The sequence below is a fragment of the Streptomyces sp. M-16 genome (assembly GCF_052114405.1).
GTDB lineage: Bacteria > Actinomycetota > Actinomycetes > Streptomycetales > Streptomycetaceae > Streptomyces.
This window is the reverse complement of sequence record NZ_JBFRER010000060.1, coordinates 1-41,566: the sequence shown is the minus strand read 5'-3', so window position 1 is coordinate 41,566 and position 41,566 is coordinate 1. Positions and strand designations below refer to the sequence as shown.

General features: G+C 68.7%; 36 protein-coding genes, 7 pseudogenes and 2 CRISPR repeat arrays. Of the genes and pseudogenes, 24 read left to right on the top strand and 19 right to left on the bottom strand.

Features of this window, described 5'->3' with window-relative positions:
• Positions 1 to 372: 372 nt before the first annotated feature.
• Together AB4039_RS25315 and AB4039_RS25310 are read left to right on the top strand one after the other, a co-directional pair.
• Positions 373 to 648: pseudogene (locus tag AB4039_RS25315) on the top strand (transposase); the annotation flags it as partial.
• Positions 649 to 1,085: 437 nt separating this feature from the next.
• Entirely contained in the window at positions 1,086 to 1,448 is a 363-nt protein-coding gene (locus AB4039_RS25310) for a transposase (RefSeq protein WP_442271896.1), read from the top strand.
• A 175-nt stretch (positions 1,449 to 1,623) separates the two neighbouring features.
• Here the strand turns inward: AB4039_RS25310 and AB4039_RS25305 are convergent, their stop codons facing one another.
• Positions 1,624 to 2,202 (bottom strand): lytic polysaccharide monooxygenase, encoded by a 579-nt coding sequence (locus AB4039_RS25305; RefSeq protein ID WP_442271895.1) that lies wholly within the window; start codon positions 2,200 to 2,202, stop codon positions 1,624 to 1,626.
• 390 nt (positions 2,203 to 2,592) lie between these two features.
• Here AB4039_RS25305 and AB4039_RS25300 point away from each other — a divergent pair, with 390 nt between their 5' ends.
• Positions 2,593 to 3,018: a hypothetical protein gene (locus AB4039_RS25300; protein WP_442271894.1), complete on the top strand. Its 426-nt coding sequence runs from the start codon at positions 2,593 to 2,595 to the stop codon at positions 3,016 to 3,018.
• Positions 3,019 to 3,201: 183 nt separating this feature from the next.
• Here AB4039_RS25300 and AB4039_RS25295 read toward each other — a convergent pair whose 3' ends face one another.
• Positions 3,202 to 3,735 (bottom strand): SMI1/KNR4 family protein, encoded by a 534-nt coding sequence (locus AB4039_RS25295; RefSeq protein WP_442271893.1) that lies wholly within the window; start codon positions 3,733 to 3,735, stop codon positions 3,202 to 3,204.
• Between the two features lie 199 nt (positions 3,736 to 3,934).
• Here AB4039_RS25295 and AB4039_RS25290 point away from each other — a divergent pair, with 199 nt between their 5' ends.
• Entirely contained in the window at positions 3,935 to 4,093 is a 159-nt protein-coding gene (locus AB4039_RS25290) for a hypothetical protein (protein WP_442271892.1), read from the top strand.
• Between the two features lie 403 nt (positions 4,094 to 4,496).
• Here AB4039_RS25290 and AB4039_RS25285 read toward each other — a convergent pair whose 3' ends face one another.
• Both AB4039_RS25285 and AB4039_RS25280 read right to left on the bottom strand, forming a co-directional pair.
• On the bottom strand, positions 4,497 to 4,976 hold the full coding sequence (locus tag AB4039_RS25285) for a peptidylprolyl isomerase (RefSeq protein ID WP_266846267.1): 480 nt from the start codon (positions 4,974 to 4,976) through the stop codon (positions 4,497 to 4,499).
• Positions 4,977 to 5,447: 471 nt separating this feature from the next.
• Positions 5,448 to 5,717, bottom strand: coding sequence for a hypothetical protein (locus tag AB4039_RS25280; RefSeq protein ID WP_266846266.1), 270 nt, complete (start codon positions 5,715 to 5,717; stop codon positions 5,448 to 5,450).
• 150 nt (positions 5,718 to 5,867) lie between these two features.
• On the opposite strand from AB4039_RS25280, the gene AB4039_RS25275 reads away from it, so the two are divergent.
• The 5 genes from AB4039_RS25275 to AB4039_RS25255 all read left to right on the top strand — a co-directional run bounded on the left by AB4039_RS25275 (position 5,868) and on the right by AB4039_RS25255 (position 12,073).
• Positions 5,868 to 6,602, top strand: a complete 735-nt coding sequence (locus AB4039_RS25275; RefSeq protein WP_442271891.1) for an ATP-dependent DNA ligase — start codon at positions 5,868 to 5,870, stop codon at positions 6,600 to 6,602.
• 52 nt (positions 6,603 to 6,654) lie between these two features.
• Positions 6,655 to 7,770, top strand: a complete 1,116-nt coding sequence (locus AB4039_RS25270; RefSeq protein WP_442271890.1) for a tyrosine-type recombinase/integrase — start codon at positions 6,655 to 6,657, stop codon at positions 7,768 to 7,770.
• Positions 7,767 to 8,093, top strand: a complete 327-nt coding sequence (locus AB4039_RS25265; protein ID WP_442271889.1) for a helix-turn-helix domain-containing protein — start codon at positions 7,767 to 7,769, stop codon at positions 8,091 to 8,093. Before AB4039_RS25270 ends, AB4039_RS25265 begins: the two co-directional genes overlap by 4 nt.
• Before the next feature lie 896 nt (positions 8,094 to 8,989).
• Positions 8,990 to 10,384 (top strand): hypothetical protein, encoded by a 1,395-nt coding sequence (locus AB4039_RS25260; RefSeq protein ID WP_442271888.1) that lies wholly within the window; start codon positions 8,990 to 8,992, stop codon positions 10,382 to 10,384.
• Between the two features lie 216 nt (positions 10,385 to 10,600).
• Complete coding sequence (locus tag AB4039_RS25255; protein ID WP_442271887.1) at positions 10,601 to 12,073, top strand: hypothetical protein; 1,473 nt, start codon at positions 10,601 to 10,603, stop codon at positions 12,071 to 12,073.
• A gap of 232 nt (positions 12,074 to 12,305) precedes the next feature.
• On the opposite strand, the gene AB4039_RS25250 is transcribed toward AB4039_RS25255, so the two are convergent.
• Positions 12,306 to 12,503: a hypothetical protein gene (locus tag AB4039_RS25250; protein ID WP_442271886.1), complete on the bottom strand. Its 198-nt coding sequence runs from the start codon at positions 12,501 to 12,503 to the stop codon at positions 12,306 to 12,308.
• Positions 12,504 to 12,555: 52 nt separating this feature from the next.
• Between AB4039_RS25250 and AB4039_RS25245 the strand changes: the two genes are divergently transcribed.
• The gene (locus tag AB4039_RS25245; RefSeq protein ID WP_442271898.1) at positions 12,556 to 13,041 is read left to right on the top strand and encodes a YciI family protein; all 486 of its coding nucleotides are present in this window, start codon (positions 12,556 to 12,558) and stop codon (positions 13,039 to 13,041) included.
• Here the strand turns inward: AB4039_RS25245 and AB4039_RS25240 are convergent.
• Positions 13,036 to 14,331 carry an MFS transporter gene (locus tag AB4039_RS25240; protein ID WP_442271885.1) on the bottom strand — a complete coding sequence of 432 codons (1,296 nt, stop codon included), beginning with the start codon at positions 14,329 to 14,331 and terminating at the stop codon, positions 13,036 to 13,038. The two genes, AB4039_RS25245 and AB4039_RS25240, sit on opposite strands and share 6 nt — an antisense overlap.
• Before the next feature lie 617 nt (positions 14,332 to 14,948).
• Between AB4039_RS25240 and AB4039_RS25235 the strand changes: the two genes are divergently transcribed.
• The 7 genes from AB4039_RS25235 (at position 14,949) to AB4039_RS25205 (ending at position 21,658) form a co-directional block, all read left to right on the top strand.
• Positions 14,949 to 15,764 (top strand): aKG-HExxH-type peptide beta-hydroxylase, encoded by an 816-nt coding sequence (locus AB4039_RS25235; RefSeq protein WP_266846263.1) that lies wholly within the window; start codon positions 14,949 to 14,951, stop codon positions 15,762 to 15,764.
• A gap of 61 nt (positions 15,765 to 15,825) precedes the next feature.
• Entirely contained in the window at positions 15,826 to 16,866 is a 1,041-nt protein-coding gene (locus tag AB4039_RS25230; RefSeq protein WP_266846262.1) for a radical SAM protein, read from the top strand.
• A gap of 46 nt (positions 16,867 to 16,912) precedes the next feature.
• The gene (locus AB4039_RS25225) at positions 16,913 to 17,125 is read left to right on the top strand and encodes a hypothetical protein (protein WP_266846261.1); all 213 of its coding nucleotides are present in this window, start codon (positions 16,913 to 16,915) and stop codon (positions 17,123 to 17,125) included.
• Between the two features lie 35 nt (positions 17,126 to 17,160).
• A complete protein-coding gene (locus tag AB4039_RS25220; protein WP_266846260.1) occupies positions 17,161 to 17,352 on the top strand; it encodes a hypothetical protein in 192 nt (63 codons plus the stop codon).
• Between the two features lie 85 nt (positions 17,353 to 17,437).
• Positions 17,438 to 19,804, top strand: coding sequence for a radical SAM protein (locus AB4039_RS25215; protein ID WP_442271884.1), 2,367 nt, complete (start codon positions 17,438 to 17,440; stop codon positions 19,802 to 19,804).
• 76 nt (positions 19,805 to 19,880) lie between these two features.
• Complete coding sequence (locus AB4039_RS25210) at positions 19,881 to 20,411, top strand: GNAT family N-acetyltransferase (protein ID WP_266846258.1); 531 nt, start codon at positions 19,881 to 19,883, stop codon at positions 20,409 to 20,411.
• 5 nt (positions 20,412 to 20,416) lie between these two features.
• Positions 20,417 to 21,658 (top strand): cytochrome P450, encoded by a 1,242-nt coding sequence (locus AB4039_RS25205; protein ID WP_442271883.1) that lies wholly within the window; start codon positions 20,417 to 20,419, stop codon positions 21,656 to 21,658.
• 289 nt (positions 21,659 to 21,947) lie between these two features.
• On the opposite strand, the pseudogene AB4039_RS25200 reads toward AB4039_RS25205, so the two are convergent.
• Positions 21,948 to 22,082 (bottom strand): annotated as a pseudogene (locus AB4039_RS25200) (integrase core domain-containing protein); the annotation flags it as partial.
• Between AB4039_RS25200 and AB4039_RS25195 the strand changes: the two are divergent.
• Positions 22,019 to 22,795, top strand: a complete 777-nt coding sequence (locus AB4039_RS25195; RefSeq protein WP_442271882.1) for a transposase — start codon at positions 22,019 to 22,021, stop codon at positions 22,793 to 22,795. The pseudogene AB4039_RS25200 and the gene AB4039_RS25195 sit on opposite strands and share 64 nt — an antisense overlap.
• A gap of 8 nt (positions 22,796 to 22,803) precedes the next feature.
• Here the strand turns inward: AB4039_RS25195 and AB4039_RS25190 are convergent, their stop codons facing one another.
• From AB4039_RS25190 to AB4039_RS25170, 5 genes and pseudogenes are all read right to left on the bottom strand, one after another.
• Complete coding sequence (locus AB4039_RS25190) at positions 22,804 to 23,049, bottom strand: hypothetical protein (RefSeq protein WP_266846256.1); 246 nt, start codon at positions 23,047 to 23,049, stop codon at positions 22,804 to 22,806.
• Positions 23,050 to 23,587: 538 nt separating this feature from the next.
• Positions 23,588 to 24,043, bottom strand: coding sequence for a hypothetical protein (locus AB4039_RS25185; RefSeq protein ID WP_442271881.1), 456 nt, complete (start codon positions 24,041 to 24,043; stop codon positions 23,588 to 23,590).
• Positions 24,044 to 24,665: 622 nt separating this feature from the next.
• Positions 24,666 to 25,151 (bottom strand): annotated as a pseudogene (locus AB4039_RS25180) (helix-turn-helix domain-containing protein); the annotation flags it as partial.
• 49 nt (positions 25,152 to 25,200) lie between these two features.
• Positions 25,201 to 26,108 (bottom strand): annotated as a pseudogene (locus AB4039_RS25175) (IS3 family transposase); the annotation flags it as partial.
• Between the two features lie 297 nt (positions 26,109 to 26,405).
• Positions 26,406 to 27,143 (bottom strand): hypothetical protein, encoded by a 738-nt coding sequence (locus AB4039_RS25170; RefSeq protein ID WP_266845426.1) that lies wholly within the window; start codon positions 27,141 to 27,143, stop codon positions 26,406 to 26,408.
• Positions 27,144 to 27,860: 717 nt separating this feature from the next.
• On the opposite strand from AB4039_RS25170, the gene AB4039_RS25165 reads away from it, so the two are divergent.
• Together AB4039_RS25165 and AB4039_RS25160 are read left to right on the top strand one after the other, a co-directional pair.
• Entirely contained in the window at positions 27,861 to 28,001 is a 141-nt protein-coding gene (locus AB4039_RS25165; RefSeq protein ID WP_266845424.1) for a hypothetical protein, read from the top strand.
• Positions 28,002 to 28,381: 380 nt separating this feature from the next.
• On the top strand, positions 28,382 to 28,933 hold the full coding sequence (locus tag AB4039_RS25160) for a DUF4232 domain-containing protein (protein ID WP_266845423.1): 552 nt from the start codon (positions 28,382 to 28,384) through the stop codon (positions 28,931 to 28,933).
• Positions 28,934 to 29,181: 248 nt separating this feature from the next.
• Positions 29,182 to 29,637: direct repeats of the CRISPR family, unit length 29 nt; unit sequence GTCCTCTCCGCGCGAGCGGAGGTAAGCCG.
• Between the two features lie 571 nt (positions 29,638 to 30,208).
• Here the strand turns inward: AB4039_RS25160 and AB4039_RS25155 are convergent.
• Both AB4039_RS25155 and AB4039_RS25150 read right to left on the bottom strand, forming a co-directional pair.
• Positions 30,209 to 30,595 (bottom strand): VOC family protein, encoded by a 387-nt coding sequence (locus AB4039_RS25155; protein ID WP_266845421.1) that lies wholly within the window; start codon positions 30,593 to 30,595, stop codon positions 30,209 to 30,211.
• Positions 30,596 to 30,690: 95 nt separating this feature from the next.
• Positions 30,691 to 30,789, bottom strand: a pseudogene (locus AB4039_RS25150) (ATP-binding protein); the annotation flags it as partial.
• A 157-nt stretch (positions 30,790 to 30,946) separates the two neighbouring features.
• On the opposite strand from AB4039_RS25150, the gene AB4039_RS25145 reads away from it, so the two are divergent.
• A complete protein-coding gene (locus tag AB4039_RS25145) occupies positions 30,947 to 31,459 on the top strand; it encodes a hypothetical protein (RefSeq protein WP_266845678.1) in 513 nt (170 codons plus the stop codon).
• A gap of 3 nt (positions 31,460 to 31,462) precedes the next feature.
• Here the strand turns inward: AB4039_RS25145 and AB4039_RS25140 are convergent, their stop codons facing one another.
• The 5 genes from AB4039_RS25140 to AB4039_RS25120 all read right to left on the bottom strand — a co-directional run bounded on the left by AB4039_RS25140 (position 31,463) and on the right by AB4039_RS25120 (position 34,978).
• Positions 31,463 to 32,236: a hypothetical protein gene (locus AB4039_RS25140; protein ID WP_266845420.1), complete on the bottom strand. Its 774-nt coding sequence runs from the start codon at positions 32,234 to 32,236 to the stop codon at positions 31,463 to 31,465.
• A complete protein-coding gene (locus AB4039_RS25135; protein ID WP_442271880.1) occupies positions 32,233 to 32,568 on the bottom strand; it encodes a hypothetical protein in 336 nt (111 codons plus the stop codon). The genes AB4039_RS25140 and AB4039_RS25135 overlap by 4 nt, the downstream gene beginning before the upstream one ends.
• A gap of 386 nt (positions 32,569 to 32,954) precedes the next feature.
• Positions 32,955 to 33,692 (bottom strand): hypothetical protein, encoded by a 738-nt coding sequence (locus tag AB4039_RS25130; RefSeq protein ID WP_442271879.1) that lies wholly within the window; start codon positions 33,690 to 33,692, stop codon positions 32,955 to 32,957.
• Complete coding sequence (locus AB4039_RS25125; protein ID WP_442271897.1) at positions 33,682 to 34,152, bottom strand: DUF2199 domain-containing protein; 471 nt, start codon at positions 34,150 to 34,152, stop codon at positions 33,682 to 33,684. The genes AB4039_RS25130 and AB4039_RS25125 overlap by 11 nt, the downstream gene beginning before the upstream one ends.
• Positions 34,153 to 34,840: 688 nt before the next feature.
• Positions 34,841 to 34,978: a hypothetical protein gene (locus tag AB4039_RS25120; protein ID WP_332758719.1), complete on the bottom strand. Its 138-nt coding sequence runs from the start codon at positions 34,976 to 34,978 to the stop codon at positions 34,841 to 34,843.
• A 422-nt stretch (positions 34,979 to 35,400) separates the two neighbouring features.
• Positions 35,401 to 35,785: a CRISPR direct-repeat array (repeat unit 29 nt; unit sequence GTCCTCTCCGCGCGAGCGGAGGTGAGCCG).
• A gap of 14 nt (positions 35,786 to 35,799) precedes the next feature.
• Here AB4039_RS25120 and AB4039_RS25115 point away from each other — a divergent pair.
• The 3 genes and pseudogenes from AB4039_RS25115 to AB4039_RS25105 all read left to right on the top strand — a co-directional run.
• Positions 35,800 to 36,465, top strand: a pseudogene (locus AB4039_RS25115) (transposase family protein); the annotation flags it as partial.
• A 30-nt stretch (positions 36,466 to 36,495) separates the two neighbouring features.
• Positions 36,496 to 37,847 (top strand): annotated as a pseudogene (locus tag AB4039_RS25110) (IS1380 family transposase).
• Between the two features lie 258 nt (positions 37,848 to 38,105).
• The gene (locus AB4039_RS25105) at positions 38,106 to 41,357 is read left to right on the top strand and encodes an ATP-binding protein (RefSeq protein WP_442271878.1); all 3,252 of its coding nucleotides are present in this window, start codon (positions 38,106 to 38,108) and stop codon (positions 41,355 to 41,357) included.
• Positions 41,358 to 41,566: the final 209 nt, after the last annotated feature.

Here is a 41,566-nt window from a genome sequence, read left to right as displayed (position 1 = left end):
CCTCAAAGGCGACGGAGTGCACCAAGCCATGCTCGGCATCGCCCGCCTGCACAACCTCGCCCTCGCCGGATAAGCCAGCGGATCGCACCGCGACCGACCCTGCCCAGGGCGACTCAAAGATCATTTACGGGACAAGTCTTAGCCTCACGACGTAGCTGGCGGGTCAACATCCGGCGAGCCCTCCACGCCTGCCGGATCTGAGCGCTGTAGTTGGCCGGACGGGCCAACTACAGGGTTCTGACCGCGCTTCCGTGATGACTACGCCATCAGGACGGCCCGTGTCCAGGCCAGGCAGCCCTTCGTGCAACCGCCTGAGCAGTGCGGGGTTAAGCCGTCGGCAGGCTTGGCCCTCACGAAAGCGCGGTCAGCACCATGTACCGCGCTCAGAGCATGCGGAGGACCTACGGCACCGTCCTCGTTGACGTCGAGTCCTCCCGGCCGGTGGATGTGCTGCCGGATCGAGAGACCAGCACGGTCGCCACCTGGCTCCAGGAGCACCCCGGCGCCGAGATCATCTGCCGAGACCGCCTGATGGCATTTACCAAGGCCATCAGGCAGGCCGCCCCGAACGCGCTGGAGGTGGCAGATCGCTGGCACCTCCTCCAGAACCTCTCGACGGCCGTCGAGAAGACCTGCCGCCGGCACCGTGACTGCCTCCGACGGCCAGCTGGACCAGAGGTGATCCCATCGCTGGCCACACCGGAGACTCCGCTCCTGAACCGGATCCGACAGCGCCACGCGGAGGTCAACGAGCTCGCCGCCACCGGCCTGTCGCTCAATGCCATCGGCCGTCGTCTGCGGCTGGACCGCAAGACGGTCCGGCGCTACCGGAACAAGGACCTGGCAGGGCTTCTCGCCTCGGCGCAGGACCGCGGGCACGGTGTCCTCGACCCGTTCATGGAGTACGTGCAGCACCGCTTCCATACGGGCTGCACCAGCTCGATGCAGCTCTATCGCGAGGTGCTCGCCCTCGGCTACACCGGCGGGTACCACGTTGTGCACCGCTACGTGGTGACCATCCGGAAAGGCATCGCGGTCCCCGCCCGCTCGGTGACTCCCCGCCCTCGAACATCACCTCATGGATCATGCGCCCCCAGGAGTCACTCAGCACGTCCGACGCTGCCCAGCTCAACGCTGTGCGGAGTGCCTGCCCGGAGATCGCCCTGGCCTGTGACCTCGCGCGGGAGTTCACCGACATGCTCCGTCAGCGGCGAGGGCACCTGCTGCGGGACTGGATTCAGAAGGCCGAGCTGGGCGGCCCGGACGCTATCGGCATCTTCGCCGACTCCATCCGACAGGACCTCCACGCTGTCACCGCCGGCCTCACCCTGCCTTACAGCTCCGGCATCGTCGAAGGGCACGTCAACAGAATCAAAACGATCAAGCGGCAGATGCATGGTCGAGCCTCATTCGCCCTGCTCAGAGCGCGCATCCTCCTTCAACCGTAGCCGTCACGGAAGCGACGGGTGCCCGTACTTCATCGAGTGTGAGCACCATGCAGAAGGGAGGCGGAGTGAGGTGTGGGCGCCTGCTGAGGATGCCTGCAAAGGTTGTCGGAGCGCATCTCGCGCATCGAGCATCCGGTACCCCGCAGCCATCCTCAGGTTCGAGTCCTCGGGGACGTCAGCTCGTGTAGCGGAAGTCGATGACCTGGTAGAGGGCGTCCCCACTGCTGGGGTCGTCGAACTCCAGGAGGAGGACGTGGTGGCCGACGGATCGCTGGGGCATGGTGAAGGAGAATTCCAGCGGGTTGGTGGGAATGAGGCCGTGCGGGATCTCCTCGTTGGCGTCGAAGTGGGGCGCCGCCCTGTAGGTCTGGAGATAGACCGGGTTGTCCAGGTCGAACTGGGCCCGGGTCAGGACCTGGTGGTTGTCCCAGTCGGGCTTGGTGATGAAGGCGCTGATCCTGCGAACCTTGGCCAGCGGCAGACTGATCTTGACCGGGACCGCCTGGCCGTTGGCGACCGGGTTGGCGTTCCACTCGTTGCCGTACTCGTCCCGCAGCCCGTCGAGCTTGTAGGCGTAGGGGTTGTCCGCGCTGGCGATCTTCCCGTCCGGCGGAGGCGTGCGGTTCACGATGTCGCTCGGCACGTCGCGGTCCGAGACGTTCCCGGTCGTCGACGTGATGAACTTGCCGCCCCGGACGCCGGCCTGGTTCTGCATGAGGTACTTCGACTGCCGAGACTCCGGAGAGATGAACATCGCGGTGGTCCTACTTTCTTGAGGGCCGCCGAACGGGCGTTCGTGCAGCTCAGACCAGCAATCCACAGCGGACAGTAGCGATCAAGGCACCTTCAGCGATATACCGATCTCGGACAGACACACCCGCTCCGGGCTGAATTGGGATGCGCCGCGCGATCGATCCCACAGCTGTCGGGCCGCTGGCCAAAGGTCGAGCTCGTGGCCAACTGAAGATCAACGCGCTCCCACGGCCGGGCACGACCGCGCTTTCGCGCGGACTCGACCCCACGCCATACGGCCAGTCCCTGCATCAGTCGTAGTCATCACGGAAACGCGGCCAGAACCAACTACAGCGCTCAGTCACATGACTGATGTGTCGTCTCAGCGATGCTTGACCGATCTCATCGAAGCTTGACCACCGGACAGTTCGTCTCACCGAACCTTGATCTCCGTGAAACGCTGCAGGTCAGATACGGTGCAGACATGACGCTAGGGTTGCCCTCCGATGTTGCCGACGCGCTCGACATTCTTCTCGGCACCAAGGATGCGACTCATCGAGCCCTCCGCCGACAAGTGCCATACCTACGGGTATCTGGACGCTGCACATGCGGCTGCGGTACGACGTACTTCGACCTGGATACGGAGGCCGTGCTGGCGGCACCGTCTCCCGCCGGCACGGTCGTGGCGGCTGAGGCGCAGCTCTACGACGTGGAAGAGCACTGCATTGGTGAGGTCCTGGTGTTCGCTCGGAACGGGTACCTGTCTTGGCTGGAGGTCTGCTCTATGAGCGATAGCACCGTGACGTTGACTGACGCGCTACAGATGCTGCGCTCGTAGACGCTCGAACGCCCCCGGGTGAGCGGTCAAGCTTCGGTGAGATCGGTCAAGGATCGCTGAGACGGGACAACTGAGCGTCGCGTCCTGGACGTGCGCCTGGCCCGCCCCTGTCCCGTCTCTGCCGATGTGGCCCGAGTCTCAAGCGATCTGGTCCGATTCGCTTCTGGTCTCAGTCGATCGGGTTCAGCGACAGAGCGCCATCATGGAATCGTCGAAGTCGGGGAACTCCCGTGTGGCCTGCTCGATCACGGTGGCTGCCGGCGCCCGGTGATCCGGTGCGAATTGCTCGGCAATGTCAGCCAGCTCGCGTTTGGGGTGTGCGACCCAGTCAGGCTCGGGGTCGTACGACGTGGCTGCTTCCCATGGGCCGAAGCCGTCGGCCAGCAGCCAAAGGAAGGCGCCGAGGTTGCGGGCGACGACACCGGTCTCCCCTTCGGAGCCGAGGAAGATGACAGGCTGCTCGACCAGCGCCCGGTCTGGGCGGATCAGCCAGAATGCGGCGTATCCGCCGGTGCCGTCCTGGCCGAACACGCGGAAGTCATCGCCGTTCAGCTCGGGGTTGCCGGTCCACGCTCGGAACCAGTCGGTTGTCTCATCGGCGGTTCGGAAGGCCTCATAGGGCTCGAAGTCGACACCGTCCTCGCCGATGCAGTCGAGCCGGACCGCCATGGCGGCGGCAAGCGGGGCAGGGAACTGGCGGTCCTCGTTCGGCGTCACACGAACAGATTAGCGACTGATCAGGTTTGTAATGACGTGTCGCTGGATGGGGTGACGCCTTCCTCGTTCGGGCCATGGGGCCCCGCTGGGTGTTCCACCCTCGAAGTGCAGGACTGAGGGCGGCGGGGAGGTGCTGGTGGGCGAGCCTGCGGAGGCGGTACGCGGCTGGGAGTGCGCATCGGGCGTCGAGGTGGGGTTCGTGGGTGTCGATGGCGCCGGGCGGCTCGGTCCGCTGGCCCGCTACTGGGGCGAGCCCTTCGAGCTTGCCTCACCAGTCCGGAAGTTCACCGCGTTCAAGGGGCAGAAGAACTTCACGGGCGACTACTGGGCGGCGACCTCTCGATCCCTGGTGAGCTAATCCGGTCTGCGGGGCGCGGCGTCATCGGCGCGGCCCGGGGGCGGGGTGGCCCGGCACGGTGTGCCGCTGGGCGCACCGGGGGAGGGGTGTGGGTGTGAGCGGCCCGACTGCGGCGGTCTGGTCCCAGTCTCCGCCGAGGGGACCAGGCCCGAACCGGTAGCCCACCGCCAGGCCGCCACCGAGACCCCAGGGCGGCGGCCACGAGTAAGCTCGCCGGCCACACGGGCCGGCCCCGGCGTCAGGGTCGTACGGCGTCCGGTCGTTGTGTGCTCATCGGTCGGAGTGGGGCCGACCGATGAGCACAGTTCCATGCCGAGTGTGGAACCCGGGCACATGCACGTCGCCGGAAAGCGGCATCATCGACCGGCGCTGGCGGGCGTGGCCCGGGTGAAGCCGGGCGGGCTCAGCGCACCGTGGCTGACTGGATGACGACCGGCTCAAGCGGCACATCCTGGGCACCCGTCTGAACCTTCTTGATCTGGTCAACGACCTCCTTGCCTCGCACGACCTTGCCGAACACCGCGTAGCCCCAGCCATCGCTCCCGGGGTAGTCGAGGAACGCGTTGTTGTTGGTGTTGATGAAGAACTGCGCGGATGCCGACTGCGGGTCCGCCGTTCGGGCCATGGCCAGGCTGTACTCGACGTTCTTCAGGCCGTTCTTCGCCTCGTTCGTGACCTTGTTCGGAGCTGGCTTCTCCACCATGTTCTTGTCGAAGCCTCCGCCTTGGATCATGAATCCGTCAATCACCCGGTGGAAGACGGTGCCGCTGTAGTGACCCGCGTTGACGTAGTTCAGGAAGTTACGAACGGTCTTGGGCGCATTCGCCGGGTCGAGTTCGAGCTCGATGTCACCCATGCTGGTGCGGAGCAGGACGGTGGCCATGATTTCTCCTATTGGCGGCAGGCCCAGCCCCGCAGTCACCATTGCGGCTCGCGCTCCGGCTGGGCTGGACGCGGACAATGTGCAGCTTACCGACGCAGCGTCAGATCGGCCTTGATAAGCCGTGCCATGGACTTCAGCATGCCCCGTGTCCTTACTGCCTCCTTTCATCAACCTTCGGCGAGATCGCTCAACGTTGGGTGCGACAGGACAGCGGCACAGCGAGGCAATGGCAGGGCTGGTGATGCCGTGGGCTGCACGGCACAGCTCCCTCATGTCTCCGGCCCCCACCCCGGGCGCGGGCCGGGCTGGGCGGTGCGGCGTCGGGGCCTTCGGCCGTGCCTTCGCTTTGGGTTTTGCTGCGGGGTGCGTGGCCCGCTTCGGGGTGGCGGCCTGGCGGGGACGTTTCGTTCCTGTGGCCGTCCGGCGGGGGGGCGGGCACGGTGTGCCGGCCCCCCTCGAATGCCTCGCGGGTCACGGGGACGGGTTGGTCGGCGCCGGCTGCACGGTCTGCCTCGGGAGTGCTGTCGGCCGGGGCGGTGGGCGTGGGCTCGGGCAGGGGGAGAGAGGCAGTGCCGGCCCGGTGTCCGACCGTGCGGGGCGCAGTTCGGCGGGCTGCTTGGGGTCCGCCGGCACCTCGGCGGACCAGGCTCCGGCGGGCCGGGTGGGGGTGGGGTGGACAGTGACGCATCCCGAGGCCGCGAGCAGGGCGGCGAGGAGCAGGGGCAGGGACAAGCGGCGCATGCCGCCACCGTGCCGCACATGGGCCCCAGATCGGCCCGGACGGCCCCGCGACGCCCCTCGGGTGGATGACGCGGACGTCCGTCCCGCCGGACCGTTTCGCGCCGGACGGGCCGACTCTGGAAGGGGGCGACTGCGAGGGAGGCCCCAGGGATGGTGCTCAGACCGCCGGTCGAGCCGATGCTGGCGCAGGCTGCGGAGTCGCTGCCGGCCCCGGCTGCCCTGCGTGCGGGGGTGGCGTATGAGCAGAAGCTGGACGGGCACCGGGCGCTCGTCTTCACCGCGGGTGGCCCGGGTGGGCGGGTGCTGGTGCAGACCCGCCGCGGGTCGCTGGTCCAGGACCGTTGGCCGGACCTGGTGGCGGCCGCCGACCAGTTGCCGCACGGCCTGGTCCTCGATGGCGAACTGCTCGTATGGGACGCCGAAGCCGGCCGGCTCTCGTTCGAGGCGTTGCAGCGCCGGGCCGCCGCGCGCGCCCGCGGCGCCGCCGGCCTGACCGCACGGTGGCCGGCCTACTTCGTGGCGTTCGACGTCTTGCAGCAGGGCGGCCAGGAGCTGCTGCACCCGCCTTACAAGGAGCGGCGCACATTGTTGGAGGCGCTGTTCACCGACCATGCACTCCCGGCCCCTTGGACGCTCGTTCCGATGACGACGGACCTGGCCACAGCGCGGGAGTGGCTGGAGTCCTGGACAGACGTACCCGGTCTTGAGGGCCTGGTGGTCAAGCCCCTGACCAGCCGTTATCTCACCGGCTATCGCGGGTGGACCAAGATCAGAAATGGGATGAATTGCATTGACTGCAACAACTCGACGCAGTTGAGGCAGGCCGTTCGGGCTGGTCGACGCGGTGTACTGCATCAGGGGGAACCGGGTGGTTCAGGCCGGTGACCTGGGCGGCTGTTGGCGGGTGCATCATTGTTGCAGTTGATACAACACGAGCGTGGTCACTCAGGCACCTGGTTCGGCGCCCCTTGTGTTGGCGCGAAACATCGTCCATCTCGACCCGGCCCCGGCTGTCTACGCGGCGATACGCGAAGGCTGGGCCCGGCAGCAGCAGGCGCGCTTCCTGAAGCCCGACACGATTTCCTCGCGGCTGCGTCTGATTGACCGCCTGAGCGCGTTCACCGGGCAGTATCCGTGGCAGTGGACGCCCGCGGATGGGGAAGCGTTCATCGTCCACCTACGCAGCGGCTCCACTCCCATCCAGCTTTCGACGGCTCGGACGTACGAGGTGACGATCGCGCTGTTCGCCGAGTACCTGCTGGACGTGCGGTACGGGTGGGTGGACGTCTGCCTGGAGAGGTTCGGCGAGACGCCGGAGCCGATCTTTCACGAGGGCAACTCCGTGTTGCACACCGTGGAGTACGAGGGGGATCCGCGCCGGCGGCCGCTGGACTACGACGAGATTCAGGCACTCTTCGACGCGGCCGATGCCCGTCCCCGCAAGATCCTCGGGCAGGGGCGCAAGGGCACTCTGACGGCGCTGCGCGACGCCGCGGTAATCAAGACGATCTACGCGTACGGAACGCGCAGGACGGAGTCGTCGCGTGTGGACCTGGTGGACCTGCGGCGCAATCGGAAAGCCCCGCAGTTCGGGGCCTTCGGCACGATGGCGGTGAGGTTCGGGAAGTCGTCGAAGGGGGCGCCGCCCAAGCGGCGGACCGTGCTCACGGTCCCGGAGATGGACTGGGTCGTCGATGTGCTGGGCGAATGGGCCACCGAGATCCGGCCTCGCCTGGCGCCCGGCAAGCACCCTGCGCTGTGGGTGACCGAACGGGTCGGCCGGATGTCGCCTCGCTCGATCAACGAAGCGTTCGTCACAGCCCGACGAGACGCCGGCCTTGACGAGGATCTGGATCTGCACTGCCTGCGGCACAGCTACATCACGCATCTGACCGAGTTCGGCTATCCAGCCCGCTTCGTACAGGAGCAGGTGGGGCACTCCCATGCGGCCACCACCGCGATCTACATGGGGGTCTCGAACGAGTACCGCAACAAGCTGCTGGAGTCGTCGTTGAAGAGGCGGCTGGGCGAAGAGTGGGACGTGACGGCGTGATCAAGAAGATGGGCTATGAATGGCACCTGCGCCGACTGATGGCCGAGCGGGGAATGTTCCAGACCTCGGACCTGGTGCCGTTGCTCGCGGAGCGTGGCGTCACGCTTTCCCGCGAGCAAGTGTTCCGCTTGGTGACCCAGCCACCGCAGCGGATGAGCATGGACACTTTTGTGGCGCTGTGCGAGATCTTGCAGTGCACACCCAACGATCTGATCGAGCCGATCGTGGTCAACACGCAGGCGAAGAAGACCGCGGACGGTGACAGCGGGCCCATCCCGCTGAGTGCTCGCCGTACAGTCGTTCGCCGGCCCGGTCGGCCATGAGGCCGCTGACGCCGGACCAACTGCGGCTACGTGCCGAGTTGGAAAGGTCGCGTCTCGTGGTGATGACGTTCCTGCGGAACGCTGTCGGTCCTGGACTAAGTGATGCCGTCGGGCAGGCCGCACTGGAGGGTGCCAAAGCCTGGAAGGGAGCCAATGCCCACTGCCTGGCCAGGCTCGTCACTGAGCATCCGGACTGCCTTGTCTCAGCGACTGCCGATGTTCCAGCAGTGCTGGTGCGCCTGCGTCACCTGCTTGTCGAAGCCGGTCATACAGACCGAGTGACGAAAGTGGTGTGTGCGGACTGCAGCCGCACCGAGCCGCTACCCACCGTCGCCTCAGTCGCGGGCCGGATCTGTCGATCTTGCAGTGTGCGCGGGCGCCGACGGGCCTGTGCCCGGTGCGGCCAGGAACGACCGGTACGGGCACGGCGGCCGGAGGGCCCGATCTGCACGCCATGCCGCCTCCGGGAACCTGACGCACGCAAAGAATGCTCCGGTTGCCATCGCATGATGGTGCCCGTCCGCCGACTGCCGGACGGTGGACACCTGTGTCAGAACTGCGTGCCCAAAAATCTCCAGGAATGCTGCCGCTGCCACCGAACGAGGAGAGTCAACGCCCACACCCCCGAGGGGCCGGTGTGCGGCCGCTGCTACACCAGCCCTCCGCGGCAGTGCGGAGTCTGCGGGCTCGCCGCTCCCATCGTGGCTCGCGCCTCAGCGGCCCGCCCTGACACCTGCGCCCGGTGCTATCGCGAGCCCGCAGGGCAATGCGCCGTCTGTGGCCGGGTCCGCCCCGGCCACAGGACTGACCGGGGCCGGGGAGTATTCCACTGCCACACGTGCGCCCCTCGCCCGGTCCGTACTTGCGGGCTATGTGCTCGTACAGCCCCTACGAAAGTGACCTGGCCTCTGGGCCCGGTCTGTTCTCCCTGCTACTACAAGCACCGCAAGTCACCAGCACCCTGCGCCGAGTGCTGTGCGGTCCGCATTCTCGTCGGCCGCACCGCCGCGGGAAACGGTCTGTGCGCCACCTGTTGCGACCACGAGGATGCCGCAGCCCGCTGCAGACTCTGCACCGCCCCAGCCGATCTCCGTCCCGACGGGCTCTGTCCTCACTGCTCCCTCACCGACCAGCTCCGACATCTCCTGGCGGATGACGCCGGCACCGTTCCGGCCCACCTGCATCCGCTGGTCTCAATCCTGACCGACGCCGCCAACCCCTACCCGGTCCTCGACTGGGTCCGCCGCAGCCCGTCAGCGCACCTCCTGGCCCAGCTCGTCCGTCAACCGGGCAGCCTCACGCATGAAGCCCTCGATGCTCTCCCGCAGAACGCCCCCACGTCTTACATCCGCGGGCTACTGGTTACCGCAGGGATCCTCGTCAAGCGAGACGAGAACCTGGCCCGCCTCGAACGCTGGGTCAAGCACACCCTGGCCAATCTGCCCTCTCACCATGCGAACATCATCCGTCCCTTCGCACAGTGGCACACCGTCCGGGACGCGCGACGACGCTCAGCCCGCGGCCGCTACACCGTCAGCGCAGGCAAAGGCGACGCCAACAACATCCGCTGCGCGCAACAATTCCTGGCCTGGCTCGATACGCACGGGCTCCAGCTCAGCACCCTGAAGCAGCCAGACCTTGATCTGTGGACGGCCACTCACCCCAGCAAGGCGAGCACCATCGTCTCGTTCATCCGCTGGGCCCAAGCACGTCGCCTGGTCACCGGCCTCGACATCCACTACCCGCCCAGCCAGTACCCAGCCACCTTCCAGCCTGAGGACGCCCACCACGAACAGCTACGACGATGCCTGACCGACACCACCCTCCCGCTGGACGTCCGAATCACCGGTGCCCTGATCCGCCTCTACGCACTTCCTCTCTCACGCATCGTCGAACTGACTGCCGACCGCTACAGCCGCGACTCGGAGGCTACCTACCTCACCATCAACCGCCATCCAGTGATCCTTCCGCCCACCCTGGGTCGCCTCATCGAGGAACAGATCGACCACCTCAGCGGCACCTCGGCACACCGACGACAAATTGCAGACGAACTCTCCTATTTGCTTCCGGGACAGAGCCCCGGCTGTCCCCGTAACCCTCTGGGCCTTGCGGACACACTCCGGCGCCACGATCTACCGGCCCGAGCAGCCCGCAACACCGCCATGATCGAAGCCATCGCCGATATCCCCCCGATCGTGATGGCAGACCTGTTCGGCATCCAGCCCCACACCGCCAACCGCTGGGCACAGCTCGTCAGCGAAAGCTGGTCCCACTATCTGGCGGCCCCGTAGAACGCTGTTGGGCTGCGGTCTATTCACGGCTCGAGAGGCACCCCTGCTCCGGCTCGTTACGGCGAAGAGTTGAAGGCTCCTGCAGCTGGGCTGGGCTTGTCACGCGCCGCCTTGACAGCGGAACGAAGGAAGTGCCTGTGATGCTCGCCCGATTCCCCAACGAACGCGCGTGAGAAACTCGGTGGTCGGGTCACCGAGGCAGAAGGGACGCTTGCCATGTCGGACGCCATACCGCCGCCGGTGCATCTCGACAAGGTGGTGGACGGGCTGGCGGAAAACCCTTCCCTGCCGTCCGAACTCGTGCGCCGCCTCCTCGGCTATCGCAAGGGCTTTGGCAGGGTGGCCAAGCGGCCGGACCTGAGCGATGACGTGATCGCCGAGATCATTGCCACAGACGATCACTGGCTCACACACTCGCTCGCCCTCAACCGCAGCCTCCCACAAACCTTCCGGATGATGCTGGCCGAGCACCCGGATCCGGCAATTCGCAGGGCTGTAGCCGTTGCTGCGGACGGCGCACCGCGAGGGCTGTTCGAACGGCTGCTCGGCGACGCTGACCCGCAGGTTCGCGAACACTTGGCGGAGAGCGATCACATGCCGGCAGATCTGCGGGCCCGGCTGGCGGCGGACGCGGACCCGAAGGTCCGGGCGTCGCTTGCCCAATGGTGGACGACGGCCCCCGAACCGGTGCGCCGACTGCTGCTGGCAGACCCCGACGACTCAGTACGAGCAGGGGCCTGTGCGACCTACTTCCGCCGGATTCCCCATCCGGTTCCGCCGGCAGACCTGGTTCCGGAGCTGCTGGCCGACCCGGTCACGCGCGCCGGGGCGGTACGCCACTGCACGCTGGACACCGCCACCGCCCGCCGGCTGGCCGAGGATCCGAACGATGAGGTGCGCGAGGAACTCGCGGAACACCCCGACCTCCCAGCGGCACTGCGCGACAAGCTCGCCCAGGATCCCAACCTGCGCGTCGCGCTCCGTGTCTTCGCCCGTCAGGACACCCCGGAGCCGACTCGAGCCGCGATCCATGCACGGATCCTGTCCGACGTCCCCCCACTGGACTGGCTCGCGAACCACGACGCCCTGGACGACGACACTCTCGAACAGGAACTCATGGGCGAGATAGCCCGCGCGGAGCTCCGATCACTGCGCCTGTCATGGGTGACGGCCGACCCCCTGCCGTACGTGGACTCGCCATACGCCTGCTTCCGCGCCTCGGCAGCGATGTCCGACCAGCTCCCACCGCCGCTCGTTGCCCGACTGCTCGACGACGAGGAGAGCAGCGTCCGCACCACGATGGCTCTCCATTCCGGAGACCCGATCGATCCCGAGACCGCTGAGCGCATCGACCGAACCTATCGTCCGGGCAAGAGGGTCCGGTGGCGTCCGGCCGATGACTTCCCTCTTCCGGCGGACGTACTTCGACGTCTGGCCACGGACAGCGACCCGAGAATGAGGCAGTTGGCCCCGCGCGACCCCGACCTGCCGGTGGAACTCGCGCGCCGCCTAGCAGCTGACCCCGACCACATGGTGCGCCGCGCCATCGCGACCCATCCCCGGCTTCCGGCCGAGGACCTGACGCGGCTGCTGGCTGATCCGTCGGAATCTGTCGCGGCCACCGCAGCCGCAAACCCCAACCTGCCGACCACAGGGATGTACCAGCTGGTCGCCCTCGTAGGCTTGTGACGCTCGATTGTGCGTCGCCGGTACTGGATCAGAACGCTGAGGGTCGTCGCGTGGCCGCGCGTCAACGTTCCAGAGCCCATCAGCCCCAACCCTGGGTCCTGGCCTCGGCGAATCGGCGAGGCCAGAGCCACGAGACGAGCACCGAAGCCCTCCAAGGACACGCTCCGGCTGCAGGCAGGGCAAGCTGTGTCTGACCCACAGGTAGGAAGAATTGCGCAGGTAAGCAATACCGCTACTTCACCAGTGAAGACGTGATAGCACCGAGGCCATCATCGGCGCCGTCACCGGCACCCTGACCCGCCCCGGGCTGCTCGTCCTGGGCCGCCACGACCAGGACGGCCGGCTGCGCGCGGTGGGCCGAACCGTACCGCTGCGCCCGGAGGTGTCCCGGCAGGTCGGCGAGCATCTGGTGGCGGCCTGCCCCGGGCACCCCTTCGAGGGGGTGCGGTTCACGGCGGCGTGGGGGAGCCGTGACGTCCTGGATGCACTGGTCCTACATGGACCAGTACGAGATGATCGCCCGCGGCCCGACCCTCACCGACGACGGTGAAACCGCCACCGGGAGCGTGCACATACTCGACCCGCCCGACCCTGCGGCCGCCTGCGCCCGCGCCTTCGCCTTCGACGAACCCGGCTACCAGGCGGGCATCTACCGGGTCGTGCTGCTGCGCCGCTGGCGCAACACGCTCGGGCCGCACCATGTGGGACTTCCCGGTGGCCGGACCGGGGGCAACCGGTACCTGGTGCTCGGCCTCGGGGGAGGGGAGGCCGCCGACCTCGCCCTGCCGCCGGAACGGGACGAACTGATCGCCTACGGGCCGCTGCTGTCCGACGACGGCGCGACCTGGCTGGGTACGGCGGCTCTGGTCCGGGCGCCCGATCCGCAGACGGCGGACGCCGTCCTGACCCCGGACCGGTACGCCGATGTCGAGGTGCACCTCTGGCAGTTCGGGGGGCGCCCGTCATGAGCCGGAGGGGTCGGCGGGCGGGGTGAGGGCCCGGCCCGCATCCCGCGCCCCCGACCCCTCCGCAGACTTCTCCGGCGGTACGCCGCGCAGCAGGGGAAGGCAGGCCAGCAGCAGCAGGCCCGCCAGGGCCCACGGGGCGCCGAGCCCGGCGTGCTGGGCCAGCGCTCCGCCCGCCGACGCGCCGATCGGCATGGCCCCCCAGGCCGCCAGGCGGTAGCCGCTGGTGACGCGGCCCAGCATGTGCGGTGGCGCGAGGCGTTGGCGGAGCGAGACGGTGCACACGTTCCACAGCACCACTCCGGCGCTGTTGAGGGCCAGCATCAGGGCGACCAGCGGCCACCACGGCAGCAGGGCGACCACCAGATAGCTGAGCGCCGACACCGACACCGACAGCTTCAGGCTCCGCCCGGACCCCAGCCACCGGGCGGCCCGGGCCGCCCCGCTCGCTCCGGCGAGGCTGCCGACCGCGCCCGCGACGAGCATCAGGCTGTAACCGTAGGCCGGCAGCCCGAGCTTCCGTTCCACGTAGACGACGAGCACCGCGTAGACCGCCTGCTGCCCCACTCCCAGGACCGCCACCACCACCATGAGCCGGCGCAGAACCTGGTCCCGCCCCAGGAACCGCAGCCCGGCCCAGGTGCCGCGCAACAAGCCGCGCAGGCCGCGCTCGTCGGCCCCCGCCCTGGCGTGCGCGGCCCGCGACGGCAGGCCCATGATCAGCAACGCCGACGCCAGAAACGTCACGCCGTCCAGGAGGAACGGCAAGGGGTGCCACACCGCCCACAGCGCGGCGCCGGTCGGCGGCCCCACGAACCCCGTTCCGGTGATCTGCGCGGCGATGACCCGGGCGTTCGTCCGTTCCAGTTCGTGGTCCGCGGCCAGCACCGGAACGACGGCCTGCGCGGCGCAGTCGAAGAACACCTCGGCCACCCCCGAGGCGAACGCCAGCAGCACCAGCGCCGTCACCGACGTCCGACCCGTCGCCACGACGGCGAACAGCACCAGCATCATCACGCAGCGCGCCAGATCCGCGCCGACCATCGGGCGGCGTCCCGGCATGCGGTCCACCAGGGTGCCGATGACGGGTGCGAGCAGCCAGGCCGCCCGGCCCGCGGCGGCGACCACGGACACCCAGAACACGTCGCCGGTGGTCCAGGCCGCCAGCAGGGGGAGCGCGGCGAACCGCGCGCCGTCCCCCACCGCGCTGAGCGCGTTGGCGGTGACGAGCCGGCGCAGGGCCGGCGTTCGGGACCCGGTGGCCGGACGAGAGGGAGGACCGGCGAATTTCATGGGCAGCGGATTCTTTCGTCGGCGGAACATCGCGGCGCGCCCACGCATACACCCGAAAGAGGAACGGCCGTGCCACGAGCAGGCGCACTTCCACCCCCGCATGCCCCCTCCGTGGCGAACCATTCACGCTGTCCGACAGAGTGTGTGAACTCCTCATGGCCGCCGCCGGTTTGTTTCGATCCGTCGCCTGTGGCGGTTGACGTACCTTCCCATCCCGTGGCACGGTCGATGAGTCGAAGGAACGCCAGTTGCGATTGAGGCGTCCTCGACTTTGCTGACAGTCTTGTTGACCCGTGCCGTCCGCCGCGCCCCTCGAATGACGCAATGAGCTCGAATTGCGCAATGAGCGCCGGACGTTCTTCGACAGGGACCACTGTATGCAAGAGCCTGCACTCCTGACGCTCGCCCGCCATCCCGTCTTCGCCGAATCGGCGGGAATCCTCAGCCGGTTATACGAAACCTACGATTTCCTTCTCGAATGCATCGCCCCCGATGAGTGGCCAACCGGCCCGGGCCGACGCCGGATCCTTCCGGAAACCGCGCTGGAACCCACCGTTCGGCACGGACTCGACCAGGCATTGCGCCGAATCCGCAACACACCTGACTGTAAAAGGCAATTGGCCGCGCTGGCGGACAGCAGACACGTCGACTCGACGCTCGCCGCCGAGGAGGAGCGCGTCGGTCTCCGGCAGACCGTCGAACTGCCCGGCCACCGGTTGCATCTCCTGATGGACCCCGCCCTGCCGGCCCCTGGCCACCAGGAGTTCCAGGCGCTCTTCCGTCGCCACCTCAGCGCGGGCGAGACCGCCGACACGCTGGCCGGCTGCACCGCAGAACACGCCGGGACCGTCCGAGCGGCCGTGGAGCTGATGCTCGCCACCGCCCCGGACCTGTGCACCGGTCTGCTGCGGCACGGCCGCTACATCGTCGCGGTCGACGGCCCCGACGCCTTCGACAGCGCGTCCACCCGAGAGATCCCCGGAGCGGCGTTCGTCGCCGTCCGCTGCATGCGCACCCCCGAGCGGCTGGCCGAGGCACTGCTCCACGAGTTCGTGCACCTGCGCCTCTACGACCTGCAGGCCACCAGATCCGTCTTCGCACCGGCCTACGACACGGCCACGGCACCCAGCGTGGCGCCCGAGTGGCACCGGGACTCCCCGGTTCCGCGATGGCCCGTGGACCGTGCCCTCGCCGCCGCCCATGTCTATGTCCACCTCCGCGCCTGGTTCGAGCAGCGCGCCCTCGACTCCGGCGGGCGGGGCCTGTGGCAGTCCGCCGAGACGGCCGCGTTCCGGGCCACCAGCCTCCTCGACAAGGTCGCCCGGCACGCCGAGGACAGCCTCGGCCCGGCTGGAAGGGGCTTCCTCCGGTGGCTGACGGAGGTCCACCAGAGCCGGACCGGCCCGCGCCCCCGCGAGCGGGCGGCGTCATGACCGTCAGGACGCCCCGCCGCGGGCGAGCCGCTTCCACGCCTACCCCTGAGGACGGAGACCCATGGAACTCGTACTCAACGAGCCCCTCAAGAGCTGGCTCCAGGTCACGCAGTCGTGCAACCTGAAGTGCCGCCAGTGCTACGGCGACTGCGAAGACCGGCCCCGGGACACGGAGATGCGCCGGACCGAGTACGCCGCGCTCATCCGGGAAATGGCCGAGTCCGGGGTCATCGAGGTCTTCGTGGAGGGAGGCGAGCCCCTCAACCGGCCGGACGCCCTCGACCTCCTCGCCGAGCTGACCCCGCATGTGATGACCCGCCTGCGCACCAACGCGACCCTGCTGACCCCGGAGACGGCGACCCGGCTGAAGGAGATCGGGATCGGCGAGGTCTACGTGGACGTCCTCGGAGCCACGGCGGCCACCCACGACTGGCACGTCCGGGTCCCCGGCAGCTTCGACAGGACCGTCCAGGGGCTGAAGAACGCCCAGGCGGCCGGACTCCCCGTCTCCTTGCTGATCATCATGACGCGGCGAAACGTCCACGAGCTCCAGGACGTCCTGGAGCTCGCCGCCGAGCTCGGCGTGCCCCGCGTCGGGGTGCTGCGCCTCTACCCCCTGGGCCGGGCCCGCACCCAGTGGAAGGACCTGGCGCTGCGGCTGACCGACCAGATGGCCGCCCTCGATGCGCTGCGCGTGCCCGACAGCGTCCACCTGATGACCTCCTGGCACCCCAAGGACGGCAACTGCTGCTGGCAGAACGCCGGAGTGGACGCCACCGGCCGCTCCGTCGGCTGCGCCTACCTGCGGGACTACACCGACTACGGCAACGTCCGCGAGGTCAGCTGGCTGGAGACCTGGAACGACCCCACCTACGTGCGTAACCGCGCCGGCCACGTGGACGGAGGCTGTGACTCCTGCGAGGAGACACAGGGTTCGTCCGGCGGATGCAGGTCGACAGCCTTCGCCTTCACCGGCCGCTGGGACGCCCCCGACCCGTTCTGCACCACGACCAACGGAGGGATCGATGTCTCTCAGCTCCCCGGCGACCTCGACGAACGGCGCGTCCGCCCCGCCGTACCGGCAACGAGCCGACTGCTATGAGCCAAGCCCCTCCGCGAGGTTCCGCCCCGTCCCGGAGTGGAACTGCATGCTCGCCTACACCCCGCACAAGCCCGCCATCCACTACCTGAACCCCGTGGCATGGGTGGTCGTCGAGCTGTGCGACGGATCCTCCGGTCCGCAGATCTACGCCTCGTTCAAGGAACTCAACAAAGGCCGGATCAGTGAACCGGAACTCCAGGACGCGTTCGAGTCGGCGATGGCCCAACTCCTCGAAGGGGAGCTGGTCTCCACCGCGTAGCCGACTCGTCGCTCCTCGGGAAGGGAGGTGAAGTGATGACCAAGAAGAAGACGGACCTCGAACACCTCATGGCGGCGGCCGGCGCGACCGGTGAAGGCCCCGCGGTCGAGGTGGTGCAGCCGGAAGTGCGTACGGGTGCGCAGTACGCCCTGCTGCCGTCGATGAAGGCCAAACGCCCGGACGTGTCCGACGCGACGCCGGAGACGGAGGCGGACGACCAGCACTGACCCGGGAAGGACCCGTGTCGGCTCGACCGGCACCCGGACGGCAGTCCGGGTGCCGGTCCCACCCGCAGGACCGAGGGGGAAGAAGATGGGCACCAAGACCGTACTGGTCAATCCGCCCCTGTGGAACGCCTACGCCCCGCACCTGGCGGTGCCGCTGCTCCTGGGCGATCTCCGGGCCCGTGGGTACGAGGCCACCGGCTACGACCTGAGCATCGAGTGCATCGACTGGATGCTCTCCGCCCCGGCCCTGGGGGAACTCGCGCAGAAAGCGGCCGCGCGCGCCGCGGTCGGCCTGGAGGACGAGTGGGCGCGCCAGAGGGCCCTCCTGGCCGCCCCGGCCGCGATCCGCGGCATTCAGGAAGCCAAGGAACGTCTGAGGTCCCTGGACACACTGCACGATCCGGCCGGCTTCCCATGGGCCCGCCGGACCCTGCGTGACGCGCTGTGGCTGATCTCCGGGGCCTTTCCCGACTGCACCTTCGACCTCGTCTCGAACACCTCCACGTACTCGGCCGAGTCGACGGTCCAGGTACTGGCGGCCGGCGCCGACCCGGACGGCAACCCGTACCGCTGGGCCTTCGACCGCATGCTCGACCGCGACCTCTTCCGCGACCCCTCCGTCGGGGTCGTCGGCGTGAGCATGTCCGCAGACACCCAGCTGATCGCCGGGGTGACCTTCCTCGGCATGCTCCGGGAGATGCGCCCCGACGTCCACGTGGTCCTCGGCGGCAACTACGCGACCCGGCTCGTGGACCGCTGGCAGCAGCGCCACCCGCTGTTCGACTACGTCGACACGGTGGTGACCGGGGAGGGCGAGGGGGCACTGGCCGCCGTGATCGACGGACTCGACGCGGGCGAGCGCGCAGGAGGCGACTTCCGGGAGAAGATCCCGGGGGCCGTGTGGGACGACAACGGCATCCTGCTGCGCACCCCTCGCCAGAGCGTCGACATCTCGACGGCGGCCAAGCCCGCCTACGACGCCCTCCCCCTGGAGAAGTACCTCGCCCCCGGCCCGATCCTGCCCGTCTACGCCTCCCGCAGCTGCCCCTGGGACTGCGCCTTCTGCTCGATCCCGTTCGCGAGCAACTCCTTCCGCCAGCGCTCCGCCGCCGCCGTGGCGCAGGAGGTGCGCCGACTGCGGGCGGAGCACGGATCGGCGTACTTCATGTTCGTGGACGAGATCATGAGCCTGCGGACGCTGCGCAACGTCGGCGAGGCGCTGCTGGCGACCTCCGCCGACGTGTACTGGTACGGCGAGACCCGGTTCGCCGGGGGCCTGGACGGAGAACTCGCCGGCCTGCTCCACGCCTCCGGCTGCCGCCGGATGAACTTCGGCCTGGAATCGGCGAGCCAGCGGGTCCTCGACCTGATGCGCAAGGGCACGCGGATCGAGGACGCGTGCGAGAACATCACGGCGATGCTGGAGGCCGGAGTACCGATCCACCTGTTCGTGATCCACGGCTTCCCCGGCGAGACCCAGGAAGAGGCCGCGCGCACGGTCGCGTTCGCGGAGGCCGTACGGCGCCTGTCCGTGGAGCACTACGGCGTCGCCCACACCACCTGGGGCGGATCCCCCTTCGTGCTGGACGTGCACTCGCCCGTCGGCACGCGGCCCGAGGCCTTCGGCGTGCACATCGAACCCCCGGCGCCGCTGGACGACCTGAGCCTGAGCCGGAACTACCGCACCGACGCCGGGCTGTCGCAGCAGGACAGCCTGCGGGTCGCCGAGGACGCCGCCGGGTCGGCCGGCGACACCACCGTCTGGTTCCGCGCGGCAGGCGACCCCATGGCGCGGGAGATCGAGGAGTTCACCTTCCTGCGCGCCTGCGTCGGGGCACCGCAGCCCGGGGCGCGCCCCGTCCCGCTGTTCGACTGGCCGCCGTCCGAGCCGGACGCCCGGCTCGCCCTCGCCCCCGGGGTGACCTTCACCCGGGTTCCCTGGCCTGCGACGGAGGCGGACGCCGAACCGGCGATGGCGTTGTACCACCCGGCCGAGGACAGGTTCCTCCAGCTCAACTGGACGGGGCACACGGACGTCCGGCAGCTGGACGGTCTGACCTGGCGCGATCTGGAAGCGTGGCTGACCGACCGGGACTGCCACTACCTCGGCTCCGGTCCCGGCGCCACGGCCGCCCTGCTGCTCCGGCACGGCTTCCTGGTGCCCTCGCGGCGCCAGGCCCGCCCGCCCGCCGCACGGCTGCGCCCCGAGATCGGCACCGGGACGGAGAGCCGCGACGGCAACCAGTACGTGTCCAACCCCGTCACGGGCGTGACGATCCGCCTCCGTGGCGCGGCCGTGGACACCTGGCAGGGCTGGCAGAACGGCGTGGCGCCCGCATCGGCGGACGACGCCGTCACCGGTGCGCTCGTACGCTACGGATTCCTGTACCGCGAACCGGCCGGCGCCGGGCAGACGCAGCCGAGGTACCTCACCCAAGGACAGGCGGTGTAACGCAGTGGAGCAGTTCCGGACATCCGGCGAGGCCGCGCCGACGGTGCGTCCCATGCGGCCGGAGGACGAATCCGACGTGGCACGCGTGCTGGCGGCCTGCGACGACTATCTCCTCGCGGCCACCGGCTCCGCTGCCCTGCCCGCGGACGTGCAGAGCCTGTACTACTCCCTGCCGGACGGCGCCGACTTCGAACAGAAACAGCTCTTGGTGGTGTGCGACGGAGCGACGGTGGTGGGAGTGGTCGACGCCGTCACCGCTCACCCCGACCGGCTCGGCTGCTCGGTGGGCCTCTTCCTCCTCGACCCGGAGGCCCGCCGCGGGGGCCTCGGCACACGGGCGGCCCGGCAACTGCTGCGGGAGGCCGCGGCGCGTGGAATGCGGTACGTGACCGCCACCTGTCCGCAGAGCTGGGCGCCCGGCCTGGCCTTCCTGGTGAGGATGGGCTTCGAAATGAGCGCACCGGCACAGGACGCCGGACCGACCGTCGGCAACCGGCTCCGGTTCCCCGCGGAGAACGGCCTGTGCACCGCCGTACGGAAACTGGACGCGGCGCCCCCGGGCGACGGGCCCTCGGACGACGGCCCCCCGGACCGGGGCGCACCGTGACGGCGGTGGCCGGCCTGCTCGACGCGAGCCCCGAGGGCGTCGAACAGGACATCATGCAGGCGTACGCGCTGGTCCGCGCCTACGACGACGGCGCCACGCTGGCGCAGGGCGGTGATCCGCACGCCGAGTTCGCGGCGCTGCGCAGGCAGGGCGCCGTCCACCGGTCGACGCTCGAACGGGTGCTGACCGGAGCCGACGGCGCCGAGGGGACGACGACCCCGGCCTGGCACGTCGTGTCGTTCACGGCCGCCCAGCAGGTCGTCCGCGACGAGGACACCTACTCGTCGTCGGCCTACGACGACAGCATGGGCCGCGTGATCGGCAGGTCCTTCCTCCAGATGGACCACCAGGAACACCGGACCTGGAGGAACGTCCTGCACGGCGGCTTCAGCCGGCAGACGGTCCTCGAACACCGTCAGGCCGTCCGCTCGGCCGTGGCGTCCAGGCTCTCCGCCGTCGCGGCCCGGGGCGGCGGTGACCTGGTCGCGGAGGTGGCCTTCCCGGTGGCCCTGACGACGATCGCGCGCTTGGCGGGCCTGCCGCGCGGCACACGCGTCGGCACCCTGTACACCTGGGCGGTGGGGCTGCGCGAGGACCCGGACGGCGAGGTCACCTCCGCCGTACGGGAGTTGCTCGACGCGCCCTCGGCCTGGACACCGGGCAGCCTCATCGACCTCCTCCTGCGCGCGAAGGACCCGGCCATCGGAGCCGGGCCGCACCTCCTGCCCGCCCTGCGGCTGCTGCTGTCCACCGGCACCGAGCCGCCGTTCCGTTCCCTCGCCACGCTGATGTACGCGGCCCTCACCGACCCCTCCGTGCCGGCCCTGCTGCGCACCGACCCGTCCCTGGCCCCCGCCGTCTTCCAGGAGTGCTGGCGTTGGGAGCCCCCGCTGACCTGGGTGTTCCGCCGCTGCACCACCGAGACGGAGCTGGCCGGGCAGAGGATCGGGCGCGGCGAACTGGTCTGCGTCAACCTCGCGTCGGCCAACCGGGACGACACCCGGTGGAACCGCGCGCACCTGTTCGACGTCCGGCGCGAGTCGCTGCCGAGCCTGGCCATGGGGACGGGCCCCCACACGTGCCTCGGGCGGCACCTCGCCGCCGTGGAAGCGCAGGAACTGCTGTCGGAACTCCTCGACGCGACAGGTTCCGCCTGGCCGGCGGGGTGGACCCTCCAGGCCGACGGCCCGGTCGGCCGCGGCTTCCGCTCACCCGGCCGACTCGTCCTCCGCCTCCCCACCCCCTGACGGCGCGGCCCGCCCGGCCCGGGCAGCGTCTCGGGTCAGGATCGAGCCCCTTTCCCCCGCTCCGGCCCCCGGCAGGCGGAGGCGTCGCGTTGACCGACCAGACGTCACAGCTGTCGAAGGGGCGCCCGCGCGAGGGCACTGCGTGCATACGGGCCGGGGACGCGAGGTGAGGCAGTCCGTTCCGCAGCAGCAGCTCTCGCTCCTCAACGACGAGCCGGTCTCCGAAGCCGCAGCCGACCTGCTGGTTGAACCGTTCCGACTTTCCTGCCGGTGGTTTGTTGGCCGGTGATCAGTCGGCTCCTGGTTCTGTGCCAGCGTAGTGGGCTGCCTCGAACTCGGTGGGGCTGATCATGCCCAGGCTTGAGTGCAGTCGGCGGTTGTTGTACCACTCGACCCAGGAGGCGGTGGCGTACTCGACGTCCGATAAAGCCCCTCGGGAGCCAGCACGCGCTCACCGGCCCTGTTGGTGGTGAAGGCCAGCCTGCGGGCAGCGCCCTCGACGAGGGCGTCGGTCACGGTTCGGGCCGCGGCCACATTGGACGGGCCGGCTGGGGCACACCAGGCCCGCAAGGTTCGACGCCTACAGGCCCTACCTCGACCAGCGATGGCAGGAGGGGCTGCACCAACGCCTGGAAACTGTGGGAGGAGATCAAGGAACAGGGCTACCCGGACAGCTACGGCAACGTTCGCGCCTACGTCAGCCGGAACCTACGCGGCAAGCCCCAGCCGGTCGGTCCCCGGCCGCCATCCTCCCGAGCCGTCACCCGCTGGATCCTCACCCGCCCCGAAGCACTGACCGAGAGAGACCGGATCCAGCTCAAGGACGTACTGGCGAACTGCCCCGAACTGGACGCACTCGCCGGACACGTCCGCTCCTTCGCCCACATGCTCACCCAGTTGCAGGGCCACCAGCTGCCGGCATGGATCGAAGCGGCGACCACCGCCGACCTGCCCAGCCTCCGGCGATTCGCCCGGCACTTGGAACGTGACCTCGATGCAGTCGCCGCGGGACTTTCGCAGCCGTGGAACTTCGGAGTCGTTGAGGGCCACGTCAACCGGATCAAGATGCTGAAGCGCCAGATGTTCGGCCGCGCCGGCTTCGAACTCCTCCGCAAGCGCGTCCTGCTCTACCGCTGAAAGGCTGCTCAGGACGCATCGCCGATGAGCCCGAAGCCTTCCGGGAACTCTTCCAGGAACTCGCGGCGGGACGGGTTGGTCTCGTCGGCTGCCATCTCCCCGACCAACTCGATCAGCTCTTGCCGCTGATCATTCGGCAGCGTGCTGACCACGTGGCCAACACCCTCCAGAACCTTGACCGCATCGTCCGGATCCATCTGCTCGTCCTCGCTGCCGTCGATGAACCACAGGACATCGACCAAAGCCTCGGCCAAGACACGAGTCAAGGACGGGTACGTGGACGTCACAAGGGCCTCCCAGCGGATCGACAGCAGAGTCCGGCCATCCCACCACACACCACTGACATCACTGTCCGTGAGCCTCCACAAGAAGTGGACCAGAGCCGTAACTCGCGAGCAAAGCCAGCGGCGGCCACAGCGGTGCCGTGGGGGAGAGGAATCACCGCTGTGGCCGGGCGCCTTGTACATGCCCTCGGTGCACGTGGGCCAAGTGCGAAACCACCTGTGCGCATGGAGAGGTGCGGGCTGGGTTTACAGACTGGCATTGTGCTCACCTGCCCGGCTCGCCCGCAGTGGCGCCAGGCCGGCCTTCGTGATTTGTGTCGTGGGTGCGGGGCGCGCCCCCGTCGGCGGGCCGTTCGCGGTGAGGGCTGTCATCAGGTGAGAGGTGGCAGCCCAGACGAGAGCCGGGCGGGGCAGGTTGCCGTGTGGAGCGGGCCCCGGTTGCGTGGCGGCAGCGCGGGTGGAAGCCGCGTCGGCGACCCGCTTGGGCGAGTCGCCGGGTGGCGGGGCGTCAGCAGGTGACGGTGACCTCGTGCACGACCGGCTGGGGTGTCCAGGGGAAGGAGGCCACGCCGAACGTGYCGCGGACCGTGGTGCCACAGGGGACGGTGCTCGCCGGGCCGCGCACCTCGAGCGTCGTGGCGGTGAAGACGACAGGCTTGTACTGCGCGAGGGGCGGGGCGGCGGCGCCCACGACCTCGGCGGACAGCGTGGTGGACAGCTCCTTTGCGGCCGGCGTCGGGCTGCCGGGAGAGGGCGGCCCGGCGAGGCTGACCCTGCCATAGAACTGCACCGCGTTACCGGTGACCTCCGCGCACAGCCGGGTGAGCAGGCCTGCCTGGAGCCCCGAGTTCCCGCAGGTGGTCACGGTCTGGTCGGCGGCGGCCTCGGGGGTCGCGGCGGCCGGGCCGGCGGCCAGAACGGTCAGGCCGGCAACGCCGACCGCGAGAAGGGCTAAGCGGTTCATGGGGACGTGCTCTCCTTTGTGTTTTCGTCGATGCGTGACGGGCCATCAGCCCGCCTTGTGTGATGTGATATTTCACATCACAGAAGAAGGCGAGGTGATCGCGCCCTGAACTCATCCCGTCAGAGGGTCAAACTCTCCGGCGCAGCGGTCGGCCCGACGTTCCGTGTCGAGCAGCGCAAGCCCCGCCTCGCTCTCCGCATTGCGACACGCAGGTGGTTGTCCAGCAAGCCGCAGCCCGGTGTCCTTCCGGGCCGTGTTTTGTTTCTGGTCTGCTCAGGCCAGCGAGGAACGGCTCGCGGGGACAGTCTGATGCGGTGTAGCTGGTGTCACCGGGATGAGTTGAGTCGCGGTGGTGGCCCCTGCTTCGCGGCGGGGCGGGTGGGGTCAGGTGTTTGTAAGCACTTCTATGGGCTCCAGTGCACCGACGGAAAGTGGCTCCACGGTGTAAGAAGTTGATCTGGCTCCACTCGGTGGGGCGATGGCCGTAAGTCGGGTGTGGGGCCTTATAGCGAGAGGGGGCCTGACGCGGATTGGCGGAGCCGTGAAAGGCTCGGCAGATGGACTATGTGTTCGACGCTCCACCCGTTGACACCAGGTCGCAACGGGTCTTGGACGGCGTAGGGCGCTCCTGGACGTACGCATGGAGCCGCGGATCGGCGGCCAGCTTCGATGTCTTCGGGCGGCGTGCGGGCATGTCCGATTTCCATTGCGCGACCGATGCCCGGTAGTCGAGCTTCCCGCTTCTGGTGGCYGTGTTGCGCCGCAACTCACGGGAAATCGTCGCCGGATCACGGCGGACTTGCCGGGCGATTTCACGGATGCCCTTGCCTCGGGCGTTGAGGAGCGCGATCTCCTCCCGCTCAGAGAACGACAGATACCTGCCCGAATGCGGCTTCGGATCGAACGGTCGCATGCCGCCACACTGCCGAAACCAGCGAGTSGCCACCGCCGGCGCCACGCCGACAACCCCGGCCGCTTCCTCCGGGAGCAGGCCCCTGGCGATTTCGTCCCAGAACGCCGCTTCGATATGACGCTGAAAKTTCGGATGCCCCGGAGACCTCAACTTCGGTCGAATCGCCCGATCGGCTGCCTGCTGACGACGCACCATCCCACACCTCGCTGATCACGAGGTGTTGCGACGATCAGTTGAATCCGCCCTGGGCTCCGTGGTCGGTGTGCATGATCGAGCCGGCGAGGCTGCCGCGGGTTCGGATCGCTGCCGCCAGGGCGCCGGTGACGAGGTCCGCGCGCATGTGGTCGGCGATGGCCCAGCCAGCCAGACGACGTGAGGCGAGGTCGATCACGGTCGCGAGATAGCAGAACTTCCCGCCGTCGATGGGCAGGTAGGTGATGTCGCCGACGTACTTCGCGTTCGGGCTTTCGGCGGTGAAGTCGCGGCCGATCAGGTCCGGCGCCTTGGCCGCGGCCGGGTCGGGGAGGGTGGTGCGGTGCCGGCGGCGCAGGCGGACCCCTTGGATTCCGGACGCCCGCATGACCCTGGCCACACGCTTGTGGTTGACCGCCTCACTGCTCTCCTCACGGAGCTCGGCAGTGATCCGCGGTGCACCGTAGGTGCCGTCCGATTCCCGGTGCACTGCCCGAATCCGGACGGCGAGGCGGGCGTCGGCCGCTTGCCGGCCTGCCCGGTCCGCAGCCGTCCGGCGCCAGTAGTAGAAGCTGGAGCGGGCAATGCCCAGGATGTCGCACAGCCGCTTCACGCCGTGACGGCGCTGGTGGTCGGCGACGAACTGGAAGCGGTTCACCAGCGCGTCTCCCCGGCGAAATACTTCGCCGCTTTCCGAAGGATCTCGCGTTCCTCCTCCAGCTCCCGGACCTTCTTCCGCAGTGCAGCGTTCTCCACCTCCAGCGGCGCGGCCGCCTCCGCCGTCCCCTCGGCACGGCTGCCCCGCGGCCGACTTGCCCCGGCCGCTCGAACCCAGTTCCGCAACGTCTCCGGATTGACCCCCAGATCGGCGGCGACTGACCTGATCGTCGCTCCCGGCCGCGACTCGTACAGCGCGACCGCATCCGCCTTGAACTCCGGCGGGTAGTGCTTCATGACCAGGAGATGTCCGTTCTGAGATCCTCAGGACCCAGTGTCTCGTGCGTTCAGGATTCGGGGTCAAGGCCCCCTGAGGGAGCGTCAATATCGACCCTCGGACGACACGGCGCACGCCGTCTCACATCAGCTGGTCCCTCGCAATCGAACATCGAGGTGACTCTCCGCAACGGCTCCCCAAGATCTGTGCCAGAACCGAGTTCTGGCAGCACTTCGGTTCTTGCCGCGCACTCGTCTGTGTGCTGCTGGCCGCGGTGTCGACTACCACGCAGTGAGGCACGCTGACGGTGACAAGAGGACGGTCTACCCATCCGGGAGACTGGTGACGTCCTGGATCTTCTGATCGAAGGTCACGCTCACCACAACCTGATACGGCACCGTGTGCAACGTTCTGTCTGGAAGCAACACACGGGCTTCGCCGCACTGCCAGATGCGCTTCCAGCCCAGCACGATCCGCACCGCAGTACGTTCTGGGACCGTGACGCTGATTTCCTCTTCGAACAGGTGTGTACTGCCGATTGCGAGAGAGAGCGTGCGCTGCAATTCGGCTTCTATGCTTCCCTTTGCCGAGAGCCAGAGAAGGTTCGCGCCCACGTGGCCGCCCAAGGTCTGACTGCGGCTCTCGCCCAGGGTCAGGGTTCGGGTCCACTCGCGGCTGGCCTTCAGGCTGCGCGTAACGGGGGCAGGGCTGGCACGGTTGTCGATCAGCCGCACGTCCTCACCGAGCCATTCCTCGGTGCGCATCATCTGCGTTACTTCCAGGACCCGGGCGTCCGCAGCCTCGGAACCAGAGTGCGCGGGCGTTGTGGGGTCTCCGAGGCGGCGCAGCCGGATTTCCTGCCGGAGCCCACCCGTAGGGAGCTCGCAGTCGAAGCGGATGACCTCACCCGGTTGCACCAGGATTTGCAACGCCTCGCTGTCAATCCCGAGGATGGCCCACGACGCCCAGCGCAGTTGCACGCGATGGGGGCCCGATGGCACCGGGACGATGGTTTCTCGGCCGTTGCGCAGCAGGCCCACCTGAACGTCGTCGATCCACACCCTGAAAGCAGGAGCGTCTCTCACGCGGTCTCGGCGTATTCGTACTGTCCCACCAGGCACGTCTGACGCATTCTGACTGCTCATCACGTAAGTATGGCGGGTGTCCCGGGCCAACATCGGCGAACCAGACGAAGGGCCTGTCAGGGCCCGAGGCGATCAAGCTCTTGGGCGTCTGCCTACAGGAACCCTGGCCGTTTGGGTTCCGGCTGGCACATCGRCGGGCTCGGCATCGGTCAGGCATCTCGACAGGGCGTCCAATGCCTGCGCAGATGAGACGGGGACCCGACCGCCGCCCGTTGGCGCCACGTCCCGAACAACCGCCGTAGACGCGTCTCCCGCTCCACCTGGAACCGCAACCACCACGCCGCTTTCACCGCCGCCGTACAGCCCCTGCCCGGATCCGCCCGCCCCCTCCTCTACGACGCCGCCCAGGTCCACGCCCACCTCACCGGCGCATCGGTCCCGCCGCTCCCCCAAGGCCCGCACCCCGCCGACCTCCTCACCGACGCCGAAGTCGCCGCCGTCACCGGCCTGACCGCCTCCACCGTCCGCGCCGACGCCGCCACCGGACTCCTCGACCCCAGCATCGAACGCCACGGCCGCCGCTGGTGGACCCGCACCGCCGCCGAAGCCCGCACCAACCGGCCCACCCAGTACAAGGGCCGCACCCCCGGCGCCAAAGACCGCGCACCCCGCCGCACCGCGCCCGACAACCGGGTGCCCGAGATCGCCGCCGCCCTGGCCGCCGCCGAGAAGGGGAAGGGGCCCGCCGTCACCGCGGAGTCCCTCGCCACCCGCTACGGAGTCAGCACCCGAACCGCCGAACGCCTCCTCGCCAAGGCCCGGACGATCCTCTAGACGAGGGCCAGTAGACCCGCACAATGCGCTCAGCTGCGGCGATCCAGCCTCCACCATGAAACGCACCCCAAACGCACAACATCGGCCTGGCCCTCGGGCTACGTACGAGCTGGATCGCAGAGCAGGTCCGGGCATGCAAAAAGGGGCCGCCCACCACAGGTGGGCGGCCCCTCATCGAGCAGCCGCACGCCACACAGCACTGTCCCGTGCCACTGAATCTTGACCGTTTGCCATCGGAGTTTGACCGTTCCGTCACAGGTAGTCGCGACACGCAACTCTGCCGCTGCCCCGCCCATATCTTCACTCACGTACCACGCGTACCGCGGGGCAACAACCGACGACCGAAACCCGCGGACGAGACGACTCAGGGGGACGACAGCATGCGTCACAGCAACGGCATTCGCAGGGCGGCTCTGGCGACGACGGCGGTCATGGCCGTCGCGGCGGCGGTGACCGGCATCCTGCCCAGCACCGCCATGGCGGCGAGCACCACCACCTCCACCCCGCCGCCCGCCTGCCCGGCCTCCGCCCTCCAGGTCAGCGCCTGGCAGGCCGCCCACCCGCCCGTCGGGACCGGGACCGGGGCGGCGGTCGTGCAGTTCACCAACGTCTCCCAGAAGACGTGCGTCCTGAAGGGCTATCCGACGGTCGCGGGCGCCGGCAACACCCCGCTTAAGGTCACCCCCGCCGGCAGGGCGGCCACCGTAACGGTCCGGCCGCAGGGCAAGGCATGGGTGAAGCTGACCTTCGTCCAGGTCCAGGGGGAGGGCGACGGCTACTGCGTGTCGGGCAATACCCCGGCGGCGTATCCGACGATGGTCATCGGGCTGCCGCACTCCGGGGAGCACAAGGTCGCCCTGAAGGACGGGTGGTGGGCCGAGTGCGACAACAAGGTGACCGCCACCCCGGTCTCGGCGGTCGAGCCTTCCTGACCCCCCGTCCTCACAAATCGAGCAGCCTGCATGACAATCGCAAGGCTCTGACCTACACGTCTACGAGGAACTGCACATAAGTGCAGGTCAGCGACTCAGCGCACCTTCGGTGCACTGAGTCGCTGTGGTTTGCAGCGGGTGCGGGTGTCCCAGCAGCCTCCGGTGTGGACACGGACCGGCGCCCTCGGAGTGCTGGACTGAGGGCGAGGCAGGGCATACGTCTGCGGAGCACCTCGCGCGCGGGCCGCGTCCTCTCCGCGCGAGCGGAGGTAAGCCGCATCAGAAGATGGTGTTCGCTCAGGCCAAGTAGTCCTCTCCGCGCGAGCGGAGGTAAGCCGGAGGTCACCACCTACGGCAGCCTCGGGTGGAAGTCCTCTCCGCGCGAGCGGAGGTGAGCCGCCGAGGAGGAGTGCCGGTTCACGTCCGAGGATGTCCTCTCCGCGCAAGCGGAGGTAAGCCGATGGTCATTGTGACCGCCGCATACGGCTCGAGGTCCTCTCCGCGCGAGCGGAGGTGAGCCGCTCCCTCTCCGAGATCAAGGAACGCCTGTCTCGTCCTCTCCGCGCGAGCGGAGGTAAGCCGATGGTCATCGTGACCGCCGCATACAGGTCGAGGTCCTCTCCGCGCGAGCGGAGGTAAGCCGTAGGCTTCTTGGTTGCACAGACGTGCGGCATCGTCTTCTCCGCGCGAGCGAAGGTGAGCCCTCTTCGCGGGCTTGGAGCTCGACGCGGTTGTGCGACTCGTTTCTGGAGAGGCTGCACGCTCTCGCGTGGGGTGCGGAAGGCGTGGCGCCTTCCCCGGGCTGCCTCCCGGACCAGCCCTTCCCCCCGCTTGCGATGGCCGAAGTCGAACGCGCGGAACGGAAGCTCGGGTATCGCCTGCCCCAGTTGCTCCGGCGCATCTACACCGAGATCGGTGACGGGGGGTTCGGACCGGAGGGTGGCCTTGCATCGCTAACGCCGCGCCGCGTTCCGCCCTGGCATCTACCGGACTGGCCTTGCGCGACGCGCATGCACACCGATCAGCCGGGGTGGGGGGCGTCGGCGTCGTGGTTCTTCCTGACGGGCGGCGGCTGCACCATGGAGTGGTACGTCTCGCTGATAGCGGCTGATCACCCAGTGCTGCTCTGGGATACCGGCGGCTGGATACCGGACCGGGGTCAGGACCCTCACGACGGCCTGCGGTACCCGGCGCCCTCGCTGCGCCAGTGGCTGTGGACGTGGGCAGACGGAGGCACCCTGTGGGATGCGGTGCTGACACAACCCGGGTAGGCGCTCAGACCAAGGTGGAGACGCAGAACGGGTGGCCTGCGGGATCCAGCAGGACCCGCCACCGGTCGGGATCCGGCTGGAATTCGGGCTTGACGGCGCCCAGAGCGAGCAGGCGAGCCTCAGCAGCGTCCAAGTCGTCGACACCTAGTTCTATATGGGCCTGCTTCTCCTGGTAGGGGTCCGGCCAAGTGGGGCGGCGGTAGTCGGCGAGCCGGTTGAATCCCAGTCCTGCAGCTCCCTCTTGGCCGAGCAGGATGAAATCCTCGGTGGCGAGGACCACAGGCAGGCCGAGGATCCTTCCGTAGAAGTGGGCCAGCTCGGCGGGGTCAGGGCAGTCAAAGGTGACGGCCGAGTAGCGGAACCTGGATGCTGACGTGTCTTCATGGCTCATGGGCGGGACGGTATTAGGGAACTAGGACAGGCTGGGTCCTATTTGTGATGCGGTCGGCACGTTCGTTCACCTACTGCGATTGGCCTCCCGGTTGCTCAGGCCACATCGGTGTCCCGCTCGATGGCCTGGAGCCGGTTCTTGAGTCGGTAGCTGTTGCCGTTGATCGAGACGACCTCGCAGTGGTGCAGGAGCCGGTAGGTGGTGCACGATCATCTATACGCCGACAGCAGGCGTAGACGGTGTTCCAGTGCGTTCTGTGGAATCCGAGCTGTCAAGCGGCGCCGAAGATCCCCCTGGTCGATATGTGTTGGCTGGCTGGCCCGAAGGCCGGGAGACTCAGGTGCTGTGGACATGGGTATCTCTGGTTTCGAGCCGTCGTTCCTGGCGGGGGTTGACGCGATTCGGCAGGCGCACGGATCGAGCCTGGCGGCGCTGATTGGTAGGCGGCTGACGGGATTCGCACTGGTGCGGTTCGTCGAGGACGGGGACTGGTTCGCCGACTGCCCGGTGGTGCTGGCCTTCGACGGTATCCAGGTGGAGGTTTGCCACTGGAAGCTCGACGAACTCTCGATCGGCTGGAACACGATCGACACCGCGGCGACCATCACCGGGTGGGAGTGGTTCGAGCTCACGCCGCAGTGGTCTCACAGAGATGAGCGCCTCGAACCGTTCGTCGGCCAGGAACTGCGAGAGGTCACGCTCCTTGAGTGGCGGCCGGCGGAACGTGACCTGGCGGCTGGAACGGTGGCGGTGGAGTTCGTCTTCGCCAGCGGCTGTCTGCGGATCGTCAACGGCCTGGACGAGAACCGCATCGAGGTCGATGCGGCCCACCCGGATTACGTCCGACACAGGCTGGGCCGCTGAGCACTACTGCCTGGGGGTGCCGCCGTCGGCCCGACCCCCGGGCAGCGCGACCGAGTACCCCCCGAGGGCGCCGTCGTCGTCTCGTCGTTCGCGCACGCGCAGCCCGGCGTCGCGGAGCCGGTCGAGGAAGTCGGTGTCACCGCGGGCGAGGGCGGCGGCCTGGCGGACGGTGCGCTGCAGGGACTCCCTCGCGGTCTCCGCGAGGCCGCGGCGGGCGGCTTTCTCGGCCTCGCCGGTGACGGGGCGGCGGCGCGCGGTGCGGTCCAGGGGCGACATCGGGGTGAGGCCCCAGCGGGCTTCGAAGACGCGGGCGGCCGTGTGCATCGCGGGGATGTCGCCGCGTATGTGGGGGTGCCGGCCGTCCTGGCGGGCGAGGCTCGCGAGGATGTGGATGTGGTCGGGAGCGTGGCGTACCGCAATCCACCGGCAGGCCTGCTCGTCGCCGCGGGCGGCGATGCCCGCGGCGTGCACCATGGCGGCGGCAACCTCGCTCCATTCCGCGTCCGACAGCAGCCGGTCGTCGGCGTGATTGCGGACCGAGATGTGCCACACGTGCTCGATCGGCTTCAGTCCGCGCAGCGCTTCGACGGGGGCGTCCAGGAGGAGCGCCAGATCGGCGAGCGTCATGCGGGCCGGGGTGCGGGCAGGGCACGGCAGGTCCGGGTCCCAACCGGCGACGAGGTGCGGGTCGACGTGCTCGTCGCGCTCGCCCGGACCGAAGAGGTAGTCCAGGAGATCGATCGTCGTCGAGCCCGTCTCCGCCTTCTTCGGCATCACGACCGAGGGCGCCTCTCCCGCATCACCTGGACCGTCGCCGCGTCGACCCGGGCCACCGCTTTCAGCGCCTCCCCCACCACGGCCGCGGCCGACTCCGGAAAGCCGGCCACCGACGGGCCGGCGGTCAGCGAGCGGAGCGCGGCGGCGGTCTCCCGCAGGTGCACCCGGGCCGCCACCAGCTCCCTCAGCACGTCCCCGGCATCCCGGGAGACCGGCACCAGCACGTGCTGCGCGACCGCCATCACCTGGCGCCCCGCCCACGCCGCCGACGCCATCCCCTCGCGTTCCGCGGCAGTGCGCACGACGGCCAGCTCGGTGTCGCTGAAGGACACGTAGAAGCGCTTCCTCCGTGGCTCACCCACCTGGCGTTCACGACGCCGCCATCCGTATTCCCGCCCGCGCCGACTGCCACCCAAGGCCCCTCATAATCCGTGCCAGCCGCTACCGGCTTTCCGGCGTCCCGGGCCTCCATTGCGTACTAACTGGCTGCCAATTTCTAATGCCTGAAAAATGGTTGCAGGACCGTGCGCCCTTCCAAACTGTCCCCCTCGCACCGCGCCCGCTGCGGGTCTCCCAGCTGCGGTGCAGGCCCACGGGACGGATTGTCCAACAGGCCTCTGAACAACGGCGTTCGAGGCAGCCTGTTCACTCGGCTGCTCAGACCCTCTCAACGTCCGCGCAGGTCTCCGTGACCTTGACAAGAACGATTGGGAATCAGTCACATCCGGTGTGACTGAGCCCGATAGTTGGCCCTCCAGGCCAGGTAGGTGCTCAGGCCCACGCCCGCGGGCCAGCCGCCGTGGAGACCCCACTCGTCGAGACCCCCGTAGATGTGAGCTTCAAGGCATTGCGGAGCGTCAAGGCCCATGGCCTCGCCCCGGTACAGGGCGACGAGCGAGTCCTTGCCCCGCCACCAGGTATCGGTCACGCCCTGTACTTCGGGCACCGGCTCGTAGCCGCCGAGGTCCGATGCTGAGGCGGCCTTGCCCGTGAGCCGTGTGACGGTCTTGGCGCGGCGACGGGCATGTGCGGCGAGCGCCAAGGACTCCACCCATCCGGCCGTGCTCGCGTGCAGGGGCGTCCAGTGGCAGGCGTCGATTCCGAATGCCCCGTCGGGGCCGATCATGAATCCGTAGGCCATGGACACCCGGCAGTCCCCTGCCGGGAATGACCAGCCCTCTGCGGCCGATCCTTCGGGGCAGTCGGCGTCCAGGATGCGCGGGCTGCCCTCGTAGAACGGGGCCGGCGGGAGGGCGAGGCCGCCCCAACGGTCCTGGAAGGCTGCGGCCCGTTCGATCTCCGCAGCGGGGATCCCGTGCCCGATCCACGCGTCGCGGTGTCGCCGGAGGTCCTGTCGACCGAGACGGATACCGTCCACCTCGACGTACCTCTGGGCTCGGCGGCTCAGGCCAGCGGGCCCGACCGGGATGGGCGATACGGAGCCGTCAGCCGTCACTGCTGCTCGCTGTCACGGAGTGGAGCACAGACGCCGCAATCTCCCGCACGCGCGCCAGAGTGATCCCCGTGCGCTGTTCGACGGCGAGGGGATGGTCGGTGGGCTCGAGCTCGACGAAGGGGCGCTCGCCGACCGGGCGGGTGTGCACGTGCGTCTTCAGGTTGAGGGTCGTGGTCGGGTAGACCGGCAGGTCGGTGGTGAGCCAGCCGAAGTACGGTTTCTCTGCCTCGCGGCCGGGGGTGTCCCACAGATCCGCAGCCCGGGAGAAGCTCTCGCGGCGCAGCGAGACCCAAACGCCCCAGGAGAACACCTCGTCGCTGCCGATGACCGGTATCTCGATCATGCCCTTGACGAAGTAGTGCTGCCCTCGGACCACGCACTGGTCCGAGGAGAGCAGGCAGTCATCGGCGTCGGCGAAGGCCGGATCCCACACCGCCGGGGCCTCGGCCGTGTAGTTCATCGGCAGCTCAGGGTGGTGGGCCCCGCAGCATGTACAGGTGAAACCGATATCGCTGGTCATGGTGCTGAAGCCTAGTAACGGGCTCCAAGACCACCGCAGGCGGTTCGCGCTCCCCCGTGCCTGCGGGTCAGCTATCACAGTCAGGGGCCAACAAGGACCGTCGGGCGTCGCCCGCCTGCTCCTGCCGACGCGCGCGCGACCCGCTCCCCCATCCAGTGCTCCCTGGCCCCATCGGCGACACGGCAGCGATCACCTGGGGCGAGCCCGTCTGTTTGTAAGCTCTCCGCTGGTGCCAGTGCACGGAGTTCTTTTGGTACCAGTGACGCTCCGAGGGGGCGTGCGGCAGGGTACTTCACGCCTCTGTACGGAGCAGAGTCAGCGCCACGCCTTGGCAGGGCTCCCGGCCGGCGGGGGTGGCCCTTCCTCGATAGCTGCCGCCCGTGCGTCGATCAAGCCACTCGTCCAGGCGGGCCTCGGGTCTGACCTGTGGTGACGCACGCCGTCACAGCAACACCCGAGTGCGTGATACTGGCGCGTACACGGGACGCGTTACAACACCGGCCTGCGGAAACGCGTGGTGGCAGGCACGTATCACGAACGCTCGTTAGCGACTGGGCGAGGAAGAGGTCCCCGCCCAGCCGCTCCGCCCACGAAGGGGCGTCGAACATCAGAAGGTCAGCTCCTGCCGTTAGTCGTTGCCGTCCGAGCGGCCGGTGCCGCCTCCGTCGCCCTCGTGCTCGGCGCGGGTGCGGGCGGCGTTGATCCGCCGGGACGCGAGGAGCAGGCCGCTCCCCGGCTTCGGGTCGGGTGTGGGGCTGTGGGGCATGGGTTCCTCCTGCTGCCGTGAGGCGGGCCGGTTGCCTGCCTCGGGTGTGCGTCGGGCAAGGCCCGGCGCGGTTCCGCCCGGAAGGGCGGACGTGGTGACCGCCGCCGCGAGCGGGTCGCGGGGCGGAAGTTTGGGTGGGCCAGGCCGGTGCTCCCGAAGGGGGGTGGGGCACCGGCCCGGCAGAGCCGCCGCATCCTGAACAACCGGTGGCTGCTGCGGTGGATCAGTGCGCCCGGCTCGGGCGGGGGCTCACGGGGCGGACCGCTCAGCTGGTGGGACCAGGGCGCAGCCTCTTATGGCGAGGCGGCGCTCAGAGCGGTCCGCAAGGCGCACCCAGAGGTAGGCGTTGTCCGCGTCGACACCGTTCCAGCCGCTGCCGACCTGGACGACTTCCCCCTCGTAGATGGGCGGGGTGCGGAGCCGTCCTCTCCGCGCGAGCGGAGGTGAGCCGGAGTTCCCGATCACGGTGGTCGTCCTGGCCCAGTCCTCTCCGCGCGAGCGGAGGTGAGCCGAGGTACATCTCAAGGCCGAAAGAGTTGTGAACGTCCTCTCCTCGCGAGCGGAGGTGAGCCGCGTCTCGGGTTCCGCCTGTGGGGTTTCTGCCAGTCCTCTCCGCGCCAGCGGAGGTGAGCCCCGCTGGCCCGGGGTTTCTGCCAGTCCTCTCCGCGCCAGCGGAGGTGAGCCCCGCTGGCCGTCGCCGGGGCCGAGGGCTCGTACGTCCTCTCCGCGCGAGCAGAGGTGAGCCGGGATCGAGCTCCGCGAGAACACCACCCGATTCGTCCTCTCCGCGCGAGCGGAGGTGAGCCGCGGTAGATCCGTCTACGCGATGGTGGCGCCTGTCTGTCGGCCGTCAGGCCCTGCTTGCCCTGGCCCATCTGCGGTGCGGCGACACCTATGCCCGGCTCGCCGCCGGGTTCGGCATCGGGATTGCGACCGTGTACCGCTACATACGCGAGGCCATCGATGTGCTGGCCGCTCTCGCACCGACGCTGGCCGAGGTGATGAGGACGGCCGCGCGCAAGGCGTTCGTCATCCTGGACGGCACGCTGCTGTCGATCGACCGGATCGCCGCCGACACCCCCTACTACTCCAGCAAGCACAAGCGCCACGGCATGAACGTCCAGGTCCTCACCGACCCGCTCGGCCGCCTGTTGTGGGCATCACCAGCCCTGCCCGGCGCCACCCACGACCTGACAGCCGCCCGGTCCCACGGCATCATCGACGCACTCGCCGCCACGGGGTTGAAATGCTGGGCGGACAAGGCATACCAAGGCGCCGGCCGCGGTGTCCGCGTTCCCTTCCGGGGCCGCCGTCTCAAAGGCTGGAAGCGGCGGCACAACACCACCCACGCCAAGATCCGCTGCGTCGGCGAGCAGGCCATGGCCACCCTCAAGGGCTGGCGCCTGCTGCGGAAGCTCCGCAGCAGCACCAACCGCATCACCGACATCGTGAAGGCCGTCCTCGTCCTTCACCACGCCACAACCTGAGGTTGGAAAAGGCTCAATGACGGGTCGGGGGTGGTCGGGCACGCCGGAGCACGTTTACTGGAGGACCTCGCCGAAGCGACCGGGCTGACGGCGGCGTATTCCACCGTGCTCCGGCCGCGCGGCACCGGCCATGAGCCAGGCCGGATCGCCACCGATCTCGCAGTGATGCTCGCCGACAGCCGACGGCGGTGAGGCGATCGGGATCTGGCCGTTCTGCGGGACCAGCGCGAGGTGTTCGGCCCGTGGCCTCCACGCCGACGGCTTGGCGGCTGCTGGCCGCCGTCGACGAACGCACACTGGACCGCCCGCGATCGGCCCGCGCCGCAGCCCAGGAGGTGCTTGGCTGCAGGCCGCCGAGACCCGCACCGCGATACCCGCAGTGAAGGCCGGCGGACGCGAACTGCCCGGCCTGGTCCTGGACCTCGACGCCACGCTGGTCACCTGCCACTCCGAGAAAGACCAGGCCGCACCCACCTATAGAGGCGGCTTCGGGTTCCACCCCGCTGCTGTGTTTCCTGGCCAACACCGGCGAGGCGATGTCCGGGCTGCTGCGGCCTGGCAACGCCGGAGCCAACACCGCCGCCGATCACATCACCGGGCTCGACCAGGCCCTCGCGCAGATCCCCGACGCCCACCGGCACGCCACCGACATCCTGGTCCGCACCGACAACGCGGGCAGCGCGAAAGCGTTCCTCACGCCTCTCCGCGCCCTGCGTGACAACGGCCTTCACCTGCGTTTCTCGGTCGGATACGCGGTCACCGCACCGGTCCGCCGCGCGATCCGCGCCCTGCCCGAACACGTCTGGCACCCCGCCCTGGACGCCGACGGGACCCTGCGTGAGTCCGCCGAGGTCGCCGAGCTGACCGGCATGGTCGACCTGAACGGCTACCCGGCCGGCACCCGCATCATCGTGCGCCGCGAACGCCCGCACCCCGGCGCCCAGCTCTCCTTGTTCGACAGTGACGAGGGCCTGCGGCACCAGGTCTTCCTCACCGACACCCCGTACTCCGGCGGCGGCTCGGCCCAGTTCCTGGAGGTCCGCCACCGCGGACACGCCACCGTCGAAGACCAAATCCGGTGCGCCAAGACCACTTGCTTCGGACGCTTCCCATCCCGCCTGTTCTCCGTCAACGCCGCCTGGCTCGAGCTCAGCCTCGCAGCCATCGACCTTCTGGCCTGGACCCGCGTCCTGCTGCTGGACGGCGAGCTGGCCACGGCCGAACCCAAGAAACTCCGCTACCGGATCCTGCACGTCGCTGCCCGTCTCACCCGCGGCGGCCGTCGCCTCCATCTGCGGATCGCAGCAAAGCGTCGATGGGCAGGGTTACGACCGTGTCAACGCCGCACAAGCCACTGCGCGTCCTGGCTGCGGCACGCGTAGTCTGGCTGGTATGGGCAGTGGCATTCCATCCGATGCCAGTGAGGGAAGACCCCGATGAATCAGGTCATCCGGCATCCTGAGGGGAAGTTTCGGCCTCCGGGCGAGCCGCGCTTCGTTCGTGGAAAGCGCTTCCTTTCCTGGCTGAGATCCCATGTACGCCGAACGTGGCGAATGCGACGCGTGCGCGGCGAGGCCCAGCAGCGGGTGGCCACTCCCCGGAAATGGCACGGAAGATGGACGCCCGGAAACTATGTCAAGGTGTTCTCCTGGATCGGAACGATACTATTCCTCGGCTGGCTGTTCCTGGCCGTCAACGTGATCATTGGCGGAAAGCCTGGATTCGTCGAGAACACCTGCCACAGTATCGGCCAGTCCTGCAGTGTAGTCATCAGCTTCACCACGCCCTTCCTCGTCCTCTCGCTAAGCACGGCTGTCTTTCTGGGCGTTCGGCACTGGAAGACAATCCGGCCGATAGGGCAAACCGCACGGAGGAACCCGCGGCAGCTGGTGCCCACGGCCGGAACGATCGTGGACGAGGTCGTCGGCCGACAGGAGCTGTGCTCGGTCATCGCGCAGGCCCTGCGGGACCGGCGCCGCCGCCGGCCGTACGTGCTCGTGGGTGGTATCGGCAGCGGGAAGACGGCCGTGCTTGTGCAGCTGACCCAGGTGCTGGCGGAGAACGGCGCCGTTCCCGTCCCGATTCACCTCCGGCGCATCGACCTCGACGGTGACGACCTGAATTTCGGCGAGCTGGCCAAAAAGCGCTTCTGTGACGAGGTGGACCCCGGCGTGATATCCAGGGCCCAGGCCGAACGGGTATGGCGGCAGCTCTGCATGGAGGACAAGGCCGTGGTCATTGCGGACGGGCTTGAGGAGGCGTTCTGCGACGACGAGAAACAGGCGAACCGGGACAGTGTGATCCGCCTCGCGATCGGCCGGGCCCAGAAACAGAAGCTTCCGCTGGTGATCGCCTCGCGTCCGCACGCGGCGCTCGAAGGCACCCAGGCGGCCGTCATCGATCTCGAACCGCTCAGCGAGGAGGCCGCGCTTGGCTACTTGGCGCAGCGGGAACCCGGCGCGGACAACCGGAGGCTGGACTGGATCGTCGAGACGGCCGGGGTTGCCGAGTCGCCGCTGTACCTCCAGATCGCCCGTCAGCTACGGCAGCACCAGCTTCTGGAACATTTCGAGAACATCAAGGAGTGGGACCAGATCAACACCCGGGGAGGCGACCGGTCGGGCATTCGGTTAAGTCTCCTGGAATCCTGGATGAAGGCACTAGTCGACGGCCATCTCCAGGCCCAGTTCGACACCTCATCAGAGCAGCGGAAGAGGACGGTTTCGGTGATTTCGGCGCTGGCCTGTATCGGACTGCTCAAGGACCGGCTGGAGGTAAAATTCGAAGAACTGATCAGCTGGAACGGCGACAGCGGTGAGCAGAAAAAGAAACCAAGGATCCCCTATCCGGAGATCCTCGGCGCGCTGCGCCGGAGCATCGGAGACCTGCCAAGGGACGAGGAGGACTCCTGCTGGCGCACCGCCTTGTCGCGGTATGCGGCGTGGGGTGAGCAACTCGGGCTGGTGGAAGCCCAGAGCTTCAAGGTGAGATTTCCGCACAGCATTCTGCAGGCCTATCTGGGGTCCTCCTTCCTCGACGCCGTTCAGCAGGACCACGTGGGAGACCTCGGAACGGCACTCGCCGAACCCGGCCGTGAGCTTCTCATCGCCCTGGTCCTGCGCTCCCGCCGTAAGCGGGAGACTCCGCAGCGCGCCACCGTCGAGCTGCTGGTCAAGGTGGCTCGGGAGCGCCGGGACTACAAGGCCCTCGATCTGTTCGCCGCAGCGTTGGAGATCGATACCGGCGAGGCCAATGATTCGGCCCACGTGCGGATCACCAGAACGATCCTGCGGCGGTGGCCGGAGATCGTCGATGGCGATCCGAGAACGCTCGACGAGGCAAAGTTGCGGCTGGTGCACTCCTTCGGCGAGGTGGCTCGTCGACTCGATCGCTTGAACGCGGAAGACCCCAAAAAATGGGCCAAGCCGGCCTACAGCGACATGATGAGGATCAGTTGGGTCGAGGCCAGCTATCCCGTCAGGCTGGCTATCGCCCAGGAGATCGGCGCGGGCGGCGACAATGCATTCGACGCACTGCGCAGGCTCTTCCCGTGGCCGAAGCGTAAGAAGGCTTCCGACGCCAAAATATACGACCCATGGGAACAGTACAAAACCGCCATGGAGATCCAGAGGTACGAGGAGAGCACGGCACGCGAGAAGAGAATCGGCCCGACCGGCAAATCGGATAGGGTCGAGCGGGAAGCGCGGACCGCAGTGCAGATCTGGCGCGAGTTCGTCACCAGGGCCTGGCTCGTTCCCATGATCGTGGGCTCGGTGGGTAACGAGCGGTGCAGCCAGGCCCGGGAGCGCATGGACCTCTGGCTGCAACACCTCACGCCGAACCCCGCGACGGGGCGCGCGGACCTGCCCATCTCGCTGGAGATCGCCCTCGCCCAGGGCTTCAAGGGCGCGGCCAACCGCCGAAGGCGGCATCCTGCAACCTCCAACGAGGCCCGTGAGTACCTGATCGAACGGGCGGAGCACATGCTGACGCACGCACGCTACTGGTACTCCCAGGTCACTCTCATCCACGCCCTGTGCCTCTGGGAGCTGCCGGACAGCACCGACGACGTGCTGGAGGGCGCCGAGGGCGGCCGCCGGGCCAGCGCCGACCCGCTGCAGGCCGTGGAACGCTGGCTCGGCATGGCGGGCAGTGAGCAGGCTCCCGGCGATCGGCCTGCGGATGAGCTGACGGTGCGGGGAGGAAAGCGGCTGCACCCCTTCGTTGCCGAGGCCGGGGACCTCGCGGCGCTTGCCCTGGAGACCCGGCGTCCCGAGCGGTTCATCTGGATCGACGAGAAGGGGACCATGGCCAACATCGGCTCAAGGCCCGCCGATCCCACCGTCCATCGCAAGCACAACCTCTGGATTCCGCCATCGGTGGGGTGGAGCACCTTGAATCCGCGCGCCCAGCAGCTCCTCGCCGACATTCTGCTGCTTCTGAACCTCACCGAACGCGACGGGCTGATGGTCGACAGCCGGCTGGAGCGCACCAACCGCACGATTCTGCCGCCTTGCCTGACGAAGGACCGCACGGCGCTCCATCCCGAGCGTACGGTGGGCATGCCGGGTACGGCCGAACCCGGGACGAGTTGCCTGCGTAGCTGCCAGTTCGAGCTGTGCCCGTACCCCGCGAAGGGGGCGCAGCCAGGCGCCGAGCTGCGCGAACCTTTCTGCCGGCAGCAGCAGGCACTGCTGAAGAGGCGTACCATCCGGCGCACGAGGGCAGGCTGGCAAGGTATGACCGACCGTGAGCTCGGCCGGTTCTGGACGGCGATGGCGGAACGGACCCGGACGCCCTCGGTGACTCAGGTCGTCGGTACAGGGGTCCGCCGGTCGGCCGGACGGTGGCGTTGGCCCGGCGACCGGGGGTGGCGGCCGACCCGCCGTTGATCGGGACCGGGGTCCTGGATAACCCGGTCCACCGGGCTGGGCCCGCGCTACTTCCACTAAGACTTGTCCCGTAAATGATCTTTGAGTCGCCCTGGGCAGGGTCGGTCGCGGTGCGATCCGCTGGCTTATCCGGCGAGGGCGAGGTTGTGCAGGCGGGCGATGCCGAGCATGGCTTGGTGCACTCCGTCGCCTTTGAGGCGGCAGGGCAG

Excerpts from the sequence above, each read along its gene's own strand:
- AB4039_RS25310 (WP_442271896.1), top strand. The coding sequence starts at position 1,086 with ATGCGCCCCCAGGAGTCACTCAGCACGTCCGACGCTGCCCAGCTCAAC.
- AB4039_RS25305 (WP_442271895.1), bottom strand. The coding sequence starts at position 2,202 with ATGTTCATCTCTCCGGAGTCTCGGCAGTCGAAGTACCTCATGCAGAAC.
- AB4039_RS25285 (WP_266846267.1), bottom strand. The coding sequence starts at position 4,976 with ATGGCCACCGTCCTGCTCCGCACCAGCATGGGTGACATCGAGCTCGAA.
- AB4039_RS25280 (WP_266846266.1), bottom strand. The coding sequence starts at position 5,717 with ATGCGCCGCTTGTCCCTGCCCCTGCTCCTCGCCGCCCTGCTCGCGGCC.
- AB4039_RS25275 (WP_442271891.1), top strand. The coding sequence starts at position 5,868 with ATGGTGCTCAGACCGCCGGTCGAGCCGATGCTGGCGCAGGCTGCGGAG.
- AB4039_RS25255 (WP_442271887.1), top strand. The coding sequence starts at position 10,601 with ATGTCGGACGCCATACCGCCGCCGGTGCATCTCGACAAGGTGGTGGAC.
- AB4039_RS25245 (WP_442271898.1), top strand. The coding sequence starts at position 12,556 with ATGCACTGGTCCTACATGGACCAGTACGAGATGATCGCCCGCGGCCCG.
- AB4039_RS25240 (WP_442271885.1), bottom strand. The coding sequence starts at position 14,331 with ATGAAATTCGCCGGTCCTCCCTCTCGTCCGGCCACCGGGTCCCGAACG.
- AB4039_RS25230 (WP_266846262.1), top strand. The coding sequence starts at position 15,826 with ATGGAACTCGTACTCAACGAGCCCCTCAAGAGCTGGCTCCAGGTCACG.
- AB4039_RS25225 (WP_266846261.1), top strand. The coding sequence starts at position 16,913 with ATGCTCGCCTACACCCCGCACAAGCCCGCCATCCACTACCTGAACCCC.
- AB4039_RS25220 (WP_266846260.1), top strand. The coding sequence starts at position 17,161 with ATGACCAAGAAGAAGACGGACCTCGAACACCTCATGGCGGCGGCCGGC.
- AB4039_RS25215 (WP_442271884.1), top strand. The coding sequence starts at position 17,438 with ATGGGCACCAAGACCGTACTGGTCAATCCGCCCCTGTGGAACGCCTAC.
- AB4039_RS25160 (WP_266845423.1), top strand. The coding sequence starts at position 28,382 with ATGCGTCACAGCAACGGCATTCGCAGGGCGGCTCTGGCGACGACGGCG.
- AB4039_RS25155 (WP_266845421.1), bottom strand. The coding sequence starts at position 30,595 with ATGAGCCATGAAGACACGTCAGCATCCAGGTTCCGCTACTCGGCCGTC.
- AB4039_RS25145 (WP_266845678.1), top strand. The coding sequence starts at position 30,947 with ATGGGTATCTCTGGTTTCGAGCCGTCGTTCCTGGCGGGGGTTGACGCG.
- AB4039_RS25125 (WP_442271897.1), bottom strand. The coding sequence starts at position 34,152 with ATGAACTACACGGCCGAGGCCCCGGCGGTGTGGGATCCGGCCTTCGCC.
- AB4039_RS25120 (WP_332758719.1), bottom strand. The coding sequence starts at position 34,978 with ATGCCCCACAGCCCCACACCCGACCCGAAGCCGGGGAGCGGCCTGCTC.